Origin of the sequence: Curtobacterium sp. MCLR17_039 (assembly GCF_003234745.1) — a bacterium.
Taxonomy (GTDB): Bacteria; Actinomycetota; Actinomycetes; order Actinomycetales; family Microbacteriaceae; genus Curtobacterium; species Curtobacterium flaccumfaciens.
Genome location: NZ_QKTF01000005.1, coordinates 115,025 through 170,343 on the forward strand (window position 1 = coordinate 115,025; position 55,319 = coordinate 170,343).

Sequence of the window (55,319 nt, forward strand, 5' to 3'; positions counted from 1 at the left end):
GAGCGCGACCCGGACAGCCCCGCGATCGAGCAGCTGCGCGAGTGGGTCGAGCGGTTCGCCGACCGCCCCGACCTCGCCACCACCCACGTCGACGTGCACGAGTACTTCGACCAGCGTGACGCCGCACTCCGCGCGCACGCCAGCCAGGTCGCACCGGACAGCGCCTTCTTCTACTGGCCGAACGACCTCCTCGCGACGGTGTGGCCGACCGAGGACTACCAGCTCGTGGAGGCACGCGTGCCGACCGAGCTCCCGGAGACCGACCTGTTCGCCGGGATCCCAGCCGACAAGGAACCGACCTCGTGAGCACCATCGCGGCGGCACTCGCCGCCACCCCCAGTCCCAGCCCCTCGGTCGTCCCCGACGTCGACGTCACCCCGGGTGTCGTCGGGTTCATCGCGATCGCACTCGTCGCGATCGTGACGATCCTGCTCGTGGTGGACATGACCCGACGCATCCGCCGGACCCGCTACCGCGCCGAGGTGCGTGAGCGGCTCGAGGCCGAGGCGAACGGCACCGCGGGCGACGGCACCGCGACGGACGAGCCGGAGCGGCGGGCGGCCGAGGACGGCCGGGCCGACGTCGGCGACGACACCGAGCGCGGGTGACGCGACCGGGTACGCACTGGAGGCCCGTGGCGATCCCGCCACGGGCCTCCAGTCCGCCTCGTGCGCACTTACCGGAACCGGGCGTACCTGGTCGAATCGGGCGTACCTGGTCGAATCGGGCGTACCTGGTCGAATCGGGCGTACCTGGTCAGAACTTCCGGGTGAGTACGCCCGGAACCATCAGGCATCGCACCCGTTCTGGGAAGGAACGTGCGACGGTCAGCGCACCGGGTCCAGCGCGACGATGAGCACGCCGACCCACTGCGCACCGAAGGCCACCACGGTCAGGGCGTGGAACACCTCGTGGAACCCGAACTGCGTCGGCACCGGGTTCGGCCGCTTGAAGCCGTAGACCAGCGCGCCGATGATGTACGCGACGCCGCCGGACAGGATGAGCACGGTCATCGGCACGCTCGCCGCGAAGAACTGCGGCAGCAGCCCGAGGGCAGCGCACCCGAGCACCAGGTAGATCGGGACGTACAGCCACCGGGGCGCGTTGATCCAGAGCACCCGGAACGCGATGCCGAGCGCTGCGCCCGACCACATCACCCAGAGCACGACGACCATGAGCGTGTGCGGCAGGGCGCAGATCGCGACGGGCGTGTAGGTGCCGGCGATGAGCAGCAGGATGTTGGTGTGGTCGATGCGCTTCAGCACGGCCTTCACCTTCGGCCCCCACGGGAACCGGTGGTAGGTCGCGGAGACACCGAACATCGCCAGCGACGTCGCCATGAACACCGCGCTGCCGACCTTCGCTGCGGTGCTGTCGGCGAGGGTGATCAGGACGATCCCCATCGCGATCGCGAACGGGAACGCACCGAGGTGGATCCAGCCGCGCCACGCCGGACGGGGTTCGGCAGCGGTCGTGGTGGCGGTCGCCGACGCCTCTTCCGTGAACGGGACGTGGGGGAGTGTTCCGGTCTCGTGCTCGTCCTGCATGGTCCCGACCATAGGGCCTGACCCCGAACGACAGCCACGTGTCCGCAGAGCGGGTGCCTCAGGGAGCGTGTGTCGGTGGTGCACTACGCTCGGTGCGTGACCGGGACGGCGGGATGGACAGGGCGAGGGATCCTCTACCGCGCCTACCAACGCCGGATCCGCCGCCAGCTCGAGGGGGCAGCGAAGCCGAAGCACGTCGCCATGATCGTGGACGGCAACCGTCGCTGGGCGAAGCAGCTCGGGCTCGAGTCCGCCGCACACGGCCACCGCGCCGGCGCCGCGAAGATCCCGGAGTTCCTGACGTGGTGTGACGACCTCGGCATCGAGGTCGTGACGCTGTACCTGCTGTCGGCCGACAACCTGACGGGGCGCGGCGGCGAAGAGCTCGAAGAACTCGTGGGGATCATCGCCGACCTCGCCGGGGTCCTGGCCGACAACCGAGACTGGCGCGTGCAGCACGTCGGGTCGAACGAGGGGCTGCCGGAGAACCTGGTGACCGCGCTCGAACAGGCCGAGCAGCGCACCGCCGGCCGCACCGGGTTGCACGTCAACCTGGCCGTCGGCTACGGCGGCCGTCGTGAGATCGCGGACGCCATGCGCAGCATCGTGCAGGCGCACGGCGCGGGTGGCGGCACCATCGACACCCTGGCCGAGGTGCTGACGCCGGAGCTCATCGGCGACCACCTGTACACGCAGGGTCAGCCCGACCCCGACCTGGTGATCCGGACCTCGGGCGAGCAGCGGCTGTCCGACTTCATGCTGTGGCAGAGCGCGCACAGCGAGTTCTACTTCGTCGAGGCGTTCTACCCGGACCTGCGCGAGGTCGACTTCCTCCGGGCGGTCCGCGACTTCGGGCTCCGGTCGCGTCGCTTCGGCGGCTGAGCAGCCACCTCCCGCGCCGGGTTCGTCGGCGGAGCCGCGTCCCAGTAGGCTCTCAGGGTTCAACCCTGTGAAAGGTGCACCACCTGTGAACATCGACGAGTACGCCGCTGGCTTCTCCGAAGACCCCGGTTACCTCGACCACGCTGCGTTCGGCCCCGTGCAGACCGCCGTGCTCGAGGAGCAGCGTGTGCTCGGCACGATCCAGGCACACATGCGCTTCGGCGCCATGGAGACCCTCGACGAGCAGGATGCCCGCGTCCGCACCGTCGCCGCCCGCCTGGTCGGCCGCCGCGAGGACCAGGTCGTCTCGCAGGCCGCGACGACCCCGGGCCTGCTGCACACCGCCTTCGGCCTGACCGGCGGCGTGCTCGTGTCCGCCGACGAGTACCCGTCGCTGCCGCTCGCACTGGCCAGCGCCGCCTCGGCCACCGGTGGACGGGTACAGCCCGTCGTCATCGAGTCGGGTGCCGGCTGGGTGACCCCCGAGCTGATCCGTGAGCGCGTGACCGACGAGGTGACCGCCGTCGCGGTGTCCCTGGTCGACTGGCGGACCGGCTACCTGACCGACCTCGCCGCCATCCGCGACGTCATCGGCGACCGCCTGCTCATCGTCGACGCGATCCAGGGCTTCGGCGTCGTCGACGCCCCGTACGAGGTCGCCGACGTCGTCGCCACCGGCGGGCAGAAGTGGTTGCACGCCGGGTGGGGCACCGGGTTCGTGGCGTTCAGCGACCGTGCGCTGAACCGGATCCGTCCGGCACTGTCCGGCCCGCACGGCACGTCCGGCTGGCCCACCGAGGTCCCGGCGGTGCGTCCGGGGGCGGCGGGCTTCCAGATGTCCCGCATCGACCCGGTCGCGCAGGCCCGGCTCGCGGTGTCGCTCGAGCGCCTCACCGCGGTCGGTGTCGCCGCCGTGCAGGAGCGGGTCACCGACCGCGTCGAGCGCGTGTTCGCCATCGCTGACGAGTTCGGGCTCGAGGTCGAGTCCAGCCGCGACCCGGCCGAGCGCGCCGGCATCGTGGTGCTCCGGCCGATGCAGGGTCGCGTGACGGCCCTGTCCGCCGCGATGCACAACCACGGCGTCACCGCGACCACGCGGCTCGGGGTCGCGCGGGTGTCCGTGTTCCCGTCGACCACCGACGAGACCCTGGACATGTTCCGCGACGCCTGCGTCTCGTACGCCACCATGCAGTAGCAGCGGCGCGCCTGCTGTCCGCCGTCCGGAGCCGTTCCGGGGCCGTTCGCAGTCCGCGAGCGGTCACGACACCCGGCTCACGTCCGCCGAGTGGTCACCACCTGTCGACCGGAGCCGTCGCAGTCGACGGTTCGTGACCAGTCGACGCTGCCCGCGCGACGAGTCGCGACCAACGGACGGCCTGGAGGCGCGGTGCCAGGCCGCCACGAGCCTCCAGTTGGCAGCCGGCGAGCGGTCACGACACCCCGCTCACGTCCGCCGGGTGGTCACCACCTGTCGGCCGGAGGGGCCGCAGTCGACAGTTCCTGACCAGCCGGGGCCACCCGCGCGACGAGTCGCGACCAACCGACGGTCTGGAGGCGCGGTGCCAGGCCGCCACGGGCCTCCGGTCCGGAGCCGGCGAGCGGTCACGACGCCCCGCTCACGTGCGCCGAGTGGTCACCACCCGTCGGCCGGAGCCGTCGCAGCCGACGGTTCGTGACCAGCCGGGGCCACCCGCGCGACGAGTCGCGACCCACGGACGGCCTGGAGGCGCGGTGCCAGGCCGCCACGAGCCTCCGGTCCGGAGCCGGCGAGCGGTCACGACGCCCCGCTCACGTCCGCCGAGTGGTCACCACCTGTCGGCCGGAGTCGTCGCAGTCGACGGTTCGTGACCAGCCGGCGTCACCGCCGCGAGCGGCGTCGCGAGCCACGCTCGCGTTGTTCACGCGACCGTAACTCCGGAAACCGCGTGTCGCTGTCAGCGTGTCGGGGGCCGGACGTACGTTGTCCCCATCGGGCACCGCGCCCGATCGAAGCGGCCACAGTCGGTGCTTCGGGACCCGCTCCGTGGCCGCGTTCGAGGACAGGACCGGGCCCGTCGCGGCCCGGGGATGGAGTGGTCGTGACCTCTCAGAACGTCTCTCGCGGAGCACAGCAGCAGCACACCGCGGACTCGTCCACATCGGTCGCCCAGCGCACGTACGTGCTCGACACATCGGTGCTCCTCAGCGATCCGCGGGCCTTGTTCCGCTTCGCCGAGCACGCCGTGGTCCTGCCCGTGGTGGTCGTCAGCGAACTCGAGTCGAAGCGCAACGACCCGGAGATCGGGTACTTCGCCCGGCAGGCCCTCCGGCTGCTCGACGAACTGCGCATCGAGCACGAGCGGCTCGACTTCCCGATCGCGATCGGCGACGGCGGCTCGTTCCGCGTCGAACTGAACCACTCCAACCAGTCCGTCCTGCCGTCGGGCCTGCAGCTCGGCGACAACGACTCCCGCATCCTCGCCGTCGCGTCGAACCTGAAGAACGACGGGCTCGACGTCGTCGTCGTGTCGAAGGACCTGCCGCTCCGGGTCAAGGCGTCGTCGATCGGCATGGCGGCAGAGGAGTACCGCGCCGAGCTCGCGGTCGACTCGGGCTACACCGGCATCGCCGACCTGCAGGTCTCCGGCGAGCAGATGTCCGACCTGTACGAGAAAGAGGAGATCCGCTCCGCGAAGCTCGACGGCGTCCCGGTGAACACCGGGGTCGTCATCCACTCCGAGCGTGGATCGGCCCTCGGCCGCGTGCACGTCGCCGGAGCCGTCGCCCTGGTGCGCGGCGACCGCGAGGTCTTCGGACTCCGCGGACGCTCGGCCGAGCAGCGGCTCGCCATCGACGCCCTGCTCGACTCGGAGATCGGCATCGTCTCGCTCGGCGGCAGCGCCGGTACCGGCAAGTCGGCGCTCGCCCTGTGCGCCGGACTCGAGGCGGTGCTCGAACGGCAGCAGCACAAGAAGATCATGGTGTTCCGCCCGCTGTACGCCGTGGGCGGGCAGGACCTGGGCTTCCTGCCCGGTGACGCCGGCGAGAAGATGAACCCGTGGGCGCAGGCCGTCTACGACACCCTCGGCTCGGTGGTGTCGGACAACGTCCTCGACGAGGTGATCGAGCGCGGCCTGATCGAGGTGCTGCCCCTGACCCACATCCGCGGCCGCTCCCTGCACGACGCCTTCGTGATCGTCGACGAGGCGCAGTCGCTCGAACGGAACGTGCTGCTCACGATGCTCTCGCGCATCGGCCAGAACTCGCGGGTCGTGCTCACCCACGACGTCGCGCAGCGCGACAACCTGCGGGTCGGCCGGCACGACGGGATCGCGTCGGTCATCGAGCGGCTCAAGGGGCACCCGCTGTTCGCGCACGTCACGTTGACGCGGTCCGAGCGTTCCGCGATCGCCGCGCTGGTCACGGACCTGCTGGACTCGCCCGACCTGGTGTAGCGGCAGGCGCTGACGGGGTTTCGCGCTGAGCGACAGGTCACGCGTGTCCGGGCGCGTGACCCGTCGCTCAGCGCGTGAGCCGGGTCGAGCCGCCATCGGACGGACGGGAGGCCCGGTGCCAGCTGGCACCGGGCCTCCCGTCCGTCCTGGGGGTGCGTCAGGAGCGTCGCACTACTTCGGGTGGGTCATGCTGAGGACGTCGAGCGCCTCGTCGAGCTGCGCCTCGGTGACCTCGCCGCGCTCGACGTGGCCGAGGGCCACGACGGCTTCGCGCACGGTGAGGCCCTCGGCGACGGCGTACTTCGCGACCTTCGCCGCCGCCTCGTAGCCGATGACCCGGTTGAGCGGGGTGACGATCGACGGCGAGGACTCCGCGAAGGCACGGGCACGCTCGAGGTTCGCCTGCAGCCCGTCGATGGTCTTGTCGGCGAGCACGCGCGAGCTGTTCGCCAGCAGCCGGATCGACTCGAGCAGCGCCGTGCCCATCACCGGGATGGCGACGTTGAGCTCGAACGCACCCGAGGCCCCGGCCCAGGCGATGGTGGCGTCGTTGCCGATGACCCGGGCACCGACCATCAGGGTGGCCTCGGGGATCACCGGGTTCACCTTGCCGGGCATGATCGAGGAGCCGGGCTGCAGGTCGGGGATGTGCAGCTCGCCCAGGCCGGTGTTCGGACCCGAGCCCATCCAGCGCAGGTCGTTGTTGATCTTCGTCAGGCTGACGGCGAGCACCTTGAGCGCTCCGGAGGCCTCGACCAGGGCGTCACGCGCACCCTGCGCCTCGAAGTGGTCGACGGCCTCGGTGATCGGCAGGTCGGTGTCGCTCGCGAGCTGGGCGATGACCCGCTGCGGGAATCCCTTGGGGGTGTTGATGCCGGTGCCGACCGCGGTGCCGCCGAGCGGGACCTCGGCGACGCGGGGGAGCGTCGCCTGCACCCGCTCGATGCCCAGGCGGATCTGGCGTGCGTAGCCGCCGAACTCCTGCCCGAGGGTGACGGGCGTGGCATCCATCAGGTGCGTCCGGCCGGACTTCACGGCGTCGGCCCAGAGCGTGGCCTTCGCTTCGAGGGACTCGGCGAGGTGCTCGAGAGCGGGCACGAGGGTGCGGAGGAGCGCCTCGGTCACGGCGACGTGCACGGAGGTGGGGAAGACGTCGTTCGACGACTGCGAGGCGTTGACGTGGTCGTTCGGGTGCACCGCCGAACCCGCGATGTCGGACGCCAGTGTCGCGAGCACCTCGTTCATGTTCATGTTCGACGACGTGCCGCTGCCGGTCTGGTAGACGTCGACCGGGAACTGGTCGTGGTGCTGGCCGCCGATGATCAGGTCGGCCGCACCGGCGATGGCGTCGGCGACGGCGGGCTCGACGATGCCGAGTTCACCGTTCACGATGGCCGCCGCCCGCTTGATCCGCGCGAGCGCCACGATCTGTGCCGACTCGAGCCCGGTGCCCGAGATGGGGAAGTTCTCGACGGCGCGCTGGGTCTGGGCACGGTAGAGCGCCGACTTCGGCACCCGTACCTCGCCCATGGTGTCGTGCTCGATGCGGAACTCGGTCGGGGTGGTGTCGGTCACGTCGTCGTGGTCCTTCCTGGGGTGCTCGCCGGTCGCGGTCGCGCCGGCCCGTGCCTGCGCCCCGGGGTCGCCGGGGCGGTCGTCGTCGGGCTGGGTCTTGTCTGGCTGGGTCTTCGTCGGGTTGGTCAGACCTGGCCGACGACGGTGTCGATGGTGACTTCCCCGGTGGCGAGGTCGTAGGTCGCCCCGACGACGGCCAATCTACCCTCGGCCACGGCATCGGAGACCGCGCCGGAGCGCTCGATCACCTGGCGGAGGGTGGCTTCGAGGTGTGCGGCGCCGACGGCTTCCTGCGGGAGCTCGGCGTCGGTGAGCCGGACCTTCTCGACACTCGGGGCGATCGCGTCCACGAGGGCCTGCAGGTGCGGGGCGGGGACGGGCTCACCGGAGCGGGCTGCCGCGACGGCACCGCACCGGGTGTGCCGGAGCACGACGACCAGCGGTGTGCCCAGGGCGACGACCGCGAACTCGATTGAGCCGAGCACGACGTCGTCGACGATCTGCCCGGCGTTGCGGATGGCGAACAGGTCGCCGATGCCGGCGTCGAAGACGTGCTCGAACGGCACCCGCGAGTCCGAGCAGCCGAGGACGGTCGCGAACGGCGACTGCGATCCTTCGAGCTCGGTGCGGCGATCCGGGTCCACGCGGCCCATCCGGCGCTTGTCGGCGGCGAAGCGGGCGTTGCCGTCGACGAGCAGGCGCAGGGCGTCGGACGGGGTGGAGGCGGCGCGGTCGGGCATGGGGCTCCTCGGTTCGGGTGGGACGGGGTGGTGACTGGCGGGGCGGTGCCCGTCGTCTACTCGGTCAGTTCTCGGGAGACGGCGGTCGCGACGGTCCGGAAGGCCTTGTCGTCGGCGGTGCCGGAGAGCACGATCGTGTTCTTGCCGAACGTCGAGACGAGCGAGTACGCGTGGTTGCCGGCGTCGGTGCCCTCGGCGCGGCGGTCGTAGACGGTCCACTCCGTGTCACCGATCGTGCGGTCACCGGTGGACGGCCGCTGGTCGAGCTGGTTCGACACCCACGAGGCGTTGGCGTCGATGCCCTGCTGCAGGCCGAGGTACTGCTTGTCCGGCGTCACGAAACCGACGGTCCAGACGTCCACGCCGTCGGTGGTCTTGCTCGCGAAGTCCGCGCGGTTGGCGCTGTAGCCGTCCGGAAGCGGCGGCGCCACCAGGGTGACGTCGTCGACGTTCGCCTTCGCCGCGATCTGCTGGTAGTCGACGGTGCGGTCGACCGTGGTGTCCGGACGGACGACGACCGCCACCAGGAACAGCACGATGCCGAGCGAGGCGATGAGCGCGATGACCAGGTTGAACGCGGTCTGGTGCTGCCGGCGGGCGGTCCGGGCAGCGTCCTTGCGGGCCCAGGTCTCCTCTGCCGTCTCGGGGCGACCGAGCTCGGCGACGATCGGGCGGCCGTCGGGGTCGGTCATCGGCCGGAGCCGTCCTGGGCGTCGCTGGCGGCACGGGCCGCGTCGAGCCGTGCACGAGCGCCGACGAGCCACTCTTCGCACCGGGCGGCGAGGGCTTCGCCCCGCTCCCACAGCGCCAGCGAACGCTCGAGGGTCGCGGAGCCCTGTTCGAGTTCGCTCACGACGCGCACGAGTTCGTCACGGGCCGCTTCGTAGCTCAGCGACTGGACGTCGGTCTGCTCGGGTTCCTGCTGGGATGGCACGGGTCGATCCTACCGAGCGTCCACCGACGATCCGTCGCCCGGTCCCAGGCTGTGGAGAACGCCGTGGTGGTCAGGAGCCGTCCGGGCCGGGGCCGTCCGGTTCGAGCGTGCCCGTGGCCGTGCCGGCACCGAGCGTGACGTGCACCGGCGTCGCTCCGGACAGGTCGTCGGTGCCGCGGACGACACCCCCGTCGGCACGCTGCACGATGGCGTACCCGCGGCGCAGGGTGTCACGGGGCGAGAGCGCGCGGAGGCGGGCGGTCAGGTGGCCGACCTCGGAGTGCCCGCGTTCGAGCCGGCGGTCGAGCAGTTCTCGGGCGCGGGACAGGTCGCGCGCGACCTCTTCCGCACGGGTGTCGACGAGCCACGCGGTCGACGCCAGGGCCGGCCGCGACCGCAGCGCGGCGAGCCGGTCGGCCTCGACCGACAGCGTGTGCGAGAGCCGCAGCCCGAGCCGGGCGCGGGCCGCCCGGACGTTGGCGAGTTCCTCGGCGACGTCGGGCACGACGCGCTTGGCGGCGTCCGTCGGGGTCGAGGCGCGCAGGTCGGCGACCTCGTCGAGGATCGGGCGGTCGGCCTCGTGCCCGATCGCCGAGACGATCGGGGTCGACGCCGAGGCCGCGGCACGGACGAGTCCTTCGTCGCTGAAGCCGAGCAGGTTCTGGAAGTCACCGCCGCCGCGGGCGATGATGATGACGTCGACCTCGGGGTCGGCGTCGAGCTCGAGGATCGCCGCCGTGACCTCGCCCACGGTCCGTTCGCCCTGCACGGCCGTGTGCACGGTGCGGAACTCCACCTGGGGCCACCGCAGCTGCGCGTTCCGCTTGACGTCCTTCTCGGCGTCGGAGTCCTTGCCGGTGATCAGACCGATGCGGTGCGGCAGGAACGGCAGACGGCGCTTGCGGGACGGGTCGAACAGCCCTTCCTCGGCGAGGGTGCGACGGAGGCGCTCGAGGCGTTCGAGCAGGTCACCGAGGCCGACGTGCTTCATCTCGACGACCTGCATGGTCAGCGAGCCGCCCTTGACCCAGTAGTTCGGCTTGAGTGCGGCGACGACACGGTCGCCCTGCTTGATGTCCGCCGGCACCCGGGAGCGCACGCTCGACCAGATGGAGAAAGACACGGTGGCGTCGACCTCGACGTCCTTGAGCTTGCCGTACACGTTGCCGCCGGCGACGTTCCACTGCGTGATCTCGCCCTCCACCCACGCGGTGCCGAGCCGGTCGATCCAGTCGCGCAGCTTCGCGCCGAGGAGCGCGACCGGCCACGGGTTGTCGGCCGTCGGCGGGCCCTGTTCGATCGCCATGTCGCTCCTTGTCCTGCTGGGACGTCCATCGTGCCCGAGACCGGTGACAGGGGACGGCCGTCGTGTTCTCCACAGGCGCCCCGCGCGCCCAGGTCGCGTGCGTGCTGCTCACCTATCATCGGGGACGTGACGATCACCAACGGCCACACGGTCCCGCTCGCCCCGCCGCGTGTGCACGCGGCACGGGGCCGACTGCGTGACGAACCGGTCGCCGGCCCCAAGAAGGTGCTGCTCGCGGCACCCCGTGGCTACTGCGCCGGGGTGGACCGCGCGGTCGTCGCGGTCGAGAAGGCCCTGGAGCAGTACGGCGAGCCCGTCTACGTCCGCAAGCAGATCGTCCACAACGTGCACGTGGTGTCGACGCTCGAGCAGCGCGGTGCCGTCTTCGTCGACGACGTGGCCGAGGTCCCCCGGGGTTCACACGTCGTCTTCAGCGCCCACGGTGTGTCGCCGGCCGTCGTCGCGGGTGCCGCCGAGCGCGACCTGCACGCCATCGATGCCACCTGTCCCCTCGTCACCAAGGTCCACCGCGAAGCCACCCGGTTCGCCAAGGCCGAGCGCACCATCATCCTGATCGGGCACGCCGGCCACGAAGAGGTCGAGGGAACGATGGGGCACGCCCCGGACCGCACGATCCTGGTGAACGGCCCCGACGACGTCGCCGCCCTGTCGGTCCCCGACCCGGACAACCTCGTCTGGCTGTCGCAGACCACGCTCAGCGTCGACGAGACGATGGAGACCGTGCGGCTGCTGCGCGAGAAGTTCCCGGCCATCCAGGACCCCCCGTCGGACGACATCTGCTACGCCACCCAGAACCGCCAGGTCGCGATCAAGAAGGTCGCGCCCGGTGCCGACCTGGTGATCGTGGTCGGCTCCGCGAACTCGTCGAACAGCGTCCGTCTGGTCGAGGTCGCGCTCGAGCACGGTGCGCGGGCCGCCCACCGTGTCGACTACGCGGAAGAGATCCAGCAGGAGTGGCTCGACGGTGTCGAGACGGTCGGCGTGACCAGCGGTGCGTCCGTGCCGGAAGAACTCGTGGCCGAGGTGCTCGAGCAGCTCGCCGACGCCGGGTACGCCGCCGTCGAAGAGGTCGTCACCGCGCACGAAGACCTGATGTTCTCGCTCCCCAAGGAGCTCCGCACCGACGCCTCGGGCAACCCGACGCGCGCGCTCGGCGGGCGTCGGGCATGAGCGGCGCGGACGGCTGGTCCTCGGTCCCGCGTCGCGACCCGGCGAACCAGGTCGACGCCGGTTCCGGTGCCGGCCAGGAGGCCCGGGGTGCGTCCCCGACGTCGGCCGCCGGTTCCGTGGACGGCCGGCCCCAGGGCCGTCCCGCACCCGGGTACGGCGAGTACGCGCCAGAGGGGTGGGTCAACCCGGTCCTCGTCGAGCAGGAACGCCAGGAGCGTGAGCGTCAGGCACGGGAACGGCAGGACCAGGCCTCCGCCGCCGGCGCGCGTGACGCTGCTCCGAGCGACGGCGTCCACGGCGACCGCGCCGGCACGGATGTCCGCTCCGGGGCGGTCCCTGCCGGGGCACAGGGGTCGATGGCCCGCAGCCGGTTCGGCCGCACGCCCGCCGACTTCGTGCTCACCGTCGGGCTGCTCGCCTTCGGGCTCGTCTCCGTCGTGCAGTCGCTGTCGGTCGGCAAGGTCGCCTCGACCGTGCGGCGCACCCTCGAGGCCCAGTACACGGCCCTGAACGACCCGAGTGCCCTCAGCACGGCCGCCACCATCGCCGCGATCACCAACGTGTTGGTCTTCGCCCTGGTCGCCTGGTGGTCCATCCGTCGGCTCCGAGCACGGAAGCGGACGTTCTGGGTGCCGCTGGTCGGAGCCGTCGTCGCCACGGCGATCAGCGTGATCGCGTTCGTCGTCGTGGTCATGCAGGACCAGGCCTTCGTCGACTTCATGCTGCGGCAGTCCGGCGGCGCCTGAGCGCCTGACCGCCTGCCGGCCGGGTTGCTCGCGGTGCCGGCCTCCGCGCGCCGGGTGGTCGCAACACACCGCGGGCCCGCCGTCGAGTGGTCAGAACGTGTCGTTCGGGACCGGCGCGAGCGACAGTTCGTGACCTCTCGGGCCTGGGCGCGCGGGGAGTCGTGACCTCTCGGCGGCCCGTCCGTCGGCCAGTCGCGGGGCGGTGCCCTTCCGGCGAGCGTGGCCAGCCTCGCGGGCGCGCGCAGCATCGACTGCCGTGCGGTCGCAACTCACCGCGGGCCCGCCGCTGAGTGGTCAGAACGTGTCGTCCGGCGCCGGCGCGAGCGACAGTTCGTGACCTCTCGGCCCCGCGCGTACGGGGAGTTGTGACCACTCGACCGCCCGCACCCGGCCCGCCGTCGAGTGGTCAGAACGCGTCGTCCGGCACCGGCGCGAGCGACAGTTCGTGACCTCTCGGCCCTGGGCACCCGGGGAGTCGCGACCACCCCGGCCAGCCGTGGCCGCCCGGAGGTCAGCCGGCCAGGAAGGCGGCGACCGCTCCGTGCAGGGCAGCCAGGTCGTCGACGTGCACGAGCTCCCGGATCGAGTGCATCGACAGCAGCCCGACGCCGATGTCGATCGTCGGGATCCCGAGCCGGGTCGCCGCGATCGGGCCGATGGTCGAGCCGCCGGGGATCGTGTTCACGTTCACGAACGGCTGCCACGGCACACCGGCGGTCTCGCACGCCGCCGCCCAGACGGCCTCGCCCTTCGCCTCGGTCATGTAGCGCTGGTTCGCGCTGATCTTCAGCAGCGGTCCGGCTCCGGGGCGCGGACGGTTCGTCGGGTCGTGCTTCTCCGGCTGGTTCGGGTGCACCAGGTGCCCGGCATCGCTCGACAGCAACCACGACGCACGGAACGCCCGTGCGGCCTCGGAGCGGGTGGCGCCGAGGCCCTCCTGCACACGGCCGAGGACGTCCTCGAGGAACGGACCACCGGCACCGGACGGCGTCGACGACCCGATCTCCTCGTGGTCGAACGCCGCGAACACCGGGATGTGGTCGCCGTCGGTCGGAGCGTCCACGATGCCCCGGAGTCCGGCGTGCACGCTCGTCAGGTTGTCCATCCGGCCGGACGCCAGGAACTCCCGCTCGATGCCGATCCGGGCCGGTGCCTGGGTGTCGGCGAGGAACAGGTCCCACGACACGGCGCCCTCGCCGAGCCGGGCGAGCAGCCACTCCACGACAGAGGTCCCACCGGCGTCGCCGTCGACCCCGACGATCGGCAGGGTGTGGCGCTGGCGGTCGATCTCCTTGCCGTCGTTGACCCCACGGTCCAGGTGGATCGCCAGGTTGGGGATCCGGGCGACGGCGTCGGTGCTGACGAGCCGCACGATGCCGTCGGTGTCGACGACCCGGCCGGCGATCCGCAGGTCGCGGTCGAACCAGGTCGACAGGAGCGCGCCGCCGTAGACCTCGACGCCCAGCTGCTCCCAGCCCCCGGTGCGCACGCCGGGGTTCGGCTTCACGCGGAAGCCGGGGGAGTCGGTGTGGGCGCCGAGGATCCGGAACGGCGTCGTCGGGCCGGCACCGTCGGGCAGGCGCCACGCGATGACGGCGCCGTCGCGGACCACCACGTACGCACCGGCCTCGGTCGGCCAGGCGTCGAGCTCGGACAGCTCGGTGAACCCGGCAGCGACGAGACGGTCACGGGTCGCCGCCGCCGCGTGGAACGCGGTGGGCGACTCGGTGACGAACTGGGCGAACTCGGAGGCGATGGCGTCGACGGTCACCCGCCCATCGTGGCACGCGGTGGAGGCGACCCGACGCAGAACGGGGCGCGTCCGTCGGACGCACCCCGTTCCTCCAGGCCGGTGGACCCGACCGGACGGACCTGCTCAGCCCTTGGCGTGACCGGCCGAGCCGAGGACCTTCGCAGCCTCGACGACGCGGGCCGCCATGGCGGTCTCGGCGACCTTGCCCCAGGCGCGGGGGTCGTACTGCTTCTTGTTGCCGACCTCGCCGTCGATCTTCAGGACGCCCTCGTAGTTGCGGAACATCGAGTCCGCGATCGAGCGGGTGAACGCGTACTGCGTGTCCGTGTCGATGTTCATCTTGATGACGCCGTTGCGGACGGCCTCGTGGATCTCGTCGTCGGTCGAACCGGAGCCACCGTGGAACACGAGGTCGAGGGGGTTCTCGCCCGTGCCGTGCTTCGAGGCGACCGACGCCTGGATCTCGCCGAGGAGCTCGGGGCGGAGCTTGACGTTGCCCGGCTTGTAGACGCCGTGCACGTTGCCGAAGGTGAGCGCCGCGATCCAGCGGCCCTTGTCGCCCAGGCCGAGCGCGTCGACGACCTTCTCGACGTCGTTCGGGGTGGTGTAGAGCGCGTCGTTCGTGCCCTCGTGCTGGACGCCGTCCTCTTCGCCGCCGACGACACCGATCTCGACCTCGAGGATCGCGTTGATGTTCCGCGTCTTCTCGATCATGGTCTTCGCGATCTCGATGTTCTCGTCGAGCGGCACGGCCGAACCGTCCCACATGTGCGACTGGAAGATCGGGTTGCGACCCTGCCGGACCTCTTCCTCGCTCGCCGCGATGAGCGGCAGGACGAAGCCGTCGAGGGCGTCCTTCGGGCAGTGGTCGGTGTGCAGCGCGACCGTGATGTCGTAGTTCTTGGCGACCTCGTGGGCGAACTTCGCCATCGCGAGGGCACCAGCTGCGCGGTTCTTGATGGTGTGGCCGGCGAAGTAGTCGGCACCGCCCGTCGTGACCTGGAGGATGCCGTCGGAACCGGCCTCCTGCAGGCCCTGGAGGACCGCGTTGATGGTCTGCGAGGAGGAGACGTTGACCGCGGGGTACGCGAACTTGCCCGCCTTCGCGCGTTCGATCATCTCGGCGTACTGTTCCGGCGTTGCGATGGGCACGTGGATCTCCTTCGACTTCGGTGATGTCCCCGCCGATCGTAGTCAGAAGCTCTGGAGGCGCGGTCCGGGTTACGCGGTCGGCTCGCGTCCGGCGTGCACATGCGTGCACGGGCCCGGTGTCCGGACCGCGGGTCGGCCGCCGGTCGGTAGGCTCGGGTCGTGACTCCCACTACGGAAACCGGCTCCCTGTTCCTCCAGCCCGACCGCAACCTCGCCCTCGAGCTCGTGCGTGCGACGGAGGCCGCCGCGATCCGTGCGCAGCCGTGGGTCGGGCGTGGTGAGAAGAACCTCGCCGACGGCGCCGCGGTCGACGCGATGCGCAAGTTCCTCGGCACGGTGAACTTCGACGGCGTCGTCGTCATCGGTGAGGGCGAGAAGGACAACGCCCCGATGCTCTACAACGGCGAGCACGTCGGCAACGGTCACGGTCCGGCCTGCGACATCGCGGTCGACCCGATCGACGGCACCTCGCTCACCGCCGCCGGCCGCCAGAACGCCATCTCCGTGATGGCCGTCTCGGACCGCGGCTCGATGTACGACCCCTCCGCCGTCTTCTACATGGACAAGATCGCCGCCGGCCCCGAAGGTCGCGGTGTCCTGGACCTCGAGAAGCCGATCGGTGACAACATCCGCGCGCTGGCGAAGGCCAAGGGCAAGGACCTCGAGGACATGGTCGTCGCCGTGCTCGACCGTCCGCGCCACGACGAGCTGATCCGCGCCATCCGCGCGACCGGTGCCGGCACGCGACTGCTGCTCGACGGTGACGTCGCCGGTGGCATCGCCGCGGCCCTGCCCGGCTCGACGATCGACATGTGCGTCGGTGTCGGCGGCACCCCCGAGGGCATCATCACGGCGTGCGCGATCAAGGCGCTCGGCGGCGTGATCCTCGGCAAGCTCCAGCCGAAGGACGACGAGGAGCGCGAGCGCGCCATCGCCGCCGGCCACGACCTGGACAAGGTCCTCGACCAGGACGACCTGGTCACGGGGGACAACACCTTCTTCGTCGCCACCGGCGTCACCGACGGCGTCCTGGTCGACGGTGTGCGTCGTTCGCGCGGCGTCATCCACACCGACTCGCTCGTGCTCCGCTCGCGCTCGAACACGATCCGCCGCATCCAGGCGGACCACCGTGCGGAGAAGTGGTTCTGATCCGCACGCGGTCCTGATCGGCGCGGATCTGCGCTGAACCACTGCAACCCGTCCGAACCACGCGATCCCGTGGTTCGGACGGGTTTCCGTTGTCCGGTCCGGTCCGGTCCGGTGCGGCGCTGCGCCGTGCGTTGCGTTGCGCTGCGCCGTCAGTCCTCGTCGACGGCGCCGACGAGCTCCGGTGCCGTGAGCAGCCGCGGCTCGTCCTCGATCGAGGACGGGTCCGCGATGACCTTCGACTCATCGAGCAGCGACAGCCGACGGGCGCTCGGCAGCACCTGGCGTTCGAGGGACCCGACGAAGCGGTTGTAGTCGACGACCGAGCCCCGGATCGAGCGGCCGAGCTTGTCGACGTGCCCGGCCATCGTGGACAGCCGGCCGTAGAGCTCGCGGGAGACCTTGAAGAGCTCGTGCGCCTCTTGCGACACGACGTCCTGCTGCCACGAGAACGCCACGGTCTTGAGCACGGACCACAGGGTCACGGGTGAGGCGAGGGCGATGCGCTTGCGGAAGGCGTGGTCGAGCAGCCCGGGGTCGGCGGCGAGGGCGCTCGAGATGAGCGACTCGGACGGGATGAAGGCGACGGTGAGCTCGGGTGAGGCGTCGTAGCCGGTCCAGTACTCCCGTGCGGCGAGGGCGTCGACGTGCGCGCGGAGCGCCTTGACGTGCTGGGCGATGAGCTGGTCGCGTCGTGCTGCCTCGGCGCCGGTGGCGGTCGCCGGGATCTCGGCGGCCTGCAGGTAGGCGCTGAACGGCACCTTGGCGTCGACGGCGATGGTCTTGCCGCCGGGCAGGTGCACGACCATGTCCGGCCGGGCGGAGCCGACCGCGGTGGTGACGGAGGACTGCACGTCGAAGTCGACCCGTTCGAGCAGCCCGGCGGCCTCGACCACGTTGCGCAGCTGCGTCTCGCCCCAGACGCCGCGCGTGCTGTTCGACGACAGGGCGCTGGCCAGGGTGTCGGCGGTGGCGCGCAGGCGCTCTTCGGACTCGGCGGCCGACCGGAGCTGCGCCGACAGCGCGCCGTACTGCTCGCTCCGCGATTGTTCGAGCTCGGCGATCTTCGTGCGCATCACGTCGAGCGTCTGCGCCACGGGACTGAGCGCGGAGAGCACCTTCGACTCGTTCTGGTTGCGCGCCGCGTCGACGCCGTGCATGCGCTGCACCAGGTGCTCGAGTTCGGCGGAGCGCCGTTCGAGCGAGTCGACCTGGCGGCGGTACTGCGTGTCCTGGGCGTCGAGGCGTTCCTCGGCGTCGCGCCGCACCGCCTCGAGCTGGCCGCGCAGGGCCTCGGCCGTCGCGCGGGCCGACGCGGCGTCGACGCCTGCGCGCGAGCGGGCGAGCGACCAGGCGACGACCGCACCGACGGCGATGCCGATCACGAGACCGATGACCAGGGCGAGGATCTGCATGTCGCGACCCTGGCAGAACCCACCGACACCGCGCCTCCCGGCACACCGACGCGCCCTGCAGAACCGGCCCGACCGGCGCCACGCGACCCGCGTGACCCACCTCGGAATCCATGTCATGACATTAGGGCAAACAGGGTGTACAGTCGTGATCGTCCGCCGATGAAGCCGCACGGAAGGTCCACCGCGTCGCATGACGAACCAAGCTCCCCACGCCTACGACGTGATCACGATGGGACGCGTCAGCGTCGACATCTACCCGCAGCAGACCGGCCCCCTCGAGGACGTCTCGACCTTCTCGAAGTCCGTCGGCGGCAGCGCCACGAACGTCGCCATCGCCGCTGCTCGCCACGGCGCGGACGCCGCGGTCATCACCCGGACGGGCAACGACCCCTTCGGCCGGTACATCGCCCGCACGCTGCCCGAGTACGGCGTCGCGAACGCCTTCGTCGAGACGGTCGAGGGGCTGAACACCCCCGTCGCCTTCTGCGAGATCTTCCCGCCGGACGACTTCCCGCTCTACTTCTACCGGGCCCCGAAGGCGCCGGACCTGATGATCACGGCGAAGTCCCTGCCGCTGCACGAGATCGAGCGCGCGAAGATCTTCTGGACCACGGTGACCGGCCTCAGCGAGGAGCCGAGCCGACAGGCGCACCACGTGGCGTACGAAGCCCGGTCCGCCGCGCGGAACAGCACGAAGACCCACACCGTCTTGGACCTGGACTACCGGTCGATGTTCTGGTCGAGCCCCGAGGCCGCGACGCGCGAGGTCGCGATCGCCCTCGAGCACGCCACCGTCGCCGTCGGCAACCGTGAGGAGTGCGAGGTCGCGGTGGGGGAGACCGATCCGGTCCGCGCCGCCGACGCCCTGCTCGACCGCGGTGTCGAGATCGCGATCGTCAAGCAGGGGCCGAAGGGCGTGCTGGCGAAGACCCGCGACGAGTTCGTCGAGTTCCGTCCGCACCACATCGACGTCGTGAACGGGCTCGGCTCGGGCGACGGCTTCGGCGGCGCGCTGACCCACGGACTGCTGCAGGGCTGGAGCCTCGAGCGGATCCTGGCCTTCTGCAACGCAGCCGGCGCGATCGTCGCGACGCGGTTCGAGTGCTCGACGGCGATGCCGACGAGCGACGAGATCGAGCAGTTCCTGACCGACAACCCGGCCGAGGGCACGAACCACACGGGTGAGACGTACACGGGTGAGACGTACACGGGTGAGACGAACACCGAGGAGAAGACCCATGCCTGAGCTCAGCCCCGCTGACTTCCAGCGCCTCCGCGACATCCGTGCCGGCCAGCCCGACCTGGTGCGTGCCACGCTCGACGCCCGCCGCAAGCGCTCCCTGCTCGCCGACGACGGCAAGCTCTTCATCGTCGCCGCCGACCACCCCGCACGCGGTGCCCTGGCGGTGCGCGACGACGAGTCCGCGATGGCGGACCGCTACGACCTGCTCGAGCGGCTCGTCACGGCCCTCGGCCGTCCGGGGGTCGACGGGGTGCTCGGTACCCCCGACATCCTCGAGGACCTCGCGCTGCTCGGCGCCCTCGACGGCAAGGTCGTCGTCGGGTCGATGAACCGCGGCGGACTGCGCGGCGCGACGTTCGAGATGGACGACCGGTACACGGCGTACTCGGCGCAGGCGATCAAGGACTCCGGGCTCGACTTCGCCAAGCTGCTGGTGCGCATCGCCCTGGAGGACTCGGGCACCGCGCCGACGCTCGAGGCCACGGCCCGCGCCGTCAGCGAGGCCGCGGCGCTCCAGCTGCCGATCATGCTCGAGCCGTTCATGTCCGAGTGGCGGGACGGCCGGGTCGTCAACGACCTGTCGGCCGACGCCGTGATCACCTCGATGGCGATCGCCGCGGGACTCGGCGAGTCCAGCGCCTACAGCTGGCTCAAGATCCCCGTCGTCGACGACATGGAGCGCGTGATGGCCGCGACGACGCTGCCGACGCTGCTGCTCGGCGGCGACCCGGCTTCGCGGCCGCTGGAGACGTACGCCAAGTGGGCTGACGCCCTGGCCCTGCCCGGCGTCCGCGGCCTGGTCGTCGGACGCACCCTGCTCTACCCCTCGGACGGCGACGTCGCCGCCGCCGTGGACGTCGCCGCCGGTCTCGTCCACAGCCAGGAGGCCCGGGGCGGGTTCTCCACAGATGCCCACGACCCAGCCGCTCGGCTCGCGGGCGCCACCACCATGGACTCGTCCATCTCGGAAGGAAGCAACGCATGACGCTCACCGACACGACCACCACCACCGTCGGGCACTGGATCGACGGCAAGCGCGTCGAATCCGCGTCGGGCAACACCGCCCCCGTGTACGACCCGGCGCTCGGCGTCGCGACCAAGCAGGTCGCGCTGGCCGACGAGTCCGAGATCCAGGCGGCCATCGGCAGCGCCAAGGCGGCGTTCCCCGGCTGGAGCAACCTGTCACTGGCCAAGCGCCAGGCGATCCTGTTCTCGTTCCGCGAGATCCTGAACCGCGACAAGGCCGAGCTGGCCGAGATCATCACGAGCGAGCACGGCAAGGTCATCGACGACGCCCTGGGTGAGATCGCCCGTGGGCAAGAGGTCGTGGAGCTCGCCACCAACATCCCGAGCCTGATGAAGGGCGAGTTCTCCGACCAGGTCTCGACCGGCATCGACGTCTACTCGATCCGCCAGCCGCTCGGCGTCGTGGGCATCATCAGCCCCTTCAACTTCCCGGCGATGGTGCCGCTCTGGTTCCTGCCGATCGCGATCGCCGCGGGCAACACCGTCGTGCTGAAGCCGAGCGAGAAGGACCCGTCGGCCGCCATCTGGCTCGCCGAGAAGTTCAAGGAGGCCGGGCTGCCCGACGGCGTCTTCAACGTGCTCAACGGCGACAAGCTGTCCGTCGACGGCCTGCTCACCAGCGACGACGTCGAGTCGATCTCGTTCGTCGGCTCCACGCCCATCGCGCAGTACGTCTACGAGACCGGCACGAAGCACGGCAAGCGCGTGCAGGCCCTCGGCGGCGCGAAGAACCACATGCTGGTCCTGCCCGACGCCGACCTCGACCTGGTCGCCGACAACGCGATCAACGCCGGCTTCGGTTCGGCCGGTGAACGCTGCATGGCGATCTCGGTCGTCGTCGCCGTCGAGCCGGTGGCGGACGAGCTCATCCAGAAGATCAAGGACCGCGCGGCGACCCTGCGCATCGGCGACGGTCGTCGCGGGTGCGACATGGGGCCGCTCGTCACGAAGCAGCACCGTGACAAGGTCGCCTCGTACATCGAGGTCGCAGAGCAGGACGGTGCGGTGGTTGTGGTGGACGGCCGCACCGTCCGACCCGACGGCGACGAGAACGGCTTCTGGCTGGGTCCGACGCTGATCGACCAGGTGCCCACCACCAGCCGCGTCTACACCGAGGAGATCTTCGGTCCGGTGCTGAGCGTCGTGCGGGTCGCCACCTACGAAGAGGGCCTCGAGCTCATCAACTCCGGCGCGTACGGCAACGGCACCGCCATCTTCACGAACGACGGTGGCGCCGCCCGACGGTTCCAGCGCGATGTGCAGGTCGGCATGATCGGCATCAACGTCCCGATCCCGGTGCCTGTCGCCTACTACTCGTTCGGCGGATGGAAGAACTCGCTGTTCGGCGACCACAAGGCGTACGGTGCCGACGGCGTGAGCTTCTTCACCCGTCAGAAGGCGATCACGAGCCGGTGGCTCGACCCGTCGCACGGCGGCATCAACCTCGGCTTCCCGTCGAACAACTGACCCGCAGCATGGCGAACGAACAGCACCAGCACGACCAGTGGTTCATCCCGGCGGGCTCCCGGCCCGAGGCAGGCTGGACCGACGTGGTCGACGGCCGCATCGAGGGGTGGGCGCACACCGGGCTCCGGACCGGCGCGCTGACCGACGGGGGCGAGCTGCGCCTCCCGGCCGACGCCGTGGAGCGCATCGTCGTGCCGCTCGCCGGGTCGTTCCACGTGACCCACTCGGGCGCTGCCGGTGACGGCGAGCAGACCCTGCAGGGTCGGGGGAGCGTCTTCGACGGCCCCACCGACGTCCTGTACCTGGGCTCGGGCTCCGCGGCCACCATCACCGGCAGCGGCCGGTTCGCCGTCGCCGAGGCGCCCACCGACACCGTCAAGCCGACCACCTACCTGGCCCGGCCGGACGTGCCGGTGGAGCTCCGCGGCGCCGGGCAGTCGAGCCGTCAGGTGCACAACTTCGGCACCCCGGCGGCGCTCGACGCCGTCAAGTTCATCGTGTGCGAAGTGATCACGCCGGCCGGCAACTGGTCGTCGTACCCTCCCCACAAGCACGACACGAACGTGCCCGGGTCAGAGTCGAACCTCGAGGAGATCTACTACTACGAGGCCGCGGTGTCCCGTGGGCTCGAGTCGATCGCGGCCGAGGCCGCCGACCCGTTCGCCCTGCACCGCACGTACGCCTCGGACGACCGCGCCATCGACGAGTTCCGGCAGGTCCGGACCGGCGACGTCGCCCTGGTGCCGTACGGCTGGCACGGTCCGGCGGTCGCCGCTCCGGGCTACGACATGTACTACCTGAACGTGATGGCCGGGCCCGACCCGGAGCGCGTCTGGAACATCACCGACGACCCCGCCCACGGGTGGGTCCGGCAGGCGTGGGCATCGGAATCGATCGACCCGCGACTGCCCTACGAAAGGAAGCAGGCGTGACCACCACCACGCGGAAGATGACGGTCGGCCAGGCACTCGTCGAGTTCCTGGCCAACCAGTGGACCGTCGACGGCGACGTCCGCGAACGCACCATCCCGGGGATCTTCGGCATCTTCGGGCACGGCAACGTCGCCGGGGTCGGTCAGGCCATCAAGCAGCTCCACGTCGAGCAGCCCGGTCTGCTGCCGTACCACCAGGCCCGCAACGAGCAGGCGATGGTGCACGAGGCCGTCGGCTTCGCTCGCATGCACCGCCGCCGCGCGACCTACGCGTCGACGGCGTCGGTCGGCCCGGGCGCCGCCAACATGCTGACCGCCGCGGCACTCGCCACCACGAACCGGCTGCCGGCACTGCTGCTGCCGTCGGACACCTTCGCCACGCGCACCACGGACCCGGTGCTCCAGCAGATCGAGCTGCCGCACGACACGTCGTTGCAGGTCACCGACGCCTTCCGTCCGCTGTCGCGCTACTTCGACCGTGTGGAGCGTCCGGAGCAGCTGTTCTCGATCGCCCTCGCCGCGATGCGGGTGCTGACCGACCCGGCCGAGACCGGTGCGGTGACGATCGCGCTGCCCGAGGACGTCCAGGCCGAGGAGTTCGACGTCCCCGTCGCGTTCCTGCAGCCGCGGGAGTGGCACATCCGCCGCCCGCTGCCCGAGCGCGGTCCGCTCGAGCGTGCCGTGGCCGCGATCCGTGCCGGCCGGCGTCCGGTCATCGTGGCCGGTGGCGGGGTGCTGTACTCCGACGCCGCCGACGAGCTCCGCGCCTTCGTCGAGGCCACCGGGATCCCGGTCGGCACGTCGCAGGCCGGTGGCGGATCCCTGGTCTGGGACCACCCGCAGTACCTCGGCGGGATCGGCGCGACGGGCACCGCGGCGGCCAACGCGATCGCCGCCCAGGCCGACGTCGTCATCGGGATCGGCACCCGCTACAGCGACTTCACCACGGCGTCGCGCACGGCGTTCCAGAACCCGGACGTCACGTTCGTCAACGTCAACGTGGCCGCGTTCGACGCCTACAAGCACGGTTCGCAGCTGCCGCTGATCGCGGACGCCCGGGAGGCGCTGGTCGCCCTGACGGAGTCGCTCACGTCGGACACGGCGTACGTCGTCGAGCCCGGCTACGCCTCCGAGATCGCCTCGCTGAAGGCGGCGTGGGACGCCGCCGTCGACGGCGCCTTCGCCCCGTCCGGTGCAGACCTGCCCGGCCAGCCCGAGATCATCGGGGCCGTGCAGTCGGTCTCCGACCCGCGCGACGTCGTCATCCAGGCTGCGGGCTCGCTGCCCGGCGACCTGCACAAGCTCTGGCGGGTGCGGGACGAGCTCGGGTACCACGTCGAGTACGCGTTCTCGTGCATGGGCTACGAGATCGCCGGTGGCATCGGGGTCCGCCGCGGGGCTCCGGACCGCGACGCGATCGTGATGGTCGGTGACGGCAGCTACCTCATGCTGCACACCGAGCTCGTCACCGCCGTGGCCGAGGGCATCAAGATCATCGTCGTGCTGATCCAGAACCACGGGTACGCGTCGATCGGGCACCTGTCCGAGACCGTCGGCTCCGAGCGCTTCGGCACGAAGTACCGCTACCTCGACGAGACCGAGTCGTTCGAGAACGGCGAGCCCCTGCCCGTCGACCTCGCCGCCAACGCCCGCTCGTACGGCGTCGACGTCATCGAGGTGCAGCCCGGCCCGGACAGCATCGAGGATCTGAAGGCCGCGCTGCGCCAGGCGAAGGCGAACGACCACACCACCCTGGTGCACATCAACTCCGACCCGCTGGTCTACGCCCCCGAGGGCGACGGCTGGTGGGACGTGCCGGTCGCGCAGACCTCCACCCTCCCCAGCACCCAGGCCGCCCGCGCCGAGTACGAGCAGCAGGTCGCCACGCAGCGTCCGCTGCTCGGCTGAACCGTTCACGAGACAGAAAGCGACAGCGACGTCATGACCGACACCGCCACCCCCATCGGCAGCCCCGCCACCGACGCGGCGCCCGCCTCGATCCGCATCGGCACCGCCCCGGACTCGTGGGGCGTCTGGTTCCCGGACGACCCGAAGCAGGTGCCGTGGCAGCGCTTCCTCGACGAGGCGTCCGCCGCCGGGTACGAGTGGATCGAGCTCGGCCCGTACGGGTACCTGCCGACCGACCCGTCCCAGCTGTCCGACGAGCTCGAGTCCCGCGGGCTCAAGCTGTCGGCGGGCACGGTCTTCACCGGGTTCCACAAGGGCGAGGACCAGTTCCAGCGTGCGTGGGACCAGGCCGTCGCGGTCGCCGGCCTGGCCGCGAAGCTCGGCGCCGAGCACCTGGTGACGATCCCCGACCTGTGGCGCTCGGACGCCACCGAAGAGGTGCTCGAGGCGCGCACGCTCACCGACGAGCAGTGGGAGCGTCTCGGCAAGGGCCACGACCAGCTCGGCAAGGCGCTGCTCGAGGAGTACGGCGTCCACCAGCAGTTCCACACCCACGCGGACAGCCACGTCGGTACCTACAAGGAGACCGTGCGGTTCCTCGAGGTCACGAACCCCGAGTACACCAACCTCTGCCTCGACACCGGCCACTTCGCCTACTACGGCGGCGACAACCTCAAGCTCATCGCCGCCCACCCGGAGCGCATCGGCTACCTGCACCTCAAGCAGGTCGACACCGACCTGCTGTTCGACGTGCTCAAGAACGACGTGCCGTTCGCGACCGCCGTGTCGCAGGGCATCATGACCGAGCCGCCGCACGGCACCCCGGAACTCGCCCCGATCATCGAGGCCGTCGCCGCGATCAACCCGGACGTCTTCGGCATCGTCGAGCAGGACATGTACGGCTGCTCCGTCGACGCCCCCGGCCCGATCGCCGAGCGCACCTTCCAGCACATCTTCGGCTCGACGTCGGCCGCCCGCGCCTCCTGACGCGCCGTCCAGGCAGCGTCAACAACCCCAGGAGAACACCACCATGACCACCACGCAGAACCTCCGCGTCGCCGTCGTCGGCGCCGGCATGATGGGCGCCGACCACGTCCGCCGCATCACCGCCAAGATCTCGAACGCCGACGTCGTCGCCGTCGTCGAGCCCGACCAGGCCCGTGCCGCTGCGGCAGCCGCCCTGGCGCCCGGCGCGATCACCGCCGCGTCCTTCGACGAGGCGCTCGAGCGGACCGAGATCGACGCCGTCATCATCGCGACGCCGGGCTTCCTGCACGAGCCGATCCTGGTGACGGCGCTCGAGCGCGGGCTCACCGTCCTGTGCGAGAAGCCGCTGACGACCAGCGCCGAGGACTCGCTGCGCATCGTGGAGCTCGAGCAGCAGCACGCCGCCCGACCGGTCATCCAGGTCGGCTTCATGCGCCGGTTCGACTCCGGGTACCAGGAGCTCAAGGCGCTGCGCGAGTCGGGGGCGAACGGCGCCCTGCTCGCCCTGCACCACGCGCACCGCAACCCGACGACGCCGCCCAACTTCAGCGAGTCGATGCTCATCCACGACTCGGTGATCCACGAGATCGACATCATCCCGTTCCTGACCGGCGAAGCGATCACGAGCGTCGAGGTGAAGAAGCCGCGCAAGAACTCCCTCGCGCCGGCCGACCTGCCCGAGCCGCAGTTCGTCCTGTTCACCACCGAGTCCGGCACCATGGCGATCGTCGAGATCAACGTCAACGCCCAGTTCGGCTACCAGGTGACCACCGACGCCGTGTTCGAGTCCGGCGTCGCCTACATCGGCCGCGACACCTCGCTCTCGCTCGCCGCAGCCGGGGCGACCTCGCAGGGCGTCACGCCGTCGTTCAAGGAGCGGTTCGCCGCCGCCTACGACGAAGAGGTCCAGCGCTGGGTCGACGCGGCCCGGACCGGCGGCATCGACGGGCCGAGTGCCTGGGACGGCTACACCGCCTCCGTCGTCGCTGAGGTCGCCGTCCGGGCCCAGCAGTCCGGCGCGCACGAAGTGGTCGAGTACGCGGTCACGAAGCCGGCGTTCTACGACGAGACGATCGACGCGACCGCACCGGCCGCGCTCGCCGGGGCCTGATCGATGCCGAAGATCGCGCTCGACCCGACCCCGTTCCACCACGACCTGTCGCTGCTCGAGTTCCCGCGCAAGGTCGCGGAGCTCGGCTACGAGTACCTGCAGCTCACGCCGCACAAGGACTTCATCCCCTTCTACCGGCACCCGAAGGCCGACGACGACCTGGTCGACGCGTTCGCCGCGGCCTGCCGTGACGCCGGTGTCCAGGTGGCGAGCGTGCTGCCCGTGCTGCGCTGGTCGGGCCCGGACGAGGACGCCCGTCAGGCTGCGGTCCGGAAGTGGAAGCGGGTCATCGAGATCACGAAGCGCCTCGGCGTGGACACCATCAACACGGAGTTCTCCGGCCGCCCCGAGCGTGCCGAGAAGTCCGAGGACCAGTTCTACCGGTCGATGGAGGAACTGCTGCCGATCATCGAGGACGCCGGCATCCGTGTGCTCATCGACCCGCACCCCGACGACTTCGTCGAGGACGGCCTCGAGGCACTCCGGGTGATCCGCGGCCTGAACTCGAAGCACGTCGGCTTCGTCTACGTCGCCTGCCACACGTTCCACTACGGCGGCAACATGGACGAGATCATCGACGCCGCCGGCGACTCGCTGCAGCTGGTCCACGTCGCCGACGCGTACGACCACCGTCGCTCGCACGGCCTGCGCTACATCACGAACCCGCCCGGCAACCCGGTCCGGGTGCACCAGCACCTGCCGGTCGGCCAGGCGGACGTCGACTTCGACGCCTTCTGGGCGGCGCTCGACCGGGTCGGTTTCTCGGCGCGCGAGGACACCGTCGCGGTCTCGAGCGTCTTCGCCGAGGACGAGAACGCCGACGCGGTGTCGCGGTTCCAGCTCGACACGATCACGAAGGGACTCCACCGATGACCACCACCCTCGAGACGCAGGCGTCCACCGACGCCGACTCCCGCCCCGTCACCCTGCAGGCCGCGGAGCAGACACCGACCGCCCTGTGGAACGACTCCGCCGACCCGCGCGAACTGTCGACCGCCATCCACGAGTACGGTGCCGTCGGCGCGACCTGCAACCCCGTGATCGCGTACACCTGCATCCAGCAGGACCCGGAGACCTGGGTCCCGCGCATCCGCGAGATCGCCGAGGAACAACCGACAGCGGGGGAGTCCTGGATCGGCTGGAAGGCCGTCGAGGAGCTCTCCATCGCCGCCGCGGCGCAGCTGCTGCCCGCGTTCGAGGCGTCCGGCGGCCGGAACGGTCGACTGTCCATGCAGACCGACCCCCGGTTCCACCGCGACGCCGACGCGCTCGTCGAGCAGGCCGTCCGGTTCTCGCAGCTCGCGCCGAACATCATCGTGAAGATCCCCGCCACCAAGGTCGGCATCGCCGCGATCGAGGAAGCCGCCTACCGCGGGGTCTCGATCAACGCCACGGTGTCCTTCACCGTGCCGCAGGTCGTCGCCGTGGGCGAGGCCATCGAGCGCGCCCTCGACCGGCGTGCTGCCGAGGGCCTGCCGGAGCAGGAGTTCGGCCACGTCGTCACCCTGATGGCCGGCCGCTTCGACGACTGGCTGAAGACCGTCGTCAAGCGCGACCACGTGATGGTGGACCCGGGCATCCTCGAGTGGGCCGGTGTCGCCGCGGTGAAGAACGCCTACCGCGTCTTCCAGGAGCGTGGCTTCCGCTCGCGCGTGCTGGTCGCCGCGTTCCGCAACGCACTGCAGTGGTCGGAGTTCCAGGGCGGGGACCTGGTGGTGTCGCCCCCGTTCCAGTGGACGAAGGACATCAACGACAACGCGTTCCCGTTCCGTCCGCACGCCATCGACGACGAGGTCCCCGTGCACGTCATCGAGGCGCTCCGGGCCGCGACGCCGGAGTTCGCCCGCGGCTACGACGTGGACGGCATGACGATCGACGAGTTCGACCGCTTCGGTGCGACCGTGACGACGCTCCGACAGTTCCTGGACGCCGACGCGAAGCTCGACGCCCTGGTCCGCGACATCATCGTCCCCGCGATCTGAAACGCGATCTGCGACGCGATCTGATGCGCGGCGCGACCCGTCCGAACCACGGGTCGCGCCCCGCGCGCTGACGCACCAGCCTGGAGGCCCGGTGCCGGTCCCCAAGACCGGCACCGGGCCTCCAGGCGGTTGCGTCATGTGCTGACAAAGTCCGCCGCATCGGCTACGCTCGTTGTCGCGCTCCAATGCGCGTCACCTGAACGAAGGAGTTCTCCATGGACAGCATCGGCGTCGGGCTGATCTCGGTCGGCTGGATGGGGCGGTTGCACTCGCGTGCCTACCGAGCGTTGCCGGACCACTTCCCGGAGCTCGGCGTCCAGCCGCGGCTCGTCGTCGCGGCCGACCCGATCGAGGCGGCCCGTGACCAGGCGGTGATGCGGCTCGGGTACGAGCGGGCCGTCGCCGACTACCACGAAGTCCTCGCCGACCCGGCGGTCGACGTCGTGTCGATTTGTTCGCCGAACTTCCTGCACCGCGAGATGGCCGTCGCCGCGGCCGAGGCAGGCAAGCCGTTCTGGATCGAGAAGCCGATGGGACGGTACGCCAGCGACTCGCGCTCCATCCACCAGGCGGTGCAGCGCGCCGGAGTCATCACGAGCGTCGGTTTCAACTACCGGCACGCCCCGGCGATCGAGCGCGCTCGTGAACTCGTCCGGAGCGGACGGCTCGGCCGGGTCACGAACGTGCGCGGCTCGTTGCTCGCCGACTACTCGTCCGACCCGGCGGCCCCGTTGACCTGGCGCTTCGAGCGTGAGCGTGCCGGATCGGGTGTGCTCGGCGACCTGCTGTCGCACGGACTCGACCTGGCGCAGTACGTGGTCGGACGGATCGCGTCGGTCAGTGCGCTCGCCGAGACGTTCATCGAGTCGCGGCCCCGCCCGGCTGCCGGCATCGTCGACCGCAGCGCCGCAGCGACCGGCGAGCTCGGTGCCGTCGAGAACGAGGACTACGCCGCGCTGCTGTTCCGGTTCGAGGACGGTGCGGTCGGCACGATGGACTCGAGTCGGGTCATGCGTGGGCCGCACGCCGAGTACAAGCTCGAGATCTACGGCACCCGCGGTTCGGTCCGGTGGGACTTCCAGCGCCTCAACGAGCTCGAGGTGTACCTGGACGGCCAGGAGGTCGACGGGTACGCGACGCACTACGTCGCTCCCGGGGACGGCGAGTTCGCCCGGTTCCAGCCGGGTGCCGGCACGGCGATGGGGTACGACGACCTGAAGACGATCGAGGCGGCGCAGTTCATCGCGAGCGTGCAGCGCGGGGAGCAGCTCGCACCCTCGGTCGCCGACGGGCTGGCTGCCGCGTCGATCGTCGAGGCCGCGGAGGCCTCGCTGGTCGACGGCTCGTGGCACGACGTCGCTCGCGTCGACGGGCCGCTGACGTACGGGGCGCCGACGCCGAAGTTGTAGACACCCGGTCGTTGTCACTTGTTAGTATGTAAGGACAAAGTCCGAGCAACCAGGAGGCACCATGCCGCTCGTCCGTATCGACCTCGCCACCGGCCGCACGCCGGAGGCCGTCCGTGGCATCGCCGACGCCATCCACCAGGCCATCGTCGACGTGTACGGGATCCCGGTGCGGGACCGGTTCCAGGTGATCACCGAGCACCCCGCGCAGCAGATCATCGCCGAGGACGCCGGCCTGGGGTTCGAGCGCACCGAGGGTGTCATCGTCATCCAGGTGTTCACGCAGCGCGGGCGGACCGACGAGGCGAAGGCGGCGCTGTACCGGGCGATCCACGACGCCCTCGCGGCGATCGGTGTCGCGTCCGAGGACGTCTTCATCGGCTACGTCGAGAACGGGCCGCAGGACTGGTCCTTCGGCTTCGGCCGTGCCCAGTACGTCACGGGTGAGCTCGGGGTGCCCGCGCTCGGGTGAGCGGTGCGGGTGCGGGTGCGGGTGCGGGGTGGTCACGACACCCCGCTCAGGTCCGCCGAGTGGTCACGAACTGTCGGTTGCCGGGCCTCCGGGCGACAGTTCGTGACCGTTCCGCACACGACCGACAGCACGTCGTGACCCCTCGCCGAGCAGCCCCGAGCGACGGAACGTGACCGTTCGGCCACGTGACCGCTCGGCTTACTTGTCGACGAGCGTGACCTCGAACGAGTACCGGTCCGGGCGGTAGCAGTGCACGCCGTACTCGACCGCACGGCCCGAGGCGTCGTACGCGGTGCGGCTCATCGTGAGCACCGGGTCGCCGTCCTCGATCTCGAGCAGGCCGGCCTCTTCGTCGGTGACCGCACGGGCCCCGATCCGCTGCTTCGCCACCCGCATCGTGACACCTCGGCCGCGCAGCAGCTGGTACAGCCCGTACGCCTGCAGGTCCTCGTCGGTCAGGTCGAGGAACTCCGGCGGCAGGTAGTTCTCGAGGATCGCCATCGGGACGTCCTCGGCGAACCGCACCCGCCGGATGTGCGCGACGGTCGTGCCGGGCTCGATGCTCAGTGCCGCGGCGACCTCGTCGGACGCGGGGACGTCGTTGCGCTGCAGGAGCTTCGTCGCCGGAGCCTGCGAACCCTGCGCCAGGTCGTCGTACAGGCTCGTCAACTCGACCTTGCGGGTCACCGGCCCGTGCACGACCTGGGTCCCGATGCCGCGGCGGCGCACCAGCAGACCCTTGTCGACGAGGTCCTGGATCGCCCGTCGGATCGTCGGCCGCGACAGACCGAGACGCTCACCGAGGGCGATCTCGTTCTCGAGCCGGGCCCCTGGTGGCATCGCGCCGGAGCGGATCGACTCCTCGATGCGCGAGGCGACCTGGAAGTAGAGGGGCATGGGACCCGACCGGTCCAGGTCCATGAACAGGTCGGACGGCAGCTGGCCTTCGTTGGTCATCGCGGTCCTTCACACGTGCGGAGATGCCGGCGTCGGTGCCGACGGCATTGTCGTGACAATACCACCGGGGATGTGGTGCCCCGGCCGCGCGCAGCGGGCGTTGCGTCAGTCGGCGAACACCGTCAGCCAGCGCAGACCGTCAGTCGGCGAGCACCGTCAGTCAGTGCAGACCGTCAGTCGGCGAACACCATCGGTCGGTTCGACAGACGCGGCTGGTTCGCGGCCTTCGGCTTCTCGGCACGCGCACGGACCGGGGCGATCGTCACCCGGGTCACCGCCCCGAGCGCCTCGACCGTCTCGACCCCGTGGTGCCCGGCAGCGTGCACGACGATCGCGGCGCAGGCCTCGGCGTCGGCGGCGGCGTCGTGGTGCTGGAAGCCCTCGAACCCGGCGGCCATCGCGGCGACCGGCAGGCGGTACGAGTCGAGCGTGTAGGTCTTGCGGGCCACCGCCAGGGAGCACAGCGAGTGGTGCTCGGCCAGGTCGATTCCCGTCGCAGAGCACCCGCCGGCGATGACGCCCATGTCGAAGCGGGCGTTGTGGGCCACCAGGACGTCGCCCTCGGCGAAGGCCACCAGGTCGGGGTACTGCTGTTCCCACGTCTTGGCGTGCGTGACGTCCTCGGCGACGATGCCGTGGATCCGCGTGTTCCACTCCAGGAACGCGTCGTGCCCGAACGGCGGGCGGATGAACCACGACGCCCGATCGACGACCCGGCCGGCGCGGACCTTCACGAGCCCGACGGAGCAGGCGCTGGCGGGCGAGCTGTTGGCGGTCTCGAAGTCGATCGCGGTGAAGTTCAACGGCACGGTCCCGATCGTCGCACGGGGTGCCGACATCGCCCTCCGTTCCCGTCGGCGTTGCGTGTGGCTCCCCTCGACGCACGGGCAACGAAGCCGCCGCCGACGCGCACGAGGCGATCGGGGGTGGAGACGACACCATGTGGCGGCCCGAGCGGGCCTCGGGGACTGCTGCGCGCCTCCAGACCGTCGACCGTGCCGACCACTCGCTCCAGGTGCCGGGGGACTGGCGGCGCTCGCAGCGGCTGCAGGCCGACGTCTTCGACGTCGTCGAGCGGCGCATCACGGCCCTGCTGCGGCCCCCGATGAGCGGGTTGCGTCCGCTGATCTGACGGACGGACTGGAGGCCCGGGTCGGCTCCGACAGGCCGCCGCCGGTAGGCTGTTCTTCCGTGGCTCTCACCATCGGAATCGTCGGTCTCCCGAACGTCGGCAAGTCGACCCTGTTCAACGCCCTGACCAAGAACCAGGTCCTCGCCGCGAACTACCCGTTCGCGACGATCGAGCCGAACGTCGGGGTGGTGAACCTGCCCGACTCGCGGCTCGACCAGCTCGCTGAGCTCTTCCACTCGGAGAAGACCGTGCCGGCGCCGGTGTCGTTCGTCGACATCGCGGGCATCGTCAAGGGCGCGAGCGAGGGCGAAGGCCTGGGCAACAAGTTCCTCGCCAACATCCGCGAGGCCGACGCCATCGCGCAGGTCGTCCGCGGCTTCACCGATGACGACGTCGTGCACGTCGCGAACAAGGTCTCCCCGAAGGACGACCTCGAGGTCATCAACACCGAGCTGATCCTCGCCGACATGGAGACCATCGACAAGGCGCTCCCGCGGTACGAGAAGACCGTGAAGCTCAAGCAGACCGAGCCGATCGTGCTCGAGACCGCTCGCGAGGCCCGTGCCGCGCTCGAGCAGGGCACGCTGCTGTCCGCCACCAAGATCGACCTGTCGCCGATCGCCGAGCTCGGCCTGCTCAGCGCTAAGCCCTTCATCTTCGTCTTCAACGTCGACGAGGCGATCCTGACCGACGAGTCCCGCAAGGCCGAACTGGCCGCGCTCGTCGCACCGGCGCAGGCCGTGTTCCTCGACGCCCAGGTCGAGTCGGAGCTCATCGACCTCGACCCGGCGGACGCCGCCGAACTGCTCGAGTCGACCGGTCAGACCGAGTCGGGCCTCGACCAGCTCGCCCGCATCGGGTTCGACACCCTCGGACTGCAGACCTACCTGACGGCCGGTCCGAAGGAAGCCCGTGCGTGGACGATCGGCAAGGGGTGGAAGGCTCCCCAGGCTGCTGGCGTCATCCACACCGACTTCGAGAAGGGCTTCATCAAGGCCGAGGTCATCTCGTTCGACGACCTGGTCGAGACCGGCTCGATCGCCGAGGCCCGCGCTGCCGGCAAGGCCCGCATCGAAGGCAAGGACTACGTCATGCAGGACGGCGACGTGGTGGAGTTCCGCTTCAACAACTAGATCGTCGAACCAACGCCGATCGAGCACCGTGACCTGGCACAGCCCAAAAGACTGAGGTATAGCCCCGGAGGCTAGTACTCCGGGGTCTTCCTCGGGTGGACTCACCATCCGCTGACCCTGGGCACTGTTCACAGACCCTTCGACTGTCCGTTTCGATGATGGACGCACCCTTCCCTCGTCGATGCCGGGAGCAGGGACCTTCGGCGCGGTGCCCAAGTCGGCACTTTCGCACAGCCATGTCCACCCTTTGGAGGACGAGAGGCTTCACCTTTGCCTGAAGCCTGCTCGCCACCGCTGTAGTGGTGCACAGGACGGGGCTTGGGCGCTCCGTGAGTGTTAGCGTCCGAACCGAAGCGGCGCCCAGGCGACGGTGATGTGTGGGCAGGACATAGGAGGGGAATGGATGAAGAAGTCAATCTCAATGGTGATGGGTGCAGCATTCGCTGCCGGGTTGATTCTCGCGGGGGCACAAACAGCGTCAGCCGCTGGTGAGACGCCAGCGCCATCGACGGCGGGTGGCGTGATCACGGTGTGTGCGGGTGAGTCAGTGAACCTCAACGCCGAAGACGGGACCGTGCTTCCGTTTGAGGATCAGCAGGCGCTCATCGCTCACGCGCAGTTCCGCTGTGCCAATCCTGCTGCTCCCGCGAGTGGTGCCATCGTCGACGGTACAGATGATCTCGTGGCCCCCAGCTCCAGCAAGGCTGTGGTTCGCGCCAGCAGCTCGCCGACCGTCACTGCGCATCTCACGCTCACGCCTGGTCTCGCTCGTTGGCTCGCCACCGCGCAACACAACACCCGGGCACAGAAGAAGCTCACCTGCGAGTACCGCGTCAACGGAGGCGCGTTCAGTGAGTGCGGTTCAGCGTCGGGTACCGAAACCCACCTGTCGACGCGGACGAACTCGATCTGCCCGGTGAAAGGTGAACATTGGGAGGTCGAGGCATTCCTTCACGAGGGGCGCGTGGACTACTACGACACGGCTTCGGGGATTTCGAAGTAGGGAGCAGCTTGTTTCTCGGACGAGCACAGGTCATCCACGCTGACGGGCTTCCGCTGGAGGTGCAGTCCGCCGAAGTCATTGACGGTTGGCTGTCGATCCGAGTCCGATCGTCGCCGACAGAGTCGTTCGGACGCCATGGCCAGCAGGTGCCGGTGGTGAGCGGGGAGCGATTCGTGATCAGTGACGAGGCCGGCAATGAGCTGGAATCCTCTTTGGTGCAAGCATCGAGCGGTCCCTTGTTCGGGATCGTTGACATTGCTTTCCCCACGGAAACTGAGCTTGACCTCCTGGGAACGCTCGCGCTTCGCAGCGCAAGCGCAAGCGTGTCCTTCCGGCTGTCCCAGTAGTCCTCCCATTGAAGAAGCCCCGGAGCGATACGCCCCGGGGCTTCTTTGATGTGGACTCACCATCCGCTGACCCGAGGCGCTGTTCTCAGACGTTTTGAGCGGCAGACGCGGCAACGGCTTTCTGGGTTCCGCTTCAACAACTGATCTGCCCACGTGGTTCGTCGTGCGCCAGGATGAGCGCATGACGAATGCGCAGGCAGGGTGGTACGACGACGGCTCCGGCACCATGCGGTGGTGGGACGGTTCCGCGTGGACGGAGCAGGTGCAGCAGCAGGCGCCCGCGGCGTCGGGGGTCGGTGGAGTGATCGGCCGGATCCAGGCGGAAGCCGCTTCGGGTGGTCAGCCGCGTCCGGCACAGAACGGCATGAGCTACGTCGTGCTGCAGGTGGTGCTCAAGGAGAAGTTCTTCGGGACGGGTTCGGGCAACCTCACCGAGCTCGAGAAGGCGATCAACGCGCAGGCTGCGCTCGGGTACCGGCTGCACACGATCACGACGGCTTCCTCGGGGAGCACGGGTTTCGGCGGCGGGGACCGGGTGCAAGCCACGATGGTCTTCGAGCGCCTGAACTGAGGCGAGCGGTCCGAGTCGTCGGGACGCCCGGTGGGGTCAGTCGACGAGCGCCAGGATCACCGCGGGGATGCGGTGCTCGATCGCGTCCCAGACGATCTCCTTCCGTGCCTTCCGGTAGTCGTGGGACAGGATGTTGCGGGTCTTCCGGACCGCCGCGAGTGACAGGTCGGACGGAAGTCGTGCCTCCCGGTCCTGGGGGATGCGACCGAGCAGGTCGTCGAAGTGGATGATGACCGCTTCGGCTGCCCGGTAGGTGAGGCTGCGGGTCGCGTCGAACTCGCTCCGCCCGTGCTCGACGATCATGGAGCACTCGGCGAGCAGGTCGAGGAAGCTGGCCTGCAGCGACGGCCACCGCTCTTCGAGGGCAGCAGGGTCACGGTCGTTGCGGGGCCGAGGCGTGAACCGGGGAGCCGGCATCACAACGGCACGGCTTCGTCGAGGACGTGGGCGAAGTGCTCGTCGTCCTCGAGGTCGTCGGTGAGGACGTCGACCTCGAAACCGGTGATGAGCTCGACCTCGTGCGCGAATCCACCGAGATCGAACAGCGATGCCGCGGGGGTCAGGTGGACCAGTAGGTCGATGTCACTGTGTTCGGTGTCCTGCCCGCGCACCGCGGAGCCGAAGACGCGGACGTCGTCGAGATGGAAGCGCTTCGCCTCGTCGAGGATCGCGTCGGCGTAGATGGCGAGCGGGATGCTCGGGCGGGTGTGGGCCGCTTCGAGGATTCTCCGGAGCGACTCCGGGCGCGGCCGCTTCCGTCCGCTCTCGTACGCCGAGATGGTCGGCTGCTGCATGCCCGCGGCGGCAGCGAGACCGGTCTGCGAGAGGCCGAGGTCTTCACGGGCAGCGCGGATCAGCTCCGCAGCACGTTCGACCCGCATGGCGACCCCCCCCCTATAGCTCTCGACTATAAAGGACTCGCCCTTGCTGGTGAAGTGGCATGGGGGACTAGATTCGGCTCGTCCGAGCGCCCGAGGAGGCCCCATGCCGTACATCGTCGACTTCGTGAACGTCTCCACGGTGGGGCTCGAGACATCACCGGTGGTGGATGCGCTCGCCGGCCTGCGTGCGAACGAAGCCCGTTACTTCAAGAACAAGTACGACCACGACCTCACCACACGTCCTGCCGCCGAGGCTCCCGAGCTGGTCGAGTACGTCGCCCGCGTGCTCGTGGAGGAGCGGGGGCTCGTGATTGCGTCCCCGCCACTCGAGGCCACCGAAGCAGTGGTCGACGGCGTCCGCTGGACCTACGTCTTCTACGAGTCCGGCCTGGCGATCAACGTGCTCTACACACTCGAACCGGGCGGCAAGCGGGCGGTCGGGTTCAAGCTCTCCGACGGCATGGAAGTGCCGGAGGAGCTCGCCGACAAGTTCAAGTTCGCCCGGCAGCGGTCGAAGCTCGCGGGCACGATCCGCGGCTCGTTCTTCGTGATCAAGGGCGAGTACTGACGCGTCGCAGCGGGGCAGCCCCGGGAACGACGAAGCGCCGCCGAGCGAACTCGGCGGCGCTTCGTGGTGGTGCTGGTGGACCTAGGCCGCGAGGGCCATCTCGCCCGCCTGCACGGACTGTGCCTGCAGCAGGGTGCGGCTGGACTCGCCCGCCCAGGAGCGGCCCGGGACGGTCCAGCCGGCCTCGCCGACGGCGTCGAGCCGGGTGCCCCGGGTGACGAAGGTCCCCAGGTCGTCGGCCGCGATGCGCACGAGGTACTCGCGCTGCGAGCGGTCGTCGCGCACCGGGAACTCGGCGATGCGGTCGGGGGTGATCGTCGGGGCCGCGAGTGCGGTCCCGAACACGGTGATTCGTTCGTTGCTGGTCATGGTGCTGTACTTCCTGGTCATTCGGCGCCAGGGCGACTCGGTGTCGGCGGACGTCTCAGTCCAGCGCGACGCATCGAGTGCGGGGCGCGCACGTCGAGTTTCAACGTGCAGCTCGTCCGTTCGGATCGAGCGGTGTCTCGAGTGGAATGCGACTCGGGTGAGTCGGTGTCGAGAGGTTGGTGTGCGCGAGTCAGATGGGTTCGCTGCAGTGCACCAACCAGAGACTATACGCCCACCCCGCCGAGAAGTCCAGCGATCGACCGGACCGAGCGTCAGGATGCCAGGAACGCGCCCCAACGGTCCCCGCCTGCGGCCACGTTGCCCGAGCCGTCGAGGCGAGCCGCGGCCGAGGAGGGCTTGCGCGAAGCCTGCTCGTGGATCAGCCCGTCGAACCTCGCCGAGAAGTCCAGACGGGGCAGCGCGGCCGTGACGTCCCGCAGGTCGTCCGACGACCACCTGTCGAAGCCCACACCGGAGACGTCGAGCGAGGTCGCGACCTCGAGCAGGTGCCCCTCGGCGTCGAGCTCCGGGTCGACGGACTGCCACATGTGCCGCTCGATGATCTCCCCGACCCGACGGGCTCGCACGGCGTCCCACCCGGCACCGAGCGCGAAGACCGAGCCGACCGCGCCGCCGGCGTCCTCGAAGGGCACCCCGTGGGCGTCGAACGACGGGGTCACGCCGAGGTCGTGGAGCATCGTCGCGACGAAGAGCAGCTCGGGGTCCGGTTCGAGGTCGACCGTCGGGGCGAGCAGGACGGCCCAGGCCCACGAGCGCAGGCAGTGGTGCACGAGGGCGGGTTCGGACCATGCCCGCACGACCTCAAGTGCGCGCGCAGCAACGGGGGAGGGCGGGGTGAGCAGGGCTTCGACGTCGACCGACATGGCACGACAGTAGCGGCAGGAACGAGCCGTAACGGGGCGGAAACGTGCCGGGCCAGAACCGGAAACAGCACCCCGTTAGCTTTCGGTTCACTGAGTACCCGCTCAGCACCCCTCCACCCCACCCGAAGGAACTGCGCCCATGCAGCACCGACCACGGCTGCGCCCCCGCGCGACGATCGTCTCCTCGACGCTCGTCGCCGCCGGGGCGTTCGGCCTCGCCGTCCTGACGGCCGCTCCGGCCCAGGCAGCACCCACCGCGACCACCGCCACCATCGACGCCCCGGCCACCGTGACCGTCGGCACCGCGTTCGACGTCGACCTGACGATCCCGGACGCCGCCGACGTCTACGCGTACGAGATCACGCTCGAGGCCGACTCGGTGCAGTACCGGGACGACAGCGTCACCGGCCCGGACGGTGGCTTCGACAGCGTCGAGCAGGACGGCGACGCCCTGACGATCGTGCACACCCGCCTCGGCACCTCACCGGCACTCGACGGCGACCTGGCCACCTCGATCTCGCTGACCCCGACGGCGGTCGGCAGCGTCGACCTCGACGTCACGAGCATCACCCTCGTCGGCTCCGACGGCACGTCGACGACCCTCGACGATCCGGCGAGCACCACCGTCGTGGTCGCCGCGGCCGCGACCACCGCCCCGACGGCCACGCCGACGCCGGGTGCGACCACGCCGCCCGGCGACGGTGGCGGAACAGGTGCCCCCGCCGGACCCGGCGACCCGACGGTACCGGGCGCCGGTCCGACCGACGGCGCCACCGCCGGGGCAGGAGCCGGCGGGGACGACCGTCCTGCCGGAGGCAACCTCGCCTGGACCGGCGCCGACGTCGCGCCGTGGATCGCCGCGTCCATCGCCCTGCTCGCAGCCGGCGGCACCCTGATCACCCTGCGGGCCCGTCGTGCCCGCCGCGACCGCACCGGAGCCTCCGCATGACCGCCACGAAGCAGGCCGCCCGCAAGCAGGCCGCCAGCAAGAAGCGCACCGCCGTCGCCGGCGCCGCACTCATCGCCCTCGTCGGCACCGTCCTCGCCGCGACCCCCGCGATCACCGCCGCCGCCGCCGCACCCGCGGCCGTCGACGCCAGCCCCGCCGCCATGCTCGCGCCGTACTACACGGACCTCGACCTGACCGGTGACGACCAGGTCACCCAGGCCGACCTCGCCGTGCTCACCGACCACCTCGGTGCGACGACCGCGAGCACCGACTGGGCGACGGTCAGCGCCGCGGACACCGACGCCGACGGCACCATCACCGTCGCCGACCTGGCCGGGTTGTCCCAGCGGATGATCTACGACGACGGCCCGTTCCAGCTCGTCGAGGCGTCGACCATCGACATGCAGGCCGCGATGAACGCCGGCGTCACCACGTCGGTCGCGATCACCGAGGACTACCTCGACCGCATCGCCGCGTACGACCGCGCGAAGGTCGACACCGCGTCGACCGGGCGCCCGCTCAACTCGATCGTCACCACCAACGCCGACGCCCTGGCCGCCGCGAAGACCGCGGACGCCGAGCGCGCCGAGCACGGGATGACGAGCATGCTGCTCGGCGTGCCGATCGCGGTGAAGGACAACTACGACACGAAGGACATGCCCACCACCGGTGGCTGCGGCTGCTGGGACGACAACCAGACCGACACCGACGCCGCCATGGTCACCGGCCTCCGCGACGCCGGCGCCGTGATCCTGGCGAAGGCCAGCCTCGACGAGTTCGCCTTCGGCTTCGTCTCCGAGTTCTCGTCGAACCAGCCCGCCGGCTCGTCGCTCCTGGTCGCCAGCCCGTACAACACGGCGCAGACGGCCGGTGGCTCGAGTGGCGGCACCGGCGCGGCGATCTCCGCGAACCTCGCCGGGATCGGCTTCGGCACGGACACGGGCGGGTCGATCCGTGTGCCGTCGACGTACAACCAGCTCGTCGGCATCCGGCCGACGGTCGGCCTGACCAGCCGCGACGGGATCATCCCGCTCGCCCTGTCCCAGGACACCGGCGGCCCGATCACGCGCTCGGTGACCGACGCCGCGGTCGCGCTCGACGCCGTCACCGGCGTGGACGCGGCGGACCCGGCGACGAGTGCGCAGGCCGGCAAGGTGCCGACGTCGTACACGTCGTCGCTCGACGCCGACTCCCTGCAGGGCTCCCGCATCGGCTACGTGACGAGCATGGTCGGCACGAACGCCACGACGAAGCGCCTGTTCGACGCCTCCGTCGCGAAGCTCGAGGCCGCCGGTGCCACCGTCGTCCCGATCACCGCGACGACGGCCTTCAACCGGGTCCTGTCGGAGGGCAGCGGCAGCACGAACGAGTTCAAGCACGACCTGGACGAGTACGTCGCGAAGCACCTCGACCCCGACGTCGCCGCTCGCTCGCTGCAGGGCATCCTGGCCTCGGGCGAGTACGTGCCGAGCCGCAAGAGCACCTACCAGTCGCGCGACCTGATCACGGACGCGCAGTACCAGGCGTGGGCCGGACCGACGGGCTCGCACACGACGCAGCTCGCCACCGGCAAGCAGCTCGTGACGCAGATGCTCGACGACCAGGACCTCGACGCACTCGTCTACCCGTCGGGCACGCCGTACGGGACGCAGTCGACGAACATGCGCCTCAGCCCGAACACCGGCATGCCGGCGATCACCGTCCCGATGGGCCAGGCGACCGCGGCCGACAACACGATCACCGGTGCCGGCGTGAACCTGGAGTTCCTCGGCCGCTCGTTCGACGAGAGCACGGTCATCGGCCTCGGTTACGCCTTCGAGCAGGAGACGCACGCGCGCACCGCGCCCGCGCTGTACCCGGCGCTCGGCTGAGCTGAGCGGGTCGCGTGACGCGACCACATGCAGACAGGGGGCCCGGTGCCAGCTGGCACCGGGCCTCCTGTCCGTCCGCTCCGTCAGTTCAGGGTCGGGGTGTCCTCCGGCACGACGCCGTCGGCGTACAGGTCGGTCGCCAGGTCGCGGAGCGCGCGCAGCGCGACCCGCTGCGTGAGCGGGCCGTACGAGATGCGGGCGACGCCGAGCGCCTCGTACTCCGCGGCGGGCAGGGCGCCGGGCAGGCCGATGACCGAGAGCTTGCCGCGGCCCAGACCGGCGACGAGTCGCTCGACCACGGAACGCTCGATCGCGCCGGGCACGAAGACCAGGGCGGCGCCGTTGTCCAGGAACGCCTTGCCGCGGGCGATCGCGTCCTCGATGCTCTCGTCGATCGGGCGGTCGCCGCCGCGCACGATCGCGTCGGTGCGGGCGTTCAGCTGGAAGTCGACGCCCTCGGCCTGTGCCGCGGCGGTGATCGCGGCGACGCGGGCGACGGCCTCGTCGAAGGGACGCAGCCGGTCCTCGACGTTGGCGCCGACGATGCCCGAGCCGATGGCGCGGCGGATCGTCTCGGCGGGGTCCTCGTAGCCGTCGTCCAGGTCGGCGGTGACCGGCAGGTCCGTGGCGGCGGCGACGACCGCTGCTCCGGACAGGGCGAGGTCGAGGGGCATGCCGCCGTCCTCGTACCCGTACGACGCGGCGATAGAGTGCCCGGCGGTGGCGATCGCCTTCGTGCCGGGCAGGTCGCTGACGACCTTGGCGGTGATCGCGTCCCACACGTTCACGACGCGCAGGATCTCGGGGGCTTCGTGCAGCTGCTTGAGGGTGACGGCCTTGTCGGCGGTGCTCGTGCTCATGCCGCCGACAGTAGGCCGACGGGGCGGCCCCCGGCCGCGAGCCCACCCGAAGACGACGTGGGATGACGTCGGGAGTCGCGCCGGGCCTCCTGGCAGGGGCATGCTGGGACGCATGGCGAGCGACGAGCAGGACCCGGTCGGCACGCTCCGCGGGGTCCGGACGAGCATCAAGTGGACGCGGTACGCGCCCGACGTGCTGCCCCTGTTCGTCGCCGAGATGGACCACGACGTCGCGCCGGCGATCCGGCAGGCCCTGATCGAGCGGGTCTCGCAGTCCGACCTCGGGTACCTCGACGGCCCCGGGCCGCTCGCTCCGGCCTTCGCGCAGTTCGCGCTGGACCGCTGGGACTGGGAGATCGACTCTTCGCGGATCCACCTGGCCACCGACGTCAGCGTCGGGATCGTCGAGTCGCTGCGGCTCGCGCTGCCCGACGGCGGGCGCGTCGCGATCACGCCGCCGGTGTACCCGCCGTTCTTCGAACTCGTCGAAGAGGCTCGATGTCAGGTCGAGGAGGTCCCGCTGCTCGAGCAGTGGGGGCAGTACCGGCTCGACCTCGAGGGCCTGGAGCGGGCGTTCGCCGACGGGGTCGGCGTCTTCCTGCTCTGCAACCCGCACAACCCCGTCGGACTCGTGCACGACCGGGCCGACCTCGTGGCGATCGCCGAACTGGCCGCGAAGTACGACGTGCTCGTCATCAGCGACGAGATCCACGCGCCCCTCACCCACCCCGGCGTGCAGTTCACCCCGTTCGCCGCCGTCGCCGAGCCGCTCGGTGCCCGCAGCGTGTGCGTGACCTCGGCGAGCAAGGGGTGGAACCTCGCCGGTGTGAAGTGCTCGGTCATCGTCGCCGGCGATCCCCGGACCGCCGCGCTCCTCGACACCCTGTGGGAGGAGGTCGCCTGCCGCACGAGCATCCTCGGGCTGCACGCGAACCTGGCGGCGTTCACCCTGGCGACGGACTGGCTCGACGACGTCGTGGCGCGCATCGTGGCGAACGACCGACTGCTCGCCAAGCTGCTCGCCGAGCACCTGCCCGGGGTCGTCTACACGCGGCCGCGCGCCGGGTACCTGGCGTGGCTCGATTTCCGCGGCATCGGCCTCGGCGACGACCCCGCGGTGCCGCTGCGGGAGCACGCGTACGTCGCGCTCAACTCCGGGCTGGGGTTCGGGTCCGAGGGGCGCGGGTTCGTCCGGCTCAACCTGGCGTGCTCACCGGAGACCCTGCGTGAAGCCGTGTTCCGGATCGCCGCGGCGTACCCGTCCAGCGCGCAGGAGGGGCTGGTCTGGCACGTCGCCTGACCTGCTCCTGACCCGCGCCTGACCGGCGCGTGCCGGCGACGCGGCTGGAAGGCTCGTCCTCCACAACTCGCCCTGGCTGAAATCTGTTCACAGATCGCGTTGAGTCTCCTGGATCGCGCTCCGCGGACCGCCACGGTCGGTGCATGCAGAGATCCGATCCGAAAGTGTCCAATCGAGATAGGCAGGATTGCCTAGTCACAGTTGGCCAGCTACGGTGAAGCGCACGGAGTTGCTCCGCCGGCTCGCTCGGAAGGCTGACGAGAACGACGTCGAGTTCGTGTTCCACCGCCACGGCGGGAGACACGACCTGTTCCGCTTCGGTCGGAACACGGTCGTCGTTCCGAGGCACCGAGAGGTGGAGGAGATGACGGCGCGCGGCATCCTCCGTGACTGCGACCGAAGAGGAGATGGGCGACGATGAGCCGACACACGGTGCGCGCGGAGCGGGGCAAGAAGTACTGGGTGATCTGGATCGACGGCGTCATCCGGACGCAGGCGAAGCGCGAACGAGAGATCGAGCTGATGGCTCGCGACTGGCTCTCGCTGATGAATGACGACCGCGATCCGAAGTCCTTCGAACTCGTCGTCGAGGTGGCGATGCCCGAAGCGGCGCAGGCTCACCTGGACCGGGCGGTCGCGCTCCGCGAGGAGTCCGAGCGCGCACGCGTCGAGGCAGCGAAGGAGACGGCCGCCGCGGCGCTGGTCCTGCACGAGTGCGGGCTCACGGTGCGTGAGATCGGACCGCTGCTGCACGTCTCGCACCAGCGAGCACAACAGCTGGTCGCCGCTGCTCGCTGACCGCCCGGGTCATCGAGCTCCGCCGGGGTCAGGCCACGTACTGGTTGCGGCCGACGACGCGGATGCGCAGGTCGTCGTCACGGTCCATCGCGAGGAGCTCGCGGGCCACGAACCCGACGGACGGCCACCGGGACACCTCGGTCACCATGAAACCGTCGATGAAGACCTGCCACGCGCCGGCCTCGCGGACCGCCTGCACCTCGTACGTCGCCATGCCGCGAGCGTACCGGGACCGGGCCGCCGTCAGTGCAGGTCGAGGGTCATGTGCACGTCCAACGGCGAACGTCAGTGCAGGTCGAGGGTCATGTGCACGTCGGCCCGGACGTATGGGCTCGGGGCGACCTCGTCCTCGCGCAGGTGCCGGAAGCCGAACGCCTCGTACAGGTGCACGGCGCTGGCGAGCCGCGCGTTGCTCTCCAGGTCGATGCGGTGTGCACCGAGTTCGCGTGCCCGGTCGAGCGCCGCGGTGATGAGCTTCCGCCCGGTGCCGTGCCCCTGGTGGTCGGGGGAGACGGCCATCTTCACGAGCTCGAACACTCCGGAGGTGGTGGGGACGACCCCGATGCACCCGACGACCTGGTCGTCGAGCCGGGCGACCAGGACGGCCCCGCCCCGCTCCACGACGCGGCCGACGGGGTCGGAGAGGAACACGCGGTCCTCGTCCTCGAGGGTGAAGTACCGGGTGATCCACGCCTCGTTGAGCGTGCGGAACGCCTCGGCGTCCGCGGGGGTGGCGAGGTCGGCGATGGAGACGGTGGAGGTCGCTTCGGGCATGCAACCATCCTCGGACGGTGATGCAGTCGCGTCCAATACTCGTTCACGCTGATCGATACGCTGTGTGCATGGATCGAGATCCGGACGTCGACCTCCGGCAGCTGCGGGCGTTCCTGGCCGTCGCCGACGAGCTGCACTTCGGCCGAGCTGCCGAGCAGCTGCGGATCGCCCAGCCCGCGCTGTCCCAGCAGATCCGGCGGACCGAAGGCGAGCTCGGGGTCGACCTGTTCGTCCGGACCAGCCGCAGTGTGGCCCTGACCGCTGCCGGCCGGGTGCTGCAGGGGCGTGCGCGATCGCTGCTCGGGCAGGTGCGACGGGACCTCGACGAGACGGTTCGGGTCGGTCGGGGCGAGGTCGGTCGGCTCGACGTCGGGTTCGTCGTCTCCGCGCTGCCCCTCGGTCCGATCGAACGCGTGCAGGCGTTCCGGGAGCGCTACCCGCTGGTCCGGGTGGAACTGACCGAGGGGTACTCGTCGACCCTGCTCGCCCGGATCGTCCGCGGCGAGCTCGACCTCGCCGTCGTCCGCGATGCCGACCCGGACCCCGCCGCGCGGCTGCTGCCGTTCCGGTCCGAGGCCTTCGTCGCCGCTGTCCCGCGCGGCCACCGGTTGGCGGATCGGGATCGCATCCGCGGCACCGAACTGGTCGACGAGCCGTTCGTGTTCTTCCCGGCGGTCGCGGGGGCCCTGGCGACCGAGCGCAACCTCGCACCGGTCACCGCCGGTGGCCGCCGTCCCGTCATCGTGCAGGAGGCCACGACCTGGGCGACCGTGCTCCACCTGGTCGGGGTGGGCCTCGGTGTCACGGTGGTGCCGGAGAGCGCCGCGGTCGCCGCACCCGACACGGTGGTGCTCCTGCCCCTCGAGGGCAGCGACCACCGCAGCGAGCTCGCCTGGGCGATGCGCGCCGACGACGACCGCGAGATCCTGCGCAACTTCGTCGCCGCGGACTGACCGAGCGGACCGGCTGCGCGAGCGGACGCCCATCGGGCATCCTCGCTCAGCCGAGCGACAGGACGGGCGCCCGGTGGTCACCGAGTTCGTCGATGCGCCACGGCCGAGCGCCGCGCAGCGTCAAGCCGAGCTGGACCAGCACGAACCCGACGTGCGGCTCGACGTCGGGGTCCCACGGCCCCTCGACGCCCAGGCCGAACGCGCCGAGTTCGTCGTCGGCCTCGTCCCGCAGGGTCAGCCGCCACCGGCCGTCGCCGAGTTCCTCGACCACGGCCCAGCGGGCGGTGCCGAACCGGCTCACGCCGTCTTGGTGATGTCCGCGGTGAAGTTCTGCACCCGCTGCAGCAGGGAGGCGCCACGCATCGCGATGGTCGCGGGCGGGTTCAGGTGCGGGGGCGCGGTGCGGATCAGCATCGGGCACCCGAGGTCTTCGCAGATGTACGTGCCGATCGTGTTGCCGTTGCGTCCGGACTCACCGGCACGCGCGGCGGAGAAAAGCCGGACCTGGGTCGCGGGCTGCGGCGAGTGGCAGAACGAGCACATCGCGGCGATGCCGGGGCGCAGCGAGCCACCGGCGGACCGGACGACGATGCCCACGGGGCGCTCGTCGATCCAGGACACGATGTACCCGCGGCGGGCGGCCTGCGGGTCGCGCCAGCCCAGGAACTCGCGTTCGTCCCAGAGTGTCTCGTGCAGGCCCGGGATGGGCAGCTGTGCGAGTTCGTCGGGGGTGGCGTTCACGAACGACGATCGGATGTCGGCTTCGGTCAGTGGCTTCACGGTCCGATCACCATATGCCTCGCCCCCGACACGTGGTGCGTCACGACAGCCTGGAGGCGCGGATCGCGCCGAGCGCACTGCTCCCGTCCGCCACCAGCACCGCCCGGCGCAGGGCGTCGCGTCCGACGCGACGGGCCGCCGCGTCGTCCGCGGCGAACTCCACGAGCACACGCGTCGACCGCGCCATGGCGCGCGCACCGGGCACCCACGGGACCGCACGTTCGATCGATTCGGCGACCGCGACCGCAGCCGCGTGGTGCTGGGTCAGGTGGGCGCGTTCGTGGGCGACCACGGCCTCCAGTTCGTCGGTGCGCAACCGGTCTGCCAAGCCGGTGCTGACGAGGACGCCACCGCTGCGACCCGGCACGGCGCACGCCAGTGCGTGGTCGGCCTCGACGACGGCGACGGGGGTGCCGTCGATCTCGCGGTGCGGGGCGACGCCGGAACGCATCGCCTGCCGGACGGCCTCGTGTTCCGGGCCGGGGCGCACCCGGACCGCGACGACGAACGCGACGACCCCGAGCAGCGCGACGCCGACGTTGAAGCCGTGCGTGGGGGAGTCGTCTCCGCCGAACAGCTCGGTGACCGGACGGTCCGCGAGCACCACGAGGGTGATGCCGACCACGAAGCCGACGACGCCGAGCAGGACCGCGACCGACCAGCAGACCAGCGCGGTGCGGGGCAGGTCGATCGTCCAGGCGGAACGGGTCAGGACCCGGGGCGCGAACACCACCACCGCGAGTGCGAGGACGATGAGCGCGATGCCGGCGACGACCACGGTGCGCAGCCGGTCAGGAGCGGGCGCGGGCGTCGAGGGCGCGGCGCAGGGCCTCGAGGTCGTCCGAGGCCAGCGAGCCGGTGAACTGCAGCAGTGCGGCCTCGCGGTCGGAGGACGCGGCGAGCGCGCTCGACATCAGCGACGCGGTCTGCTCGTCGCGACTGTGCACGGCGCGGAACGTCAGGGGAGCGTCGTCGTGCTGTTCCCGTTCCACCTGGCCCTTGCGGCCGAGCCGGTCGAGCACGGTGAGGACGGTCGTCAGCGCGGGGCGGGGCTCCGGGAACGCGTCGAGCACCTGGCGTGCGGTGAGACCTGCGTCGGCGGAGCGGAGTGCGTCGAGCACCGCCTGCTCCAGCTGCCCGCGGGGGCGCGATCGTTGTCCGGCCATCCCCGCATTCTACGAGATGTCGAAGGCCGGGCCACGACACACGCTCGTAACGCGGTCTCGGTATGCTCTGGGCGGACAACTGAACACACCGGCCGCTCATCCGTCGCGGGAGACGCCGTGCACGTACCTCCGGGTACGTCGTGCCCTCGGGCACACGCACGGCACCGAAGGAGCAATCCCCCCGTCAATCTCTCAGGTCCCACACCGCAGCGGACAGGCCACTCTGAAAAGCAGACGCTCGGTCGTCTCGCCCACGGTGAAAGCCGCCGGACCTCACGGGCCGCGGTGAAACTCTCAGGCCCATGACAGAGGGGGAGTTCCACCCGGCGATCGTCGCCGGGCCCTGCCGATGCCAGGAGAACTCCGCCATGAGTCCGTCCCCACTGCCCACCCCGGGTCAGCGTTCGTCGCCGCTCGAAGCCGTGCACGAGGCCGCCGGTGCGACCTTCACCGACTTCGCCGGGTACCGCATGCCCGTGCGCTACTCGTCGGACCTCGCCGAGCACCACGCCGTGCGCGAGGCCGCCGGGGTCTTCGACCTGTCGCACATGGCTGAGATCGGGGTGACCGGCACCGACGCCGTCGCCTTCCTCGACCACGCGCTGGCCGGGTCCTTCGGCGCGATGCCGATCGGCCGCGCCAAGTACTCGCTGCTGCTCGCCGAGGACGGCGGGATCCTCGACGACCTCGTCGTGTATCGGACCGACGACGACGTCTTCCTCGTCGTCGCGAACGCCTCCAACCGCGATGTCGCCGTCAGTGCGCTCACCGCCCGCGCCGACGGGTTCGACATCGAGGTCTCCGACGACTCCGACACCACGGCCCTCGTCGCCGTGCAGGGACCGGCGGCGGCCGGCACGCTCGACGCCCTCGTCGTCGCCGACCGCCTGCAGCCCGAGACCCCGCTCGACGAACTCGGCTACTACCGGGTGCTGCACGCAATGTTCGACGGTGCCGACGTGCTCGTCGCGCGCACCGGGTACACCGGCGAGGACGGCTTCGAGGTCTACACCGACCCGGGCACCGCCCCGGTGCTCTGGGACGCCCTGCTCGAGGCCGGTGCCGACCGCGGGGTCGTCCCCGCAGGCCTCGCCGCACGCGACACCCTGCGGCTCGAGGCCGGCATGCCCCTGTACGGGCACGAGCTCGGCACCGACGTCCGCCCGGCCCAGGCGGGCCTCGGCCGCGTCGTCGCCAAGGACGGCGACTTCGTCGGTGCGGCCGGCGTCACCCCGTCCGCGGACGCCCGCGTGCTCGTCGGCCTGGTGACCGAGGGACGCCGTGCTCCCCGAGCCGGCTACGACGTCGTGCTCGACGGCACGGTCGTCGGCACCGTGACCTCGGGCGCGCTCTCGCCGACGCTCGGCCACCCGGTCGCGATGGCCTTCGTCGACCCGGCCGCGCTCGCCGCCGTGTCGGACGGGGCACAGGTCCTCCACATCGACGTCCGCGGGACTGCCGTCCCCAGCACGGTCTCCGCGTTCCCCTTCTACCGCCGCGCCTCGAAAGGCTGACCCCATGACCGACCAGACCGCACTCCAGTACACGGCCGACCACGAGTGGCTGCTCGTCGAGGGCGACACCGTCACCGTCGGCATCACCGACCACGCCGCCGAGCAGCTCGGTGACGTCGTCTACGTCGAGCTCCCCGCCGTCGGCACCGCCACCACCGCCGGTGCGCAGATCGGCGAGATCGAGTCGACCAAGAGCGTCGGCGAGCTCTTCGCCCCGATCGAGGGCGAGGTCGTCGAGGTCAACGACGCCGTCGTCGACACCCCCGACACCGTCAACCAGGACCCGTTCGGTGCCGGCTGGCTCGTGAAGATCAAGGTCGACGGCACCTCGTTCCCCGAGGACCTGATGGACCACGACGCGTACCGGGCCTCCATCGCATGACCGCGTTCGAGAACCTCCAGACGTCCTTCGCCGACCGCCACATCGGCACCACCCCGGCCGACCAGCAGGCCATGCTCGACGTCGTCGGGCAGCCGTCGCTCGACGCCCTGGTCCGTGCGGCGATCCCGGAGTCCATCCACGTCGGCCCCGTCGCCGACTCGGTGATCCCGGCCGCCGTCGGCGAGACCGAGGCGCTCGCCGAGCTCCGCGCCAAGGCCGGCCGCAACACCGTCCGCCGCGCCATGATCGGCCTCGGCTACCACGGCACCCACACGCCCGCGGTGATCCAGCGGAACGTGCTCGAGAACCCGAGCTGGTACACGGCGTACACGCCCTACCAGCCGGAGATCTCGCAGGGCCGCCTCGAAGCACTCATCAACTTCCAGACGATGGTGTCCGACCTGACCGGCATGGCCACCGCCGGCGCCTCGATGCTCGACGAGGGCACCGCCGTGGTCGAGGGCATGCTCCTCGCCCGCCGCGCGTCCAAGGTCAAGGGTGACGCGTTCCTCGTCGACGCCGACCTGCTGCCGCAGACCCGTGCGCTGCTCGACCACCGTGCCGACGCGGTGGGCATCACGCTGCGCGCGTTCGACGCTGCCGACGGCCCGAGCGACGACCAGCTCGACGGTGCGTTCGGTGTCATCCTGCAGTACCCGGGCGCCTCGGGCCGCATCGTCGACCCGTCGTCCGTCATCGAGCGGGTCCACGCCGGTGGCGGCATCGCCGTCGTCGCGGCTGACCTGCTCGCGATGACCCTGCTCGCCAGCCCCGGCGACCTCGGCGCCGACGTGGCCGTCGGGACGAGCCAGCGCTTCGGCGTCCCGCTCGGCTTCGGTGGCCCGCACGCCGGCTACCTCGCGGTGCGCGCCGGCCTCGAGCGCCAGCTCCCCGGTCGCCTGGTCGGGGTGTCCTTCGACGCCGACGGCCAGATGGCCTACCGCCTCAGCCTGCAGACCCGCGAGCAGCACATCCGCCGCGAGAAGGCGACGAGCAACATCTGCACCGCGCAGGTCCTGCTCGCCGTGATGGCCTCGATGTACGCGGTCTACCACGGGCCCGAGGGCCTGCGGTTCATCGCCGGACGGGTCGCCCGGACCACCGGTGCACTCGCCGCCGTGGCGCGTGACGCCGGGGTCGAGGTCGTGCACGACGCCTTCTTCGACACGCTCACCCTGCGGGTCGTCGGTCGCGCCGAGGCGATCGTCGCGGCAGCGCAGGACGCCGGCTACCTGCTGCACGTCGTGGACGCCGACACGTTCCAGCTGTCCGTCGACGAGACGACCACGCCCGACGACGTCGTGGCGCTGGCGGGCGTGCTCGGGGCGGTGGACGTCACCGTCCCCGCGACCGAGACCGCCGTGCGCGACGCGGCCACGGGCCTCCCGGCCGCCCAGCAGCGGGAGAGCGACTACCTGACGCACCCCGTGTTCAGCGCACACCGCAGCGAGACCCGCATGATGCGGTACCTCAAGCACCTGTCCGACAAGGACTACGCGCTCGACCGCGGCATGATCCCGCTCGGCAGCTGCACGATGAAGCTCAACGCGGCGACCGAGATGGCCGCCGTGACCTGGCCGGAGTTCGCGAACATCCACCCGTTCGCACCGCGCGAGGACGTCGAGGGGTACCTCGACATGATCAGCGACCTCGAGTCGTGGCTCGCCGAGGTCACCGGCTACGACACCGTCTCCCTGCAGCCGAACGCCGGCAGCCAGGGCGAACTCGCCGGCCTGCTGGCCATCCGCGGGTACCACCAGGCCAACGGCGACAGCGAGCGCACGGTCTGCCTGATCCCGTCGAGCGCCCACGGCACGAACGCGGCGTCCGCGGTGCTCGCAGGCATGAAGGTCGTCGTCGTGGCCTGCGACGAGAACGGCAACGTCGACCTCGAGGACCTCCGGGCCCGTGTCGCCGCCCACGCCGACACCCTCGCGGCCCTGATGATCACGTACCCGTCCACGCACGGCGTCTACGAGCACGACATCCGCGAGATCTGCGACGCCGTGCACGACGCCGGCGGCCAGGTCTACGTCGACGGCGCGAACCTCAACGCGCTGCTCGGCCACGCCCGCTTCGGGGACTTCGGCGGCGACGTGTCGCACCTCAACCTGCACAAGACCTTCTGCATCCCGCACGGTGGTGGCGGCCCCGGCGTGGGACCCGTCGCCGCAAAGGCGCACCTGGCACCGTTCCTGCCCGGGCACCCGTTCGCGCAGCAGGCCGACCGGCGCTCCGGTGCGACCGTCGCCGAGGCGGACGACCGCCTGGCGCACGCCGGTGGCCCGGTCAGTGCTGCTCCGTACGGCAGCCCGAGCATCCTGCCCATCACGTGGACGTACGTCCGGATGATGGGGCTCGAGGGCCTCACCCGTGCGACCGAGGCCGCGGTCCTCGGGGCGAACTACATCGCAGCTCGTCTGCGTGATGCGTTCCCGGTGCTGTACACGGGCGACGACGGACTCGTCGCGCACGAGTGCATCCTCGACCTCCGCCCGCTGCGCGACACCACCGGCATCACGGTCGACGACGTCGCGAAGCGCCTGGTCGACTACGGGTTCCACGCGCCGACGATGTCGTTCCCGGTGGCGGGCACGCTCATGGTCGAGCCGACCGAGAGCGAGGACCTCGCCGAGCTCGACCGCTTCGTCGACGCCATGCTCGCGATCCGGGCCGAGGCCGCAGCGGTGGAGCGCGGGGAGTGGCCGGCGGACGACAACCCGCTGGTGCATGCACCGCACACCGCCTCGTCGGTGATCTCGGGGGAGTGGGCGCACGCGTACACCCGCGAGCAGGCCGTCTACCCGTTGCCGGGGATCAGCGGCCGCAAGTACTGGCCGCCGGTGCGTCGCATCGACCAGGCGTACGGGGACCGCAACCTGGTGTGCGCCTGCCCGCCGATCGAGGCGTTCGCCTGATCCGTCCGGCGCCGACGTCCCGGCGCCGACGTCCCGTCGTCGCTGCCCGCTCGGTCGCCGAGCGCTTCGTGCCCCGTCCGGTCCGCCGGGCGGGGCACGGTCGCGTCCGGGCCTCTGGGCGTCTGGGCCTCCGGGCCTCCGGGCCTCCGGGCGTCCGGCCGGGCGGTCAAGACACCCCGCTCACTTCCGCAGGGCGGTCACGAACCGTCGTCCGGACCCGCTCCCACCGACAGTTCGTGACCACTCGGCGCGCCACCAACGGCAGGTCCTGACCGCTCGACGCACCCCCTCAGCCGTACCCCTGAGTGATGCTCGCCCGTCCCCCGACTTGCACAGAAGTGTGACGGAGTGCAATGGATTTCATGCGGATGCAACAAAAACGCACCCTTCACCGGCACGCGCGCGAATGTTGCATCTTCTCGCAAGGATCGTGCAACTTGGTTACCGGCGTGTAACCGTTCGCCCCTGGGTTTGGACGCCGCTGTTCACCTTGCCTACGCTGCAAAGGTCAAACGCGCCCGGGTGACACCGCTGTGCCCTTGCGCGTCCCATGCACCAGGAGGAACCTTGATCAAGAAGCGCGCCGGGCTCTCAGCCCTCGCCGTGCTCGGGGCCACAGCACTCGCCCTGACCGCCTGCTCCAGCAACAGCTCGTCGAACGGCGGTGACTCGGGCTCGGCGAACGCGTCCGGGATCGTCACCACGAACGGCAGCGAGCCGCAGAACCCGCTGATCCCGTCGAACACCACCGAGACCGGTGGCGGCAAGATCATCGACTCGCTCTTCGAAGGCCTCGTCTCGTACGACGCCGACGGCAAGCCGGTCAACGAGGTCGCGAAGAGCATCAAGACCGATGACTCGAAGACCTTCGACATCACGCTCAACACGAACTACACCTTCACCAACGGCGAGAAGGTCACGGCCGAGTCGTTCACCAAGGCGTGGAACTGGGCAGCCCAGAAGTCGAACGCACAGGGCGCCAGCTACTTCTTCGAGAACATCGAGGGCTACGACGCCGACAAGGACTCCGAGCTCACCGGCCTCAAGGTCGTGGACGACGACGAGTTCACCGTCACGCTGAAGTCGGCGCAGTCCGACTTCCCGCTGTCGCTCGGCTACTCGGCGTTCGTGCCGCTCCCGTCGGCGTTCTACGACGACACCAAGGCGTTCGGTGAGAACCCGATCGGCAACGGTCCGTACAAGCTCGACGGCAAGAAGGCCTGGACCCACAACCAGTCCATCAAGCTCGTCGCCAACAAGGACTACGAGGGCAAGCGCAAGCCGAAGAACGGTGGTCTCACGATCACGTTCTACGCCTCGCAGGACACCGCGTACTCCGACGCCCAGGGCGGCAACCTCGACGTCCTGGACGCCGTGCCGGACAGCGCGTTCAAGACCTACAAGTCCGACTTCCCGGACTCGAACGTCAACCAGGCCGCCGCGATCTTCCAGGCGATCTACCTGCCCTACTACCTCGACCACTGGAAGGGTGAAGAGGGCAAGCTGCGTCGCGAGGCCGTCTCGATGGCGATCAACCGCAAGCAGATCACCGACAAGATCTTCGACGGTACCCGCACCCCGGCCAAGGACTTCACCTCCCCGGTGATCGCCGGCTGGAACGACGACCTCGAGGGTTCGGACGTCCTGGACTACAACGAGTCCGAGGCCAAGAAGCTCTGGGCCGAGGCCGACAAGATCTCGAAGTACGACGACACGCTCACCATCACGTACAACGCCGATGGTGGCCACGAGGCCTGGGTGACCGCGGTCACGAACTCGATCTCGAACACGCTCGGCATCAAGGCCGAGGGCAACGCGATCCCGACGTTCCAGGAAGCCCTGGACCTGCAGACGAACGACAAGCTCACGGGCGGCAGCCGCACCGGTTGGCAGGCCGACTACCCGTCGCTGTACAACTTCCTCGGCCCGACCATGGGTGAGGGCTCGTCGAACAACTACTCGCGGTACGACTCCAAGGAGTACAACGAGCTGCTCGCCAAGGGCCGTTCGGCTGCGACGGTCGAAGAGGGCAACAAGTCCTTCGACCAGGCACAGGAACTCCTGTTCCAGGACCTGCCCGAGATCCCGCTCTGGTACTCCAACGTGACCGGTGTCTGGAACGCGGACAACGTGTCGAACGTCAAGTTCGGCTGGAACTCGGTGCCGCTGTACTACGACATCGAGGTCAAGAAGTAACACCGGTCTCCTCGAGACCAAGGCGCGAGCAGGTATCCTGCCTCGCGACCACCGGACGGGGGTTCGGGGACCGCACAGGTCCCCGAACCCCCGTACCACGGTGACAACACCCCCACACAGCGGGCGCCCTCCCGCACCGGACATCCGTGCCGACCCTCGGACCGTCCACCCCTCACCACAATGAACCTGATCGACATCGCTCCGGACCGGGCAGTGATCTGATGCTCTGGTACCTCGGCAAGCGCCTCCTGCAACTCATCCCCGTGTTCTTCGGGGCCACGTTCCTCATCTACTTCCTGGTCTTCTCGCTGCCCGGCGACCCGATCGCCGCGCTGTTCGGCGACCGGCAGCCGTCGCCGCAGGTCATCGAGACGCTGCGTCAGCAGTACAACCTCGACAAGCCGTTCATCGTGCAGTACCTGCTCTGGATCGGCGGCGTGTTCCGCGGTGACCTCGGCGTGACCTACTCCGGTCTGCCGGTCAGCCAGCAGCTCGCGTCGGCCTTCCCGATCACCGCGCGCCTGGCCATCCTCGCGCTCGTGTTCGAGGCCGTCGCCGGCATCGTCGTCGGCGTCATCGCGGGTCTGCGCAAGGGCAAGCTGTTCGACGCCACGGCGCTCGTCGTGTCGCTCCTGCTCATCTCGGTGCCGACCTTCGTC

56 protein-coding genes and 1 riboswitch (2 of these 57 running past the window's edge) are annotated in these 55,319 nt (G+C 70.5%); of the genes, 34 read left to right on the forward strand and 22 right to left on the reverse strand.

Annotated elements, in window-relative coordinates; genetic code table 11:
* Both mca and DEJ00_RS07885 read left to right on the forward strand, forming a co-directional pair.
* Window positions 1-306, forward strand: partial view of a mycothiol conjugate amidase Mca gene (gene mca / locus DEJ00_RS07880; RefSeq protein WP_111057079.1) — the end only. Its footprint begins 585 nt before the window's first position; 306 of the gene's 891 nt are visible here — the last part of the coding sequence; the start codon falls outside the window, past its left edge; the stop codon is at window positions 304-306.
* Window positions 303-608, forward strand: a complete 306-nt coding sequence (locus tag DEJ00_RS07885; protein WP_017886736.1) for a hypothetical protein — start codon at window positions 303-305, stop codon at window positions 606-608. Before mca ends, DEJ00_RS07885 begins: the two co-directional genes overlap by 4 nt.
* 219 nt (window positions 609-827) lie before the next feature.
* Here DEJ00_RS07885 and DEJ00_RS07890 read toward each other — a convergent pair whose 3' ends face one another.
* Complete coding sequence (locus DEJ00_RS07890) at window positions 828-1,547, reverse strand: hemolysin III family protein (RefSeq protein WP_051596553.1); 720 nt, start codon at window positions 1,545-1,547, stop codon at window positions 828-830.
* A 96-nt stretch (window positions 1,548-1,643) separates the two neighbouring features.
* Between DEJ00_RS07890 and DEJ00_RS07895 the strand changes: the two genes are divergently transcribed.
* The 3 genes from DEJ00_RS07895 (at window position 1,644) to DEJ00_RS07905 (ending at window position 5,863) form a co-directional block, all read left to right on the forward strand.
* Window positions 1,644-2,429: an isoprenyl transferase gene (locus tag DEJ00_RS07895; RefSeq protein WP_027464506.1), complete on the forward strand. Its 786-nt coding sequence runs from the start codon at window positions 1,644-1,646 to the stop codon at window positions 2,427-2,429.
* A gap of 85 nt (window positions 2,430-2,514) precedes the next feature.
* The gene (locus DEJ00_RS07900) at window positions 2,515-3,624 is read left to right on the forward strand and encodes an aminotransferase class V-fold PLP-dependent enzyme (RefSeq protein ID WP_111056963.1); all 1,110 of its coding nucleotides are present in this window, start codon (window positions 2,515-2,517) and stop codon (window positions 3,622-3,624) included.
* 877 nt (window positions 3,625-4,501) lie between these two features.
* Complete coding sequence (locus DEJ00_RS07905; protein ID WP_173035851.1) at window positions 4,502-5,863, forward strand: PhoH family protein; 1,362 nt, start codon at window positions 4,502-4,504, stop codon at window positions 5,861-5,863.
* Window positions 5,864-6,034: 171 nt separating this feature from the next.
* Here DEJ00_RS07905 and DEJ00_RS07910 read toward each other — a convergent pair whose 3' ends face one another.
* The 5 genes from DEJ00_RS07910 to xseA all read right to left on the reverse strand — a co-directional run bounded on the left by DEJ00_RS07910 (window position 6,035) and on the right by xseA (window position 10,418).
* Entirely contained in the window at window positions 6,035-7,438 is a 1,404-nt protein-coding gene (locus DEJ00_RS07910) for an aspartate ammonia-lyase (protein ID WP_111056964.1), read from the reverse strand.
* A gap of 125 nt (window positions 7,439-7,563) precedes the next feature.
* On the reverse strand, window positions 7,564-8,178 hold the full coding sequence (locus DEJ00_RS07915) for a carbonic anhydrase (protein ID WP_027464510.1): 615 nt from the start codon (window positions 8,176-8,178) through the stop codon (window positions 7,564-7,566).
* 56 nt (window positions 8,179-8,234) lie between these two features.
* The gene (locus tag DEJ00_RS07920; protein WP_111029594.1) at window positions 8,235-8,870 is read right to left on the reverse strand and encodes a DUF4245 domain-containing protein; all 636 of its coding nucleotides are present in this window, start codon (window positions 8,868-8,870) and stop codon (window positions 8,235-8,237) included.
* Complete coding sequence (locus tag DEJ00_RS07925; protein ID WP_017886728.1) at window positions 8,867-9,112, reverse strand: exodeoxyribonuclease VII small subunit; 246 nt, start codon at window positions 9,110-9,112, stop codon at window positions 8,867-8,869. Before DEJ00_RS07925 ends, DEJ00_RS07920 begins: the two co-directional genes overlap by 4 nt.
* 70 nt (window positions 9,113-9,182) lie before the next feature.
* Entirely contained in the window at window positions 9,183-10,418 is a 1,236-nt protein-coding gene (xseA, locus tag DEJ00_RS07930) for an exodeoxyribonuclease VII large subunit (RefSeq protein WP_111056965.1), read from the reverse strand.
* Between the two features lie 126 nt (window positions 10,419-10,544).
* Between xseA and DEJ00_RS07935 the strand changes: the two genes are divergently transcribed.
* Window positions 10,545-11,609 (forward strand): 4-hydroxy-3-methylbut-2-enyl diphosphate reductase, encoded by a 1,065-nt coding sequence (locus DEJ00_RS07935; RefSeq protein WP_081827167.1) that lies wholly within the window; start codon window positions 10,545-10,547, stop codon window positions 11,607-11,609.
* Window positions 11,606-12,355 (forward strand): DUF6264 family protein, encoded by a 750-nt coding sequence (locus DEJ00_RS07940; RefSeq protein ID WP_111056966.1) that lies wholly within the window; start codon window positions 11,606-11,608, stop codon window positions 12,353-12,355. Before DEJ00_RS07935 ends, DEJ00_RS07940 begins: the two co-directional genes overlap by 4 nt.
* A 511-nt stretch (window positions 12,356-12,866) precedes the next feature.
* Here the strand turns inward: DEJ00_RS07940 and DEJ00_RS07945 are convergent.
* The gene (locus DEJ00_RS07945) at window positions 12,867-14,126 is read right to left on the reverse strand and encodes a M18 family aminopeptidase (protein WP_111056967.1); all 1,260 of its coding nucleotides are present in this window, start codon (window positions 14,124-14,126) and stop codon (window positions 12,867-12,869) included.
* Between the two features lie 105 nt (window positions 14,127-14,231).
* The gene (gene fbaA / locus DEJ00_RS07950) at window positions 14,232-15,260 is read right to left on the reverse strand and encodes a class II fructose-bisphosphate aldolase (RefSeq protein ID WP_110860683.1); all 1,029 of its coding nucleotides are present in this window, start codon (window positions 15,258-15,260) and stop codon (window positions 14,232-14,234) included.
* Between the two features lie 159 nt (window positions 15,261-15,419).
* On the opposite strand from fbaA, the gene glpX reads away from it, so the two are divergent.
* Window positions 15,420-16,409 (forward strand): class II fructose-bisphosphatase, encoded by a 990-nt coding sequence (glpX, locus tag DEJ00_RS07955; protein WP_017886722.1) that lies wholly within the window; start codon window positions 15,420-15,422, stop codon window positions 16,407-16,409.
* Between the two features lie 149 nt (window positions 16,410-16,558).
* On the opposite strand, the gene DEJ00_RS07960 is transcribed toward glpX, so the two are convergent.
* On the reverse strand, window positions 16,559-17,821 hold the full coding sequence (locus DEJ00_RS07960; protein ID WP_111056968.1) for a DNA recombination protein RmuC: 1,263 nt from the start codon (window positions 17,819-17,821) through the stop codon (window positions 16,559-16,561).
* Window positions 17,822-18,011: 190 nt separating this feature from the next.
* On the opposite strand from DEJ00_RS07960, the gene iolC reads away from it, so the two are divergent.
* The 11 genes from iolC to DEJ00_RS08015 all read left to right on the forward strand — a co-directional run bounded on the left by iolC (window position 18,012) and on the right by DEJ00_RS08015 (window position 30,354).
* Entirely contained in the window at window positions 18,012-19,067 is a 1,056-nt protein-coding gene (iolC, locus tag DEJ00_RS07965; RefSeq protein WP_111056969.1) for a 5-dehydro-2-deoxygluconokinase, read from the forward strand.
* Window positions 19,060-20,049: a class I fructose-bisphosphate aldolase gene (locus tag DEJ00_RS07970; protein ID WP_035807563.1), complete on the forward strand. Its 990-nt coding sequence runs from the start codon at window positions 19,060-19,062 to the stop codon at window positions 20,047-20,049. The genes iolC and DEJ00_RS07970 overlap by 8 nt, the downstream gene beginning before the upstream one ends.
* Entirely contained in the window at window positions 20,046-21,557 is a 1,512-nt protein-coding gene (locus DEJ00_RS07975) for a CoA-acylating methylmalonate-semialdehyde dehydrogenase (RefSeq protein ID WP_027464521.1), read from the forward strand. Before DEJ00_RS07970 ends, DEJ00_RS07975 begins: the two co-directional genes overlap by 4 nt.
* A gap of 8 nt (window positions 21,558-21,565) precedes the next feature.
* Window positions 21,566-22,489 (forward strand): 5-deoxy-glucuronate isomerase, encoded by a 924-nt coding sequence (gene iolB / locus DEJ00_RS07980; protein WP_111056970.1) that lies wholly within the window; start codon window positions 21,566-21,568, stop codon window positions 22,487-22,489.
* Between the two features lie 17 nt (window positions 22,490-22,506).
* The gene (gene iolD, locus DEJ00_RS07985; protein ID WP_110864498.1) at window positions 22,507-24,396 is read left to right on the forward strand and encodes a 3D-(3,5/4)-trihydroxycyclohexane-1,2-dione acylhydrolase (decyclizing); all 1,890 of its coding nucleotides are present in this window, start codon (window positions 22,507-22,509) and stop codon (window positions 24,394-24,396) included.
* Window positions 24,397-24,429: 33 nt separating this feature from the next.
* Complete coding sequence (locus tag DEJ00_RS07990; protein WP_017887103.1) at window positions 24,430-25,383, forward strand: sugar phosphate isomerase/epimerase; 954 nt, start codon at window positions 24,430-24,432, stop codon at window positions 25,381-25,383.
* A gap of 43 nt (window positions 25,384-25,426) precedes the next feature.
* On the forward strand, window positions 25,427-26,494 hold the full coding sequence (locus DEJ00_RS07995) for a Gfo/Idh/MocA family protein (protein ID WP_111056971.1): 1,068 nt from the start codon (window positions 25,427-25,429) through the stop codon (window positions 26,492-26,494).
* Between the two features lie 3 nt (window positions 26,495-26,497).
* Window positions 26,498-27,367, forward strand: a complete 870-nt coding sequence (locus DEJ00_RS08000; protein ID WP_111056972.1) for a sugar phosphate isomerase/epimerase family protein — start codon at window positions 26,498-26,500, stop codon at window positions 27,365-27,367.
* Window positions 27,364-28,476: a transaldolase family protein gene (locus tag DEJ00_RS08005; RefSeq protein WP_111056973.1), complete on the forward strand. Its 1,113-nt coding sequence runs from the start codon at window positions 27,364-27,366 to the stop codon at window positions 28,474-28,476. The genes DEJ00_RS08000 and DEJ00_RS08005 overlap by 4 nt, the downstream gene beginning before the upstream one ends.
* 215 nt (window positions 28,477-28,691) lie before the next feature.
* Complete coding sequence (locus tag DEJ00_RS08010; RefSeq protein WP_111056974.1) at window positions 28,692-29,885, forward strand: Gfo/Idh/MocA family protein; 1,194 nt, start codon at window positions 28,692-28,694, stop codon at window positions 29,883-29,885.
* A gap of 61 nt (window positions 29,886-29,946) precedes the next feature.
* Window positions 29,947-30,354, forward strand: coding sequence for a tautomerase family protein (locus tag DEJ00_RS08015; RefSeq protein ID WP_071405737.1), 408 nt, complete (start codon window positions 29,947-29,949; stop codon window positions 30,352-30,354).
* Window positions 30,355-30,552: 198 nt separating this feature from the next.
* On the opposite strand, the gene DEJ00_RS08020 is transcribed toward DEJ00_RS08015, so the two are convergent.
* Together DEJ00_RS08020 and DEJ00_RS08025 are read right to left on the reverse strand one after the other, a co-directional pair.
* Entirely contained in the window at window positions 30,553-31,311 is a 759-nt protein-coding gene (locus DEJ00_RS08020; protein WP_027464530.1) for a GntR family transcriptional regulator, read from the reverse strand.
* Between the two features lie 173 nt (window positions 31,312-31,484).
* Window positions 31,485-32,150, reverse strand: a complete 666-nt coding sequence (locus DEJ00_RS08025) for an exonuclease domain-containing protein (RefSeq protein ID WP_027464531.1) — start codon at window positions 32,148-32,150, stop codon at window positions 31,485-31,487.
* 101 nt (window positions 32,151-32,251) lie between these two features.
* Here DEJ00_RS08025 and DEJ00_RS08030 point away from each other — a divergent pair, with 101 nt between their 5' ends.
* The 4 genes from DEJ00_RS08030 (at window position 32,252) to DEJ00_RS08050 (ending at window position 35,497) form a co-directional block, all read left to right on the forward strand.
* Entirely contained in the window at window positions 32,252-32,443 is a 192-nt protein-coding gene (locus tag DEJ00_RS08030) for a hypothetical protein (RefSeq protein WP_111056975.1), read from the forward strand.
* Between the two features lie 59 nt (window positions 32,444-32,502).
* Window positions 32,503-33,576: a redox-regulated ATPase YchF gene (ychF, locus tag DEJ00_RS08035; RefSeq protein ID WP_110864417.1), complete on the forward strand. Its 1,074-nt coding sequence runs from the start codon at window positions 32,503-32,505 to the stop codon at window positions 33,574-33,576.
* A gap of 403 nt (window positions 33,577-33,979) precedes the next feature.
* Entirely contained in the window at window positions 33,980-34,579 is a 600-nt protein-coding gene (locus DEJ00_RS08040) for a hypothetical protein (RefSeq protein ID WP_146247909.1), read from the forward strand.
* A gap of 528 nt (window positions 34,580-35,107) precedes the next feature.
* Window positions 35,108-35,497, forward strand: coding sequence for a DUF2510 domain-containing protein (locus DEJ00_RS08050; protein WP_083404368.1), 390 nt, complete (start codon window positions 35,108-35,110; stop codon window positions 35,495-35,497).
* Window positions 35,498-35,533: 36 nt separating this feature from the next.
* Here the strand turns inward: DEJ00_RS08050 and DEJ00_RS08055 are convergent, their stop codons facing one another.
* Window positions 35,534-35,914 carry a HepT-like ribonuclease domain-containing protein gene (locus DEJ00_RS08055; RefSeq protein WP_111056978.1) on the reverse strand — a complete coding sequence of 127 codons (381 nt, stop codon included), beginning with the start codon at window positions 35,912-35,914 and terminating at the stop codon, window positions 35,534-35,536.
* Window positions 35,914-36,378 carry a helix-turn-helix domain-containing protein gene (locus tag DEJ00_RS08060; protein WP_111056979.1) on the reverse strand — a complete coding sequence of 155 codons (465 nt, stop codon included), beginning with the start codon at window positions 36,376-36,378 and terminating at the stop codon, window positions 35,914-35,916. Before DEJ00_RS08060 ends, DEJ00_RS08055 begins: the two co-directional genes overlap by 1 nt.
* Before the next feature lie 103 nt (window positions 36,379-36,481).
* Here DEJ00_RS08060 and DEJ00_RS08065 point away from each other — a divergent pair, with 103 nt between their 5' ends.
* Entirely contained in the window at window positions 36,482-36,946 is a 465-nt protein-coding gene (locus DEJ00_RS08065; protein WP_111056980.1) for a phage tail protein, read from the forward strand.
* Window positions 36,947-37,027: 81 nt separating this feature from the next.
* Here the strand turns inward: DEJ00_RS08065 and DEJ00_RS08070 are convergent, their stop codons facing one another.
* Entirely contained in the window at window positions 37,028-37,315 is a 288-nt protein-coding gene (locus DEJ00_RS08070) for a hypothetical protein (protein WP_146247910.1), read from the reverse strand.
* Window positions 37,316-37,587: 272 nt separating this feature from the next.
* Entirely contained in the window at window positions 37,588-38,199 is a 612-nt protein-coding gene (locus DEJ00_RS08075) for an HD domain-containing protein (protein WP_111056982.1), read from the reverse strand.
* A 139-nt stretch (window positions 38,200-38,338) separates the two neighbouring features.
* Between DEJ00_RS08075 and DEJ00_RS08080 the strand changes: the two genes are divergently transcribed.
* Window positions 38,339-39,148, forward strand: a complete 810-nt coding sequence (locus DEJ00_RS08080) for a hypothetical protein (RefSeq protein WP_111056983.1) — start codon at window positions 38,339-38,341, stop codon at window positions 39,146-39,148.
* Window positions 39,145-41,019, forward strand: a complete 1,875-nt coding sequence (locus DEJ00_RS08085; RefSeq protein WP_111056984.1) for an amidase family protein — start codon at window positions 39,145-39,147, stop codon at window positions 41,017-41,019. The genes DEJ00_RS08080 and DEJ00_RS08085 overlap by 4 nt, the downstream gene beginning before the upstream one ends.
* Before the next feature lie 83 nt (window positions 41,020-41,102).
* On the opposite strand, the gene DEJ00_RS08090 is transcribed toward DEJ00_RS08085, so the two are convergent.
* Entirely contained in the window at window positions 41,103-41,879 is a 777-nt protein-coding gene (locus DEJ00_RS08090; protein WP_027464540.1) for an isocitrate lyase/phosphoenolpyruvate mutase family protein, read from the reverse strand.
* A 112-nt stretch (window positions 41,880-41,991) separates the two neighbouring features.
* Here DEJ00_RS08090 and DEJ00_RS08095 point away from each other — a divergent pair, with 112 nt between their 5' ends.
* Both DEJ00_RS08095 and DEJ00_RS08105 read left to right on the forward strand, forming a co-directional pair.
* Window positions 41,992-43,179 (forward strand): MalY/PatB family protein, encoded by a 1,188-nt coding sequence (locus DEJ00_RS08095; protein WP_258373591.1) that lies wholly within the window; start codon window positions 41,992-41,994, stop codon window positions 43,177-43,179.
* A 417-nt stretch (window positions 43,180-43,596) separates the two neighbouring features.
* Window positions 43,597-43,977 (forward strand): hypothetical protein, encoded by a 381-nt coding sequence (locus DEJ00_RS08105; RefSeq protein ID WP_111056986.1) that lies wholly within the window; start codon window positions 43,597-43,599, stop codon window positions 43,975-43,977.
* Between the two features lie 28 nt (window positions 43,978-44,005).
* Here the strand turns inward: DEJ00_RS08105 and DEJ00_RS08110 are convergent, their stop codons facing one another.
* The gene (locus DEJ00_RS08110) at window positions 44,006-44,191 is read right to left on the reverse strand and encodes a hypothetical protein (protein ID WP_017887087.1); all 186 of its coding nucleotides are present in this window, start codon (window positions 44,189-44,191) and stop codon (window positions 44,006-44,008) included.
* Window positions 44,192-44,262: 71 nt separating this feature from the next.
* Window positions 44,263-44,751 carry a GNAT family N-acetyltransferase gene (locus tag DEJ00_RS08115; RefSeq protein WP_111056987.1) on the reverse strand — a complete coding sequence of 163 codons (489 nt, stop codon included), beginning with the start codon at window positions 44,749-44,751 and terminating at the stop codon, window positions 44,263-44,265.
* A 68-nt stretch (window positions 44,752-44,819) separates the two neighbouring features.
* On the opposite strand from DEJ00_RS08115, the gene DEJ00_RS08120 reads away from it, so the two are divergent.
* The gene (locus tag DEJ00_RS08120; RefSeq protein ID WP_111056988.1) at window positions 44,820-45,704 is read left to right on the forward strand and encodes a LysR substrate-binding domain-containing protein; all 885 of its coding nucleotides are present in this window, start codon (window positions 44,820-44,822) and stop codon (window positions 45,702-45,704) included.
* A 46-nt stretch (window positions 45,705-45,750) separates the two neighbouring features.
* Here the strand turns inward: DEJ00_RS08120 and DEJ00_RS08125 are convergent, their stop codons facing one another.
* The 4 genes from DEJ00_RS08125 to DEJ00_RS08140 are packed head-to-tail and all read right to left on the reverse strand — an operon-like array spanning window position 45,751 to window position 47,650.
* Window positions 45,751-46,005, reverse strand: a complete 255-nt coding sequence (locus tag DEJ00_RS08125) for a hypothetical protein (RefSeq protein WP_017887084.1) — start codon at window positions 46,003-46,005, stop codon at window positions 45,751-45,753.
* Window positions 46,002-46,484 (reverse strand): FBP domain-containing protein, encoded by a 483-nt coding sequence (locus DEJ00_RS08130; RefSeq protein ID WP_027464546.1) that lies wholly within the window; start codon window positions 46,482-46,484, stop codon window positions 46,002-46,004. Before DEJ00_RS08130 ends, DEJ00_RS08125 begins: the two co-directional genes overlap by 4 nt.
* A 40-nt stretch (window positions 46,485-46,524) precedes the next feature.
* A complete protein-coding gene (locus DEJ00_RS08135; protein ID WP_111056990.1) occupies window positions 46,525-47,262 on the reverse strand; it encodes a M48 family metalloprotease in 738 nt (245 codons plus the stop codon).
* Window positions 47,263-47,275: 13 nt separating this feature from the next.
* Window positions 47,276-47,650, reverse strand: coding sequence for a BlaI/MecI/CopY family transcriptional regulator (locus DEJ00_RS08140; RefSeq protein ID WP_027464548.1), 375 nt, complete (start codon window positions 47,648-47,650; stop codon window positions 47,276-47,278).
* Between the two features lie 96 nt (window positions 47,651-47,746).
* Window positions 47,747-47,867: riboswitch (glycine riboswitch) on the forward strand.
* A gap of 151 nt (window positions 47,868-48,018) precedes the next feature.
* On the opposite strand from DEJ00_RS08140, the gene gcvT reads away from it, so the two are divergent.
* The 5 genes from gcvT to DEJ00_RS08165 form a co-directional block, all read left to right on the forward strand.
* Window positions 48,019-49,164, forward strand: coding sequence for a glycine cleavage system aminomethyltransferase GcvT (gene gcvT, locus DEJ00_RS08145; protein WP_111056991.1), 1,146 nt, complete (start codon window positions 48,019-48,021; stop codon window positions 49,162-49,164).
* A gap of 4 nt (window positions 49,165-49,168) precedes the next feature.
* A complete protein-coding gene (gcvH, locus tag DEJ00_RS08150) occupies window positions 49,169-49,546 on the forward strand; it encodes a glycine cleavage system protein GcvH (protein WP_027464550.1) in 378 nt (125 codons plus the stop codon).
* Entirely contained in the window at window positions 49,543-52,464 is a 2,922-nt protein-coding gene (gcvP, locus tag DEJ00_RS08155) for an aminomethyl-transferring glycine dehydrogenase (protein WP_111056992.1), read from the forward strand. Before gcvH ends, gcvP begins: the two co-directional genes overlap by 4 nt.
* Before the next feature lie 567 nt (window positions 52,465-53,031).
* The gene (locus tag DEJ00_RS08160; protein WP_027464552.1) at window positions 53,032-54,660 is read left to right on the forward strand and encodes an ABC transporter substrate-binding protein; all 1,629 of its coding nucleotides are present in this window, start codon (window positions 53,032-53,034) and stop codon (window positions 54,658-54,660) included.
* 221 nt (window positions 54,661-54,881) lie between these two features.
* A protein-coding gene (locus DEJ00_RS08165; protein WP_027464553.1) for an ABC transporter permease crosses the window boundary here: on the forward strand, window positions 54,882-55,319 show its start. 492 nt of this gene lie beyond the right edge of the window; only the first 438 of its 930 coding nucleotides appear in the window; it begins with the start codon at window positions 54,882-54,884; the stop codon falls past the right edge of the window.

What these genes read in the sequence shown, in the direction of transcription:
- DEJ00_RS07890 (WP_051596553.1), bottom strand. Translation starts at nt 1,547, where the DNA reads ATGCAGGACGAGCACGAGACCGGAACACTCCCCCACGTCCCGTTCACG.
- DEJ00_RS07915 (WP_027464510.1), bottom strand. Translation starts at nt 8,178, where the DNA reads ATGCCCGACCGCGCCGCCTCCACCCCGTCCGACGCCCTGCGCCTGCTC.
- DEJ00_RS07920 (WP_111029594.1), bottom strand. Translation starts at nt 8,870, where the DNA reads ATGACCGACCCCGACGGCCGCCCGATCGTCGCCGAGCTCGGTCGCCCC.
- xseA (WP_111056965.1), bottom strand. Translation starts at nt 10,418, where the DNA reads ATGGCGATCGAACAGGGCCCGCCGACGGCCGACAACCCGTGGCCGGTC.
- DEJ00_RS07940 (WP_111056966.1), top strand. Translation starts at nt 11,606, where the DNA reads ATGAGCGGCGCGGACGGCTGGTCCTCGGTCCCGCGTCGCGACCCGGCG.
- DEJ00_RS07960 (WP_111056968.1), bottom strand. Translation starts at nt 17,821, where the DNA reads ATGCAGATCCTCGCCCTGGTCATCGGTCTCGTGATCGGCATCGCCGTC.
- iolC (WP_111056969.1), top strand. Translation starts at nt 18,012, where the DNA reads ATGACGAACCAAGCTCCCCACGCCTACGACGTGATCACGATGGGACGC.
- DEJ00_RS07970 (WP_035807563.1), top strand. Translation starts at nt 19,060, where the DNA reads ATGCCTGAGCTCAGCCCCGCTGACTTCCAGCGCCTCCGCGACATCCGT.
- DEJ00_RS07975 (WP_027464521.1), top strand. Translation starts at nt 20,046, where the DNA reads ATGACGCTCACCGACACGACCACCACCACCGTCGGGCACTGGATCGAC.
- iolB (WP_111056970.1), top strand. Translation starts at nt 21,566, where the DNA reads ATGGCGAACGAACAGCACCAGCACGACCAGTGGTTCATCCCGGCGGGC.
- iolD (WP_110864498.1), top strand. Translation starts at nt 22,507, where the DNA reads ATGACGGTCGGCCAGGCACTCGTCGAGTTCCTGGCCAACCAGTGGACC.
- DEJ00_RS07990 (WP_017887103.1), top strand. Translation starts at nt 24,430, where the DNA reads ATGACCGACACCGCCACCCCCATCGGCAGCCCCGCCACCGACGCGGCG.
- DEJ00_RS07995 (WP_111056971.1), top strand. Translation starts at nt 25,427, where the DNA reads ATGACCACCACGCAGAACCTCCGCGTCGCCGTCGTCGGCGCCGGCATG.
- DEJ00_RS08000 (WP_111056972.1), top strand. Translation starts at nt 26,498, where the DNA reads ATGCCGAAGATCGCGCTCGACCCGACCCCGTTCCACCACGACCTGTCG.
- DEJ00_RS08005 (WP_111056973.1), top strand. Translation starts at nt 27,364, where the DNA reads ATGACCACCACCCTCGAGACGCAGGCGTCCACCGACGCCGACTCCCGC.
- DEJ00_RS08010 (WP_111056974.1), top strand. Translation starts at nt 28,692, where the DNA reads ATGGACAGCATCGGCGTCGGGCTGATCTCGGTCGGCTGGATGGGGCGG.
- DEJ00_RS08015 (WP_071405737.1), top strand. Translation starts at nt 29,947, where the DNA reads ATGCCGCTCGTCCGTATCGACCTCGCCACCGGCCGCACGCCGGAGGCC.
- DEJ00_RS08020 (WP_027464530.1), bottom strand. Translation starts at nt 31,311, where the DNA reads ATGACCAACGAAGGCCAGCTGCCGTCCGACCTGTTCATGGACCTGGAC.
- DEJ00_RS08025 (WP_027464531.1), bottom strand. Translation starts at nt 32,150, where the DNA reads ATGTCGGCACCCCGTGCGACGATCGGGACCGTGCCGTTGAACTTCACC.
- DEJ00_RS08030 (WP_111056975.1), top strand. Translation starts at nt 32,252, where the DNA reads ATGTGGCGGCCCGAGCGGGCCTCGGGGACTGCTGCGCGCCTCCAGACC.
- DEJ00_RS08040 (WP_146247909.1), top strand. Translation starts at nt 33,980, where the DNA reads ATGAAGAAGTCAATCTCAATGGTGATGGGTGCAGCATTCGCTGCCGGG.
- DEJ00_RS08050 (WP_083404368.1), top strand. Translation starts at nt 35,108, where the DNA reads ATGACGAATGCGCAGGCAGGGTGGTACGACGACGGCTCCGGCACCATG.
- DEJ00_RS08055 (WP_111056978.1), bottom strand. Translation starts at nt 35,914, where the DNA reads ATGCCGGCTCCCCGGTTCACGCCTCGGCCCCGCAACGACCGTGACCCT.
- DEJ00_RS08060 (WP_111056979.1), bottom strand. Translation starts at nt 36,378, where the DNA reads ATGCGGGTCGAACGTGCTGCGGAGCTGATCCGCGCTGCCCGTGAAGAC.
- DEJ00_RS08065 (WP_111056980.1), top strand. Translation starts at nt 36,482, where the DNA reads ATGCCGTACATCGTCGACTTCGTGAACGTCTCCACGGTGGGGCTCGAG.
- DEJ00_RS08070 (WP_146247910.1), bottom strand. Translation starts at nt 37,315, where the DNA reads ATGACCAGCAACGAACGAATCACCGTGTTCGGGACCGCACTCGCGGCC.
- DEJ00_RS08075 (WP_111056982.1), bottom strand. Translation starts at nt 38,199, where the DNA reads ATGTCGGTCGACGTCGAAGCCCTGCTCACCCCGCCCTCCCCCGTTGCT.
- DEJ00_RS08080 (WP_111056983.1), top strand. Translation starts at nt 38,339, where the DNA reads ATGCAGCACCGACCACGGCTGCGCCCCCGCGCGACGATCGTCTCCTCG.
- DEJ00_RS08085 (WP_111056984.1), top strand. Translation starts at nt 39,145, where the DNA reads ATGACCGCCACGAAGCAGGCCGCCCGCAAGCAGGCCGCCAGCAAGAAG.
- DEJ00_RS08090 (WP_027464540.1), bottom strand. Translation starts at nt 41,879, where the DNA reads ATGAGCACGAGCACCGCCGACAAGGCCGTCACCCTCAAGCAGCTGCAC.
- DEJ00_RS08095 (WP_258373591.1), top strand. Translation starts at nt 41,992, where the DNA reads ATGGCGAGCGACGAGCAGGACCCGGTCGGCACGCTCCGCGGGGTCCGG.
- DEJ00_RS08105 (WP_111056986.1), top strand. Translation starts at nt 43,597, where the DNA reads ATGAGCCGACACACGGTGCGCGCGGAGCGGGGCAAGAAGTACTGGGTG.
- DEJ00_RS08110 (WP_017887087.1), bottom strand. Translation starts at nt 44,191, where the DNA reads ATGGCGACGTACGAGGTGCAGGCGGTCCGCGAGGCCGGCGCGTGGCAG.
- DEJ00_RS08115 (WP_111056987.1), bottom strand. Translation starts at nt 44,751, where the DNA reads ATGCCCGAAGCGACCTCCACCGTCTCCATCGCCGACCTCGCCACCCCC.
- DEJ00_RS08120 (WP_111056988.1), top strand. Translation starts at nt 44,820, where the DNA reads ATGGATCGAGATCCGGACGTCGACCTCCGGCAGCTGCGGGCGTTCCTG.
- DEJ00_RS08140 (WP_027464548.1), bottom strand. Translation starts at nt 47,650, where the DNA reads ATGGCCGGACAACGATCGCGCCCCCGCGGGCAGCTGGAGCAGGCGGTG.
- gcvT (WP_111056991.1), top strand. Translation starts at nt 48,019, where the DNA reads ATGAGTCCGTCCCCACTGCCCACCCCGGGTCAGCGTTCGTCGCCGCTC.
- gcvH (WP_027464550.1), top strand. Translation starts at nt 49,169, where the DNA reads ATGACCGACCAGACCGCACTCCAGTACACGGCCGACCACGAGTGGCTG.
- gcvP (WP_111056992.1), top strand. Translation starts at nt 49,543, where the DNA reads ATGACCGCGTTCGAGAACCTCCAGACGTCCTTCGCCGACCGCCACATC.